This is a genomic window from Pseudomonas onubensis (assembly GCF_965653655.1).
GTDB lineage: Bacteria > Pseudomonadota > Gammaproteobacteria > Pseudomonadales > Pseudomonadaceae > Aquipseudomonas.
Window position 1 is genome coordinate 1 of sequence record NZ_CBFHAZ010000050.1, and the last position, 42,945, is coordinate 42,945.

At 59.5% G+C, this 42,945-nt stretch carries 33 protein-coding genes and 1 pseudogene; 17 read left to right on the top strand and 17 right to left on the bottom strand.

The genetic code is table 11. The annotated features are described in order from the left end of the window. Positions 1 to 93 precede the first annotated feature (93 nt). The 3 genes from ACTD9P_RS17060 to ACTD9P_RS17070 form a co-directional block, all read right to left on the bottom strand. On the bottom strand, positions 94 to 522 hold the full coding sequence (locus ACTD9P_RS17060) for a nuclear transport factor 2 family protein (protein WP_438868611.1): 429 nt from the start codon (positions 520 to 522) through the stop codon (positions 94 to 96). Between the two features lie 108 nt (positions 523 to 630). Further along, positions 631 to 1,581 carry an alpha-E domain-containing protein gene (locus ACTD9P_RS17065; protein WP_017253783.1) on the bottom strand — a complete coding sequence of 317 codons (951 nt, stop codon included), beginning with the start codon at positions 1,579 to 1,581 and terminating at the stop codon, positions 631 to 633. Between the two features lie 2 nt (positions 1,582 to 1,583). Continuing rightward, positions 1,584 to 2,993 carry a circularly permuted type 2 ATP-grasp protein gene (locus tag ACTD9P_RS17070; RefSeq protein ID WP_438868612.1) on the bottom strand — a complete coding sequence of 470 codons (1,410 nt, stop codon included), beginning with the start codon at positions 2,991 to 2,993 and terminating at the stop codon, positions 1,584 to 1,586. A 461-nt stretch (positions 2,994 to 3,454) separates the two neighbouring features. Between ACTD9P_RS17070 and ACTD9P_RS17075 the strand changes: the two genes are divergently transcribed. From ACTD9P_RS17075 to ACTD9P_RS17085, 3 genes are all read left to right on the top strand, one after another. Beyond that, positions 3,455 to 4,000, top strand: a complete 546-nt coding sequence (locus tag ACTD9P_RS17075; protein ID WP_219267859.1) for a hypothetical protein — start codon at positions 3,455 to 3,457, stop codon at positions 3,998 to 4,000. 72 nt (positions 4,001 to 4,072) lie between these two features. Beyond that, positions 4,073 to 4,285 carry a hypothetical protein gene (locus ACTD9P_RS17080; RefSeq protein WP_438868613.1) on the top strand — a complete coding sequence of 71 codons (213 nt, stop codon included), beginning with the start codon at positions 4,073 to 4,075 and terminating at the stop codon, positions 4,283 to 4,285. A gap of 11 nt (positions 4,286 to 4,296) precedes the next feature. Then, positions 4,297 to 4,437: a hypothetical protein gene (locus ACTD9P_RS17085; RefSeq protein ID WP_164488403.1), complete on the top strand. Its 141-nt coding sequence runs from the start codon at positions 4,297 to 4,299 to the stop codon at positions 4,435 to 4,437. Here the strand turns inward: ACTD9P_RS17085 and ACTD9P_RS17090 are convergent. The 4 genes from ACTD9P_RS17090 to ACTD9P_RS17105 form a co-directional block, all read right to left on the bottom strand. Beyond that, positions 4,428 to 4,775 carry a helix-turn-helix domain-containing protein gene (locus ACTD9P_RS17090; RefSeq protein ID WP_438868614.1) on the bottom strand — a complete coding sequence of 116 codons (348 nt, stop codon included), beginning with the start codon at positions 4,773 to 4,775 and terminating at the stop codon, positions 4,428 to 4,430. The two genes, ACTD9P_RS17085 and ACTD9P_RS17090, sit on opposite strands and share 10 nt — an antisense overlap. A gap of 63 nt (positions 4,776 to 4,838) precedes the next feature. Continuing rightward, entirely contained in the window at positions 4,839 to 6,179 is a 1,341-nt protein-coding gene (locus tag ACTD9P_RS17095; protein ID WP_438868615.1) for a cation:proton antiporter, read from the bottom strand. Positions 6,180 to 6,250: 71 nt separating this feature from the next. Further along, positions 6,251 to 11,164 (bottom strand): glycosyltransferase, encoded by a 4,914-nt coding sequence (locus ACTD9P_RS17100; RefSeq protein WP_438868616.1) that lies wholly within the window; start codon positions 11,162 to 11,164, stop codon positions 6,251 to 6,253. A 155-nt stretch (positions 11,165 to 11,319) separates the two neighbouring features. Then, positions 11,320 to 12,246 (bottom strand): LysR family transcriptional regulator, encoded by a 927-nt coding sequence (locus tag ACTD9P_RS17105; protein WP_438868617.1) that lies wholly within the window; start codon positions 12,244 to 12,246, stop codon positions 11,320 to 11,322. A gap of 112 nt (positions 12,247 to 12,358) precedes the next feature. On the opposite strand from ACTD9P_RS17105, the gene ACTD9P_RS17110 reads away from it, so the two are divergent. The 7 genes from ACTD9P_RS17110 to ACTD9P_RS17140 all read left to right on the top strand — a co-directional run bounded on the left by ACTD9P_RS17110 (position 12,359) and on the right by ACTD9P_RS17140 (position 19,938). Continuing rightward, positions 12,359 to 13,342 carry an aldo/keto reductase gene (locus ACTD9P_RS17110; protein WP_438868618.1) on the top strand — a complete coding sequence of 328 codons (984 nt, stop codon included), beginning with the start codon at positions 12,359 to 12,361 and terminating at the stop codon, positions 13,340 to 13,342. A gap of 57 nt (positions 13,343 to 13,399) precedes the next feature. Then, a complete protein-coding gene (locus ACTD9P_RS17115; protein ID WP_438868619.1) occupies positions 13,400 to 14,155 on the top strand; it encodes a CDP-diacylglycerol diphosphatase in 756 nt (251 codons plus the stop codon). Positions 14,156 to 14,659: 504 nt separating this feature from the next. After that, complete coding sequence (locus tag ACTD9P_RS17120; RefSeq protein ID WP_438868620.1) at positions 14,660 to 16,654, top strand: aminotransferase class I/II-fold pyridoxal phosphate-dependent enzyme; 1,995 nt, start codon at positions 14,660 to 14,662, stop codon at positions 16,652 to 16,654. A gap of 24 nt (positions 16,655 to 16,678) precedes the next feature. Then, positions 16,679 to 17,533: a transporter substrate-binding domain-containing protein gene (locus ACTD9P_RS17125; RefSeq protein ID WP_438868621.1), complete on the top strand. Its 855-nt coding sequence runs from the start codon at positions 16,679 to 16,681 to the stop codon at positions 17,531 to 17,533. Next, a complete protein-coding gene (locus ACTD9P_RS17130) occupies positions 17,533 to 18,237 on the top strand; it encodes an ABC transporter permease (RefSeq protein WP_219267868.1) in 705 nt (234 codons plus the stop codon). Before ACTD9P_RS17125 ends, ACTD9P_RS17130 begins: the two co-directional genes overlap by 1 nt. Positions 18,238 to 18,244: 7 nt before the next feature. Then, positions 18,245 to 18,943 (top strand): ABC transporter permease, encoded by a 699-nt coding sequence (locus ACTD9P_RS17135; protein WP_438868622.1) that lies wholly within the window; start codon positions 18,245 to 18,247, stop codon positions 18,941 to 18,943. Then, positions 18,940 to 19,938, top strand: a complete 999-nt coding sequence (locus ACTD9P_RS17140; RefSeq protein WP_438868623.1) for a DMT family transporter — start codon at positions 18,940 to 18,942, stop codon at positions 19,936 to 19,938. The genes ACTD9P_RS17135 and ACTD9P_RS17140 overlap by 4 nt, the downstream gene beginning before the upstream one ends. Here ACTD9P_RS17140 and ACTD9P_RS17145 read toward each other — a convergent pair. Further along, positions 19,894 to 20,439: pseudogene (locus tag ACTD9P_RS17145) on the bottom strand (TetR/AcrR family transcriptional regulator); the annotation flags it as partial. The gene ACTD9P_RS17140 and the pseudogene ACTD9P_RS17145 sit on opposite strands and share 45 nt — an antisense overlap. Positions 20,440 to 20,523: 84 nt before the next feature. Between ACTD9P_RS17145 and ACTD9P_RS17150 the strand changes: the two are divergent. Next, positions 20,524 to 21,522 (top strand): M14 family metallopeptidase, encoded by a 999-nt coding sequence (locus tag ACTD9P_RS17150; protein WP_438868625.1) that lies wholly within the window; start codon positions 20,524 to 20,526, stop codon positions 21,520 to 21,522. 194 nt (positions 21,523 to 21,716) lie between these two features. On the opposite strand, the gene ACTD9P_RS17155 is transcribed toward ACTD9P_RS17150, so the two are convergent. The 4 genes from ACTD9P_RS17155 to ACTD9P_RS17170 form a co-directional block, all read right to left on the bottom strand. Further along, on the bottom strand, positions 21,717 to 22,964 hold the full coding sequence (locus ACTD9P_RS17155) for an EAL domain-containing response regulator (protein WP_438868627.1): 1,248 nt from the start codon (positions 22,962 to 22,964) through the stop codon (positions 21,717 to 21,719). Positions 22,965 to 22,973: 9 nt separating this feature from the next. Next, positions 22,974 to 23,357 carry a response regulator gene (locus tag ACTD9P_RS17160; RefSeq protein ID WP_438868629.1) on the bottom strand — a complete coding sequence of 128 codons (384 nt, stop codon included), beginning with the start codon at positions 23,355 to 23,357 and terminating at the stop codon, positions 22,974 to 22,976. Continuing rightward, positions 23,357 to 24,685 (bottom strand): sensor histidine kinase, encoded by a 1,329-nt coding sequence (locus ACTD9P_RS17165; RefSeq protein WP_438868630.1) that lies wholly within the window; start codon positions 24,683 to 24,685, stop codon positions 23,357 to 23,359. Before ACTD9P_RS17165 ends, ACTD9P_RS17160 begins: the two co-directional genes overlap by 1 nt. A gap of 179 nt (positions 24,686 to 24,864) precedes the next feature. Beyond that, positions 24,865 to 25,272: a DoxX family protein gene (locus ACTD9P_RS17170; RefSeq protein ID WP_438868631.1), complete on the bottom strand. Its 408-nt coding sequence runs from the start codon at positions 25,270 to 25,272 to the stop codon at positions 24,865 to 24,867. Between the two features lie 297 nt (positions 25,273 to 25,569). Here ACTD9P_RS17170 and ACTD9P_RS17175 point away from each other — a divergent pair, with 297 nt between their 5' ends. Further along, the gene (locus tag ACTD9P_RS17175; protein WP_438868632.1) at positions 25,570 to 26,238 is read left to right on the top strand and encodes a DUF3313 domain-containing protein; all 669 of its coding nucleotides are present in this window, start codon (positions 25,570 to 25,572) and stop codon (positions 26,236 to 26,238) included. Between the two features lie 76 nt (positions 26,239 to 26,314). Here the strand turns inward: ACTD9P_RS17175 and ACTD9P_RS17180 are convergent, their stop codons facing one another. The 3 genes from ACTD9P_RS17180 to ACTD9P_RS17190 form a co-directional block, all read right to left on the bottom strand. Continuing rightward, positions 26,315 to 27,715 carry a DUF1254 domain-containing protein gene (locus tag ACTD9P_RS17180; RefSeq protein WP_438868633.1) on the bottom strand — a complete coding sequence of 467 codons (1,401 nt, stop codon included), beginning with the start codon at positions 27,713 to 27,715 and terminating at the stop codon, positions 26,315 to 26,317. 225 nt (positions 27,716 to 27,940) lie between these two features. Further along, complete coding sequence (locus tag ACTD9P_RS17185) at positions 27,941 to 28,306, bottom strand: response regulator (protein ID WP_438868634.1); 366 nt, start codon at positions 28,304 to 28,306, stop codon at positions 27,941 to 27,943. A gap of 209 nt (positions 28,307 to 28,515) precedes the next feature. After that, positions 28,516 to 32,424: an Mcf1 protease effector domain-containing protein gene (locus tag ACTD9P_RS17190; RefSeq protein ID WP_438868635.1), complete on the bottom strand. Its 3,909-nt coding sequence runs from the start codon at positions 32,422 to 32,424 to the stop codon at positions 28,516 to 28,518. Positions 32,425 to 32,701: 277 nt separating this feature from the next. Here ACTD9P_RS17190 and ACTD9P_RS17195 point away from each other — a divergent pair, with 277 nt between their 5' ends. The 5 genes from ACTD9P_RS17195 to ACTD9P_RS17215 all read left to right on the top strand — a co-directional run bounded on the left by ACTD9P_RS17195 (position 32,702) and on the right by ACTD9P_RS17215 (position 39,269). Beyond that, positions 32,702 to 36,199: a response regulator gene (locus tag ACTD9P_RS17195; RefSeq protein WP_438868636.1), complete on the top strand. Its 3,498-nt coding sequence runs from the start codon at positions 32,702 to 32,704 to the stop codon at positions 36,197 to 36,199. Further along, complete coding sequence (locus tag ACTD9P_RS17200) at positions 36,200 to 37,030, top strand: CheR family methyltransferase (protein ID WP_438868637.1); 831 nt, start codon at positions 36,200 to 36,202, stop codon at positions 37,028 to 37,030. Beyond that, the gene (locus ACTD9P_RS17205; protein WP_438868638.1) at positions 37,027 to 37,626 is read left to right on the top strand and encodes a chemotaxis protein CheB; all 600 of its coding nucleotides are present in this window, start codon (positions 37,027 to 37,029) and stop codon (positions 37,624 to 37,626) included. The genes ACTD9P_RS17200 and ACTD9P_RS17205 overlap by 4 nt, the downstream gene beginning before the upstream one ends. Beyond that, the gene (locus tag ACTD9P_RS17210; RefSeq protein WP_438868639.1) at positions 37,620 to 38,813 is read left to right on the top strand and encodes a hybrid sensor histidine kinase/response regulator; all 1,194 of its coding nucleotides are present in this window, start codon (positions 37,620 to 37,622) and stop codon (positions 38,811 to 38,813) included. Before ACTD9P_RS17205 ends, ACTD9P_RS17210 begins: the two co-directional genes overlap by 7 nt. Before the next feature lie 78 nt (positions 38,814 to 38,891). After that, positions 38,892 to 39,269 carry a response regulator gene (locus ACTD9P_RS17215; protein ID WP_438868640.1) on the top strand — a complete coding sequence of 126 codons (378 nt, stop codon included), beginning with the start codon at positions 38,892 to 38,894 and terminating at the stop codon, positions 39,267 to 39,269. Positions 39,270 to 39,296: 27 nt separating this feature from the next. On the opposite strand, the gene ACTD9P_RS17220 is transcribed toward ACTD9P_RS17215, so the two are convergent. Together ACTD9P_RS17220 and ACTD9P_RS17225 are read right to left on the bottom strand one after the other, a co-directional pair. Next, the gene (locus ACTD9P_RS17220; RefSeq protein WP_438868641.1) at positions 39,297 to 40,967 is read right to left on the bottom strand and encodes an ATP-binding protein; all 1,671 of its coding nucleotides are present in this window, start codon (positions 40,965 to 40,967) and stop codon (positions 39,297 to 39,299) included. Then, the gene (locus tag ACTD9P_RS17225; RefSeq protein ID WP_438868642.1) at positions 40,964 to 42,466 is read right to left on the bottom strand and encodes an ATPase domain-containing protein; all 1,503 of its coding nucleotides are present in this window, start codon (positions 42,464 to 42,466) and stop codon (positions 40,964 to 40,966) included. Before ACTD9P_RS17225 ends, ACTD9P_RS17220 begins: the two co-directional genes overlap by 4 nt. Positions 42,467 to 42,945 lie beyond the last annotated feature (479 nt).

Here is a 42,945-nt window from a genome sequence, read left to right on the forward strand (position 1 = left end):
TGCTCGCGAAGGCGTAGTGTCAGTCAGCACATGTGTGGCTGACCCACCGCCTTCGCGAGCAAGCCCGCTCCCACGTTTTGTTCGTCACTGGGCTCAGGATTTGGCCTTGGCCAGGTACGGCGCCAGCCGGCGGCCCATTTCTTCACCCAGCGCCTGCAGCCCGCTCAAGGGACGCACCATCACTTCAAACTCGACGATCTGCCCCTGTTCGTTGAAGCGAATCATATCGATACCTTTGAGCTGCTTTTCACCCACGCGCGCGCTGAACTCCAGCACCACGTTAAGTCCGTCGGCACTCGCCAGTTCGCGGTGATAGGCAAAATCTTCGAACACCTTGATCACCGTGTTGAGGATCATCGACACCACCGGCGCGCCGGGGTAGGGCGTGTGAGCCATGGGCGAGCGGAATACCGCGTCGGGTGCGAGCAGTTCGGGCAGGGCGTTGAGGTCGCGAGCGGCCAGCATGGTGTGCCAGCGTTGCAGGGTGTGGGCGGCGGCGGGGTTCAGGTGGAGTTCGGACATGGGCTGTACCTGTTCTTATGTTGGGAAGGTGGTTCACCTGCCCAACATAAGAGCGGCACTCAAGCAGGGTCAATCACCCGAATTGACAGTTAAGTAACCCGAATGCACTTACACCACTTCCAGGTAGGAGCTGTGAATCGCCCGCGCCAGTTCGCGCACCGTGTCGATAAAGTCCGTGAGCCGGCTGTGCAAGCCGTCCTCCAGGATCTCATCGATGCCGGTATAGCGCAGGCGCGCTTCAAACTCGGCCGCCAGGCGCTGGGCCGTGCGCCCGTAACTGCCCGGCAGGTCGGCGAGGATATGGCTCAATTCCTCGATGCACGCATGCAGTGAGCGCGGTACATCACTGCGCAACAGCAGCAACTCCGAGACCGAGCGCGCATTCAGCGCGTTGGGGTACAGCTCGGTATAGGCTTCGAACGATGACAGCGCACGGAGCAGGGCGCTCCACTGGTAATAGCCGCGTGCCGAAAGGTCGCTGACTTCCTCCGATTCCTCGCCGAACATTTCATACCGCGCATCCAGCAGACGCAACGTGTTGTCCGCACGCTCGACAAAGGTGCCCAGGCGAATAAACCGATAGGCGTCATTGCGCATGATGGTGCCGGAGGTGGCCCCGCGAAACAGGTGCGAGCGCTGTTTGACCCAGTCGCAGAAGTGGCTGATGCCATGGCGCGCCAGGCCGCCGGCGGCGATGCTGCGCATTTCCAGCCAGGTGGCGTTGAGGTTTTCCCACATGTCGGCGGTGATGCGCCCGCGCACGGCGTGGGCATTGCCTCGGGCGGCACGCAGGCAGTTGTAGATGCTGGCGGGGTTTTCTTCGTCGAGGGCGAAGAAGTGCAGCATGCGTTCGGCGTCCAGCTGTTTGTGGCGTTCGAGGTAGCTGTCGAGGGTGCCGCTGCTGAGCAACGACATGGCCAACTCATCCAGCCCGTCACTGCGCCCGGCCTGGGGCATCAACGACAGCGAATAACTGACTTCCAGCATGCGCGCCAGGTTCTCGGCACGCTCCAGGTAACGGGACATCCAGTACAGATCTGCGGCGGTTCTACTCAACATACTCAGCCCTCCACCACCCAGGTGTCCTTGGTTCCGCCGCCTTGCGACGAGTTGACGATCAACGAGCCTTCCTTCAACGCTACACGGGTCAGCCCGCCAGGCACCAGGCGGGTTTCCTTGCCTGAGAGCACGAATGGGCGCAGGTCGATGTGCCGGGGTGCGATGCCGTTTTCGACAAAGGTGGGGCAGGTGGACAGGCTCAGGGTCGGCTGGGCGATATAGGCGTGAGGGCGCGCCTTGATGCGTTGGCGGAAGTCCTCGATTTCGGCAGCCGTCGAAGCCGGGCCGACCAGCATGCCGTAGCCGCCGGAGCCTTGGGTTTCCTTGACCACCAGTTCAGGCAGATGGGCCAGCACGTGGGACAGTTCATCCGGTTTGCGGCACTGGAAGGTCGGTACGTTTTGCAGCACCGGCTCTTCGTCCAGGTAGAAGCGGATCATTTCCGGCACATAGGGGTAGATCGACTTGTCATCGGCCACGCCGGTGCCGATCGCGTTGGCCAGCACCACATTGCCGGCGCAGTAGGCGGCGACCAGGCCGGGTACGCCGAGCATGGAATCCGGGTTGAAGGCCTTGGGGTCGAGGAAGGCGTCATCGATACGCCGGTAGATCACGTCCACCGGTTTGGGGCCATCGGTGGTGCGCATGAACACTTTAAGGTCGTGCACGAACAGGTCGGCGCCTTCGACCAGCTCCACGCCCATTTCCCGAGCCAGGAACGCGTGCTCGAAAAACGCGCTGTTAAAGCGCCCCGGCGTCAGTACGACCACGTTGGGGTTGTCGAGCCGGCTGGAGCTTTTAAGGGTTTTGAGCAGCAGGTTGGGGTAGTGGTCCACCGGTGCTATGCGCTGCTTGGCGAACACCTCCGGGAACAGGCGCATCATCATCTTGCGGTCTTCGAGCATGTAGCTCACGCCGCTGGGGGTGCGCAGGTTGTCTTCGAGCACGTAGTAGGTGCCGTCGCCGTCGCGTACCAGGTCCACGCCGGAAATATGCGAATAGATGTCGCGGTGCAGATCCAGCCCGACCATCGCCTTCTGATAACCCTCGTTGCCCAGCACCTGCTCGGCCGGGATGATCCCAGCCTTGATGATGCGCTGGTCGTGATAGATGTCGGCAAGGAACATGTTCAGCGCATTGACGCGTTGGATGCAGCCGCGTTCGATCACGGACCATTCACTGGCGGGGATGCTGCGCGGGATGATGTCGAAGGGGATCAGGCGTTCGGTGTCTTGCTCGTCGCCATAGAGGGTGAAGGTGATCCCGGCGCGGTGGAACAGCAAATCAGCCTCGCGACGCCGTTGGGCCAACAGTTCCGGCGGCGTATTGGCCAGCCAGCGGGAGAAATCCTGATAGTGCGCACGGCAGGCGCCGTTTGCGTCATTCATTTCATCAAAGAAAGATCGAGCCATTCCAGTACCTTGTCAGTGCCCAGGGTTGCCTTGGGTGGCACTGCCGCTTAAAAAAACGCATATTTTTATGAGCCTGTGGCTGAGGGTGCCAACGGGCCTGGTCCTTACTTTCTTATGGGGTCGGCTCTGGGTCGGGGGGTAACGAATGCTCCTGTATCCGGGCAGATGAATGCATTAAGCAATGCCTGTGCCGGAACGGTGTTCAAGGCAGTTATTCCCCTGTGGCGAGCGAGCTTCTGTGGCGAGCGAGCTTGCTCGCGCTGGGCTGCGTAGCGGCCCCAATAAAGGCGGGAGCGCTGCGCACTCCAACGCGAGCAAGCTCGCTCGCCACAAAAGCGCTTGCCACAAAGAATGCGCTCCTGTAGGGGGCGCCTTGCGCGCTCAATTGGTGCATGAACAAACTTGAACTTCATCCCGCCCTGATTCTTCTAACAAGGCTCGTCACCTTGTGGAGCACCGCCGTGCCCAGAATCATCTCGCCCAACACCCCGACCGCCGCCCTGGACGATCACAGTGAACACAATGCCAAGATCTTCGGTTCACCCAAGGATCGCCTCGACTTCTACCGCCGCGAAATCCAGTACGAAACCAGCATCCTGGCCAACCGCACCGACGCCTACCTGACGGCGCAGTCGTTCCTGGTGATCGCGTTTGTCTCGGGCATGGGCAACCTGAACCCGGAATGGGGCAAGTTTTTCACCTTGATCGTGCCGGCATTTTTGGCCTCCCTCGGCATTCTCAGCTCACTGAACGCCTGGCCCGGTATTCGCGCCGCCTACGAAATCATCGACCACTGGCACTACAAGCAGAGTGAGTTGCTGCGCAGCGAGCCGGTAATGGGCCTGGCCTATGACGATTCGCCGCTGTTCTGCGAGACCGAGTCATCCCACAAGGGCTATCGCAAGTCGCTGCTGTTCTCCATGCGCGCGCCGTGGCTGTTTATGGTGTTCTGGGTGCTGCTGGGTGCGTACGCGTTTTATATCCAGGTGGATAACCCGGTCTCTTAAGCAATTTGAACTTCGTGGCGCTGCGCGCACCCTTAAGTTTACGCAGGCTACGTTTTACATGAGAGGTGACCTATGAACACCAGCAACGACCCCCAAACCAGCAACCGTAACGACCCGGCCATCGATCGCGGCGAGCCGGCGCCCGGCACCGCTGCCGATGCGCCCAAAGACCCGAAACCTGCCAGCGACCCCAAGGCCCGGGAAAACGACTACAGTCCAGACTTCAAGCCCACGCGTGCGCCCAAGCCTGAAACCGATGCCGATATCGACACCCAGGGCGGTTAGAGGAGACGGTTATGTCACAAGAACTGGATGACGAGGAAGAACTCAATGACCCGGGCAATGAAGACCCAGGCTCATTGATGGATGATGCAGAAGTACCGCTGAATGATCTGGATGACGCAGCGGATGTAGGCAATACCGAAAATCAGGACTGATCCGATGATCGCTGCGACGGGTTACCGAGCTTGAAGTAAACTGCTTCCTCTGGCTGCCCGTCCGGCATCACTTCCTGACCCACCACGCGGTTATCCATCAACAATTGTGCCTGCTCGCGATCGATGTTGATGACGGTGCTGCGCTTGCCGGTGATCACATAGACCACATCCACACCTTGCGCGGCCAATGCCGCCAGGTAGTCGGCACGCGGCAAATCCTCTCCTTGTTCATATTGACGCTGCTCCCGCGCCGTTACCCCACCCGCCTGCGCCAAGCGCTGCTGCGTATAGCCAAGGCGTTGGCGTTCTTCATAGAGTCGCAGGCCTATCTGCTTCATGACTTTACCCACCCTGTTACTTGGTTCCAAGGGTTTGAAAGCCCGTAAGGCGAGGGATTCAGTTTATTTGCGTACCCTTCGTTCGTACCACGCCAGCATCGGCTGGGTGCTCAGGCCATGTACGACGATGCTTAAAGCGATTACCGAAATCGTCAGGTTCACCGCCACCGCACTGCTGGTGCCGATCAGCCCGTGGTTGAGCGCATAGAACAGGTAGTAAATGCTGCCGATGCCGCGAATGCCGAACCAGCCCATCAGCAAGCGTTGCCGATGGTCGATCAGGCCGCGCCAAGGCATCACCAGCACGCTGAACGGTCGAATCACGCAGAACAACAGCGCGGCGACCGGCAGTGCGCGCCAGTCCCAGTGGCTGGCCAGCACGATGCCCAGCACCGTTACCAGGAACACTTCCATCGAGCGCTCCACCAGGCTGCCGAACGAGAGCATGTCGCCCATCATCACGCCGGCGGCAATTTGCGTATCCTGCAGGTCACTGACGTCGCCTTGCAGGGCTCGCTCAGGTTCCACCTCCAGATGGCCCACCACCGGCAGCGCCAAATGCTCTGAAGGCGTCTGCGAGTGACCGGTGGACCTGAACTCAGCCTGGCGCAACCCCAGCCCGGCGGCAAATACCGATAAAAAGCCGAAACCGCCCACGGCCTCGGCCACGACGTAGGCCAGGGCAATCAGTGCCAGGGTCAGGTAATCGTTGGGTGACAAGGTGCTGTCGGCATGGGTGATACGCAACCACAGGGTCACACGGCCGATGCCTCGGCCCATCCAATAGCCGATCAACAACCCGGCGGGCACTGCCCACAGCAGGTTTTTCAGCACCCAGCCGCCAATCCAGTCGCCGTCAAAGCCGCCGTGCTGCATAAACAGCAGCGCGAAAATCACAAATGGAAAGGCGGTGCCATCGTTCAAGCCCGCTTCGCCGGACAAGCCAAAACGCAGCGCGTCATAATCCTGTGCATCATTGACCTGCACCAGCCCGGCCAGCACCGGGTCTGTCGGTGCCAAAATGGCACCCACCAGCAGCGAAACGCCCCAGGACAACGCAAATAAATAGTGCAGCGCAAGGCACACCCCGAGAATGCTCAGCAGCATGACCGGCCCGGCCATGCCGAATGCAACGCGCCAGGTGCGATGTTTGAGCGGCAGGCGCAGTTTCAAACCGCTGACGAACAGCGAAAACAACACCGCGACTTCGGTGAGGTGCTCCATCCAGCGCGCCGAGCCTTTGATATCCAGACCCAAGAGGTCGACGCCCAGCGGACCAATGGCGATGCCCAGCAACAGGCACACCGCCGAGGTGGTCACCGGCATCCAGCGCAGGTAGGAGGAGGTGAGGGCAAGGGTGAGGAGTACGGCGCCGAGTACGGCCATCCAAATAATAAACGTCATCGTGTGTGCACCAGGCCGTGGTCTGTCTCGGTTGGAGGACCACGGCTCGATGCAGGTTCAATCGGGTGCGATCAGGTACTGATCCAGGAATGGTCAGCCCCAACTTTCACATTGAATCTGTAGCGCAGCGGGAAATAATGCTCCTTGGTCCTCTTGATCTGTAAGGGCGCTGTTATTGGCACCACCACGCCCTGACGCTCGTAGGCCTCTTTAATCCTTTGTTCAATGTTGACGACTGGACCTTGCGGCACAAGTAGGCCATCGACCACTGTTGCTTCTTTAGGGAGGCCATCCATACCCAAGTCGTACATGTCGGGTCTTTTGGCTTTTAGTGTGTCATTAAACATATTCGGACCGACGGTATCGAATATTTTGGCCTCATACTCCTTGAACTCGGGGGTGAACTGGATCTTGCCATCGGGGCCTCGCGTGGCAGTCGGTCGATTATTCGCAAAGTAGGCTTTGTTTGTCGCAAAGCGTTTATTCATCTCCCTGATCATCTCGTCAAGCACTGGGTTGCCGGGTCGAGTCGCAAAGTTACTGGTGTTGTAGAACGATTTGTATTCGGCCAGCGGGTGCGTCACGGGCGAACCGAGCAGCACATCGTCGGCGCCTGCTGCGACATCGATGGCACCGACGTTGTTTCGAATAAGGTCATCGGTATCCAGATAAAAGCCACCGTGTTTATTCATGATCGGGTAGCGGGCTACATCCGAAGCGGCAGCCAGATTCTTGCCTTGCCCTTGTCGGAAGTAGCTGTACATTTCGCCGTTCTTCAACTGCTTGAATGCGGCGTCTTCATTAAGGTTGAGCACCGTCACGCCAGGCACTTTCTCCTTGAGCTTGCTTTCTATTTGTTTAAAAACAGCAGGGCTGTCGGCGTCCACGTGCAGGACTGTTTTATACCCGGGGGCGCGGCTGGCGTTTTTGGTCATGTTGTCGACCAAGTGGGCGGGAATCTCCTGGCCTGCCCAAAAATAGTTCAATGTTTTGGGCACGGGGGCCAGTTGTTTCGGGATTCCGGGAATCGACGAAATATCCACAAAGTTATAGTGGTGGGCGCTGGCTTTTTTAGCCTTTCTGGATTCTTCCAGTGTTCCCCGCTGCCAGTCGCCTTTGGTCGTTCGCCAGTAATACTGCTGACTTTGTTCGTGGGTGCCTCTCCATAGGCCGGCCGTGCTGTCGAAAGCAACTTCCTGATCGACGTTTTTGTAATTAATCCTGAATGGATTGCCTGAGGTTTCCACGACTTTAATAGCGTCCATCGGCACCACGTAGGTGCTATCCCCCAACCTGAAAGGCGTCGATGTGCCAGTGGCGCCGCCCAGCAGGCGCTCGGCCCGGGATGCGGGTACCCACCCTGAAGGGCCAAGATCCTTGACAGGAATATCGGGGCTTGTGCCGTTCGGATGGCGGATGACGCGCTGGCCGTCCTTGACCCGGGACTCAAAGAGCCGGCCATCAACCTTCACATATTCGCGCTTGCTGCGGCCCACGAACACGTTGTTCTGCAAGCCCTTGGTCGATAACTCGTCTGCGGCGATGTAGCGGGCTTCATAGCTGTGCAGATCGTCCAGTGAGCGTACTTCGCCACTGGCTGCAACGCGGTTGGGTGTAAAGTCTTTCAAGGGCGGGCCAATGGCGCGTTGCTTCAACGCATCGTATTCATGCCAATTGCCTTGGAACATCACAGCCTGTCGCTCGACTGTTTCCTGCCCCACCTTGATTGTCCCGCAAGCCGCCAGCCCATGCTGCTCGCTGGCGGTCTGGATGGCGTCGTCACTGGCGATAGCGCGCAAACTGTTCGAGTCTCCCGGCTTGGGCACGTCGGGGACGAAGTGCTCCAGCGGTTTGCCGTAGGCCTGCTTCGTGCGCGGGTCCAAGGCGTACCACTTTTGGGTGGCTTCATCGAATTTCGCCAGGGCTTTCGTGCGGCTAGCGCTGTTGGCTGTCCTGAATGTTCCCTCAGCGATATCGGCCTTTTTAGCCAATTCCAACAGGTTGACACTGCGGTGCGCACCGCGCAGGTAATTGACGCCTTTATGTGCCTTGCCGGCGACAAACTTCAGGCCCTTCAGAGCCCCCTGTGCCAAGTCATCAAGACCACTAAACGGGTTCAGCGCGCCCGCGCCCGCGCGTCCAATAATCTTCAGCACCTGGGCAGTTTTTGACAGCGCGGAAGCACCGGCAAATGCGACTTTCGAGGCCTTGGCAGCGGTGCCGAGGCCGACCAAAAAACCAAAGATATCAAACGCCAAGTCGACAGCGCCTTGAGTATTCTTGCCCTCACTGAAGTTTTTAATGGCGGACCTGAACGGGATCAGGCTCAGTATGACCTCGCGAATGGTATTGACGGTGCGGTGTTCCGTCTGAAAGGTTGTTGTTCCCCTGGAATATGCACCCAACTCAGGCAACTTCATATCCGCGATCAATGCATCGGCCAGGTATTGGGTTCTGGCACTGGCAAAGTTCTTCGGTACATCTGTGGCGCCTTTGCGTTCGTCGGTTATCCCGGCAGGGTAGTCACCCTTGGGCGTTATCTGGTCTGCTATATAACGTGGGCCGGTGGACGCAAGGCTGGCAGGCGAGAGTGCTTCATAAAACTGGCTCCGCTGCCGGGTAATAGTGCCCTCCAGTCGGTTGATTGCATACTGCATGCTCTGGGTTTTACCGTTGACGGTGCGCAGCGTCTCGACCAGCACCACGCCTGTTTCAACACGCCTGTCATAACTGGAGCCAGGCACACGGTCGTAGCGGATGTCCTGGTGCACGACGATTTCGCCGAACTCCAGATTCTCCCGGTCCTCCAGTGGCAATTTCGAAATCAGGACCTTGAGCTGCGCCGACGTGGCCTTTTTGACGGCATCCGAGAACGTGCGAAAGTCCTCATTGAATTGCTTGCCGGGATCCGGCAGAAGTTTGAGCCTTGGCAGCAAACCGTTGATATCAATGTTGTCTGATGAGGAGACCCATGCCCCGCGCACCCCGCTGTCGGAATCGGGTGGTGGGGATCGAAGCGCTCGGCCATCAATGTACAGGTCCAGCAGTGAGTAGGGGCCGGGGAATATGTAGGTGTAGGGTTTGGACTCAATGCACTTTTGCTCGAACAGCGCTGGGTCCATATCGGGGAACGCTTTTTTCAAATGGTCGAGCGCAATGGCTTTGGTGGTGGGTGTCGTGAGGGGGGGCAGTGCGGCCGCTTCGCTCAGTTCGCGGACATGCTGGTCGTACGCCGCGCGCACCTCGGACAGGGCGGTATCGGTGGTTGGATAGCCCAAACCATTGGCATTCGCCCAGGCTTTGATCGCTTCGTTCTGGGCAGCATATTCAATCTGGCGCTCTTCGTCCGAGATCGGTGCAGTGTTGGCCGCCAGCATGATTTGCGCATAGTCCATTTTGCTGGTCGCGCCCGGCGCTTTCGCTTCCACGCGCGCCACCGCTGTGGTGAAGCTGACCCAGCTGTGTGAGCCCACTGTCACTTGCTGCGGGATATCCTTGGCCAGAAACTGCGGAGCGCGATGGGCGAGCATGAGGTAGGCCTGAACTGATGCAGCTTGCGCAGACGAGGCGAGGCCGTTGGCAAGCAGATGCTCCTCCAGCTCCTTGACCACCGCCGACGCCGATTTGTGGCTGTTGCTGGCTGATACCAGGGGGTAACCGTCAATACGTATTTCACCCTGGCCCTGGCCGTATTTTCCCACGCCCAAGGCCGCCAACAGCCAGTCAGTGGCACTGCCTTTTACTGAGCGCGCCTCGAATGTGGCCTGAATCGCCTCGCCCAGTGCGGTGCCTCTGGGTGAGCTGACCAAACTGTCGATCAGCTGTCGCGGGTTCAGCTGTTCCTCAGCGGAGATCGGTCGGCTATTGAGCAGATAGTCCAGGACATGCTTGAAGGGTTTTATCGTGAAGTCGCCGAATTTCCCTTCGCTTATATAAAACTTCAGCCGTACCTGGTCGTTATGCTCAAGCGGTTCAGGCCACGTCAGCGCGCCGCCCAGATCGCCATGGGTGGCAGCCCGGTAATTCGGCGCGAGGAGAGCGCTGGCGAGGTTCTCCAGTTGCTCGAGGTTGGTGGGGATGTCCCAGCCATGATCCTGCAGAAACTGCTGCAGGCTGACTTCGTTTGGGGCGCCAATGCCCGTTGGCCGGTAGGTGCTGATGGCAGACAGAGGCAGCGGCTGCCCCAGTTCGGCCTGGAGTTCCTCGACCTTTTTGCTGCCATTTTCCAGGGCCATCGCCAGACGTTGCAGCGTGACGCCCGCCCGGTGCCAATTGTGGATGTCACCCAGAACCGCTTTTTGCTCGCGCAGTGTTTCTTCGCTGCGCGACTGGATCAGGTCCGCAAAGCGGACTGGATCGAGGGTCTTGAAATTATGCGTCTGGTGGCTGATTTCGTCCGCCCGCTTGAGCATGCCAGACAGCGTCAGGTTCTGTGGCTCCTGATAAAATCGGCCGACGAGTCTCCAGGGTACAGGTGCGTCCAGGCTATTGACGGGCGGTGCAAAACGAAATTCGCTGTCTATGGCGCGCGCGGCGCGAAGGATCGGCGCGCTCAGAGCAGCCCACCGGCTATCGTCCTGGCCCAGCGTGTGCAACGTGCGTAGCGGGTCAAGAGAGCGCTCAAGGTAAAAAGATATTTGACCTGATTTGGCATCGATTTTTATCGAGGTGGTGTCAATTCCCAAGGCCTTCATCCACTGCTGAACGTCGGGCGACTGGAAGGCGTCATGCAAGTGCCCCCACCATTGGCCAAAGGTTGAGTGGGGAGGAATGTAATCGAAGTCTTCAACTTTGATACGGCGGCCGGCCAGGTTCAGGGCGATCGCGTATTGCTCTGCCAATTCGCTATCGCCCTTGGCACGCGTGGTGGACTCCTCTTCCAGCGGGGAAGAGGTGTCACGTTTTTGCCTCGAAGGCGGTGGGGGTGGAGACAACACAGGAGCAGGTTGAGGAGCGACGATGATCTTGCTGGAAACGGTGTTCATAGGGGCGGGCCTTGGGCGTTTGGAAACACAGCCTTGCCTGGGGCTGCTAACGGAGTGTTTCCCTTGAGTAACAATCGCCTGGGATTGGCTCCCTTGATCCGCCGATTATGTTGTTGCGCTACATTTCTGCCCTTCCAGTCCAGCCTGCCTCAGGTTCAATGTGTTTCCATCAACTGCGAACCGATGGTTTTCATCCGAATCATGTCCATCAACTGGCGCAACCCCGGTTGCGACTGGCGACGGCTCGGGTAGTACATGCACAGCGGTTCGCCCATGCAGGCCCAGTCCGGCATGACCTCCACCAGGCGGCCGTCGGCAAGCTGCTGCTGCACGCGGTCCGACAGGCAATAGGCAATCCCCACGCCTTGCAGCGCCGCATTGACGATGGTTTCGGTGTCGGCCGCGCTGAAGTTTCCCGGCACGTCGATGCGTTGCTGGCGCGCCCCATTGCCCAATTCCCATTTGTAGGTGGTCTTGTCGCCCAGGTACATGCGGATGCACGCATGCTCCAGCAGGTCCTTGGGCACTTGCGGTGTACCGCGCCGGGCGAGGTAGGCCGGGGAGGCGACCATGATCCAGCGCAGTGCCCCCGTCAGCGGCACCGCGACCATGTCCTGGGGCACGGTGGCGCCATAGCGGATACCCGCGTCGTAGCCTTCGGCAATGATGTCGAGCATGTGGTCTTCGACGATCAGGTCCAGGCGCAGCTGCGGGTAGGCGTCGGTGAAGGCGCCGAGAATTGGCGCCAACAGCAGCACGGCCGCATCCCGCGGCACGTTGATGCGCAGGCGGCCAATCGGTGCTTCGCGGTGCAGCTCGAGGGTGTCGAGGCCGTCCTGGATGGTGGCAAAGCCCAGGGTGAGTTTTTCCGCCAGCAGAGTGCCGGCGTCAGTCGGTTCTACCGCGCGGCTGGTGCGGTACAGCAGCTTGACCCCCAGGCGCGTTTCCAGGTTGCGCATGGTGTGGCTCAGGGCCGAGGTGGTCACGCCCAGCTCATGGGCGGCATGGCGAAAACTGCGGCGCCGGATGATCGCCATGAACACATTCAGATCGGCCAATTCGGAACGATTAAAAGCCGCCATATCAAGCCTCATTACCAGGAGTTCGGTTGCATGGGGCGTTGAGCCCTATTCAACCTCGGATGATCTAGAGTAATTGTTTTTCTACGTATTTTTGCAGTTCGAGGAATTTTTTATGCGCATCGAGACCATCCGGATTGCCGGCATCGACAAGGCCGTCTCGCGGATTGCCCTCGGCACCTGGTCCATGGGTGGGCATTTGTGGGGCGGTGCGGACAACGAGCAGTCGATCAAGACCATTCGCCATGCCTTGAACTGTGGCATCAACCTGATCGACACCGCGCCGGTGTATGGCCTTGGGTTGTCTGAAGAACTGATCGGCAAGGCCGTACGCGGCATGCGCCACAGTGCGGTGATCGCCACCAAGGCCGGCCTGCAGTGGGACGACGGCACCACCCGGCGCAATGCCACGGCGCGGCGCATTCGCAAAGAAGTCGAAGACTCGTTGGTGCGCCTGGACACCGACTATATCGACCTGTACCAGGTGCACTGGCCCGACCCGCTGGTGGCCCAGCAAGAAACCGCCGAAGAGCTGGAGCGGCTGCGCCGTGAGGGCAAGATCCTGGCTGTCGGCGTGAGCAACTATTCCTGCGCGCAAATGGACGACTTCAGTCGGCACACCGCGCTGGCCACTGTGCAGCCCCCGTACAACCTGTTCGAGCGCGCCATCGACAGCGACATCCTGCCCTATGCCCGCCAGCACTCGCTGGTGCTGTTGGCCTATGGCCCGCTGTGCCGTGGCTTGCTCACCGGCAGCATGCACTCGGCCACCAGTTTTGCCGGGGATGATGTGCGCAAGCTTGATCCCAAATTCAAGGCGCCGCGTTTTGAGCAATACCTGGCGGCGGTGGCGGCGCTGGACAGTTACGCGCGCGAATGCCATGGCAAATCGGTGCTGGCGCTGGCCATGCGCTGGGTGCTCGACCAAGGCCCGACCATTGCACTGTGGGGCGCGCGCCGCCCCGAACAATTGAAGGGCTTTGAAGAGGTGTTTGGCTGGCACCTGAGCGCCGATGACCTGACACATATCGACCGTATTCTCGCCAGCACGATAAAAGATCCTATCGGGCCGGAATTTATGGCCCCCGCCAAACGTTAGCCTTAACGACAGGGATGTCGGCACACACACAACATCCCTGTTCGTCGAGGTTTTTGCATGAAGCGCGGTACCGTATTCAAAATCGCTGGTGGTTTGCTCGCTGTGCTGGCGCTGGTGGGGGCCTGGCAATGGCGGGGCAATCCTGACGCGTTGTGGCGTATCGTCAGCCAGCAGTGTGTGCCCGACCAGCAACAGCATCAAAACCCCAGCCCGTGCCTGGCGGTGGACCTGGACCGTGGCTACACCCTGTTCAAAGACCGCAACGGCCCGTTCCAGGACCTGTTGATTCCCGTGGATAAAGTTACCGGCATCGAAGACCCGGCCCTGGGGCGGCACCTGCTGCCGCATTACTTTACCCAGGCCTGGCGGCACCGTGCGGTGCTGTCTGCGGGCTTGACCAAACCGATCCCCGATGCGTTTGTGTCGGTGGCGATCAACTCCCGCTATGGCCGCTCGCAGAATCAGTTGCACCTGCACATCGCCTGCCTGCGCCCGTATACCTTCGCCTTCCTCAACCAGCAAGGCGACAGCCTCGATGAACAGTGGCGCGTACTGCCCACGCGCTTGATGGGGCACACCTACAGTGCCCGCACCTTGTCGGCGGCGGACGCTGATGCACTCGACCCCCTGGCCGTGTTGCGTGAATACGTGGATGCCCAGGGCGGCAGCATGAGCCAGTACAGCCTGCTGATGGCACCCCGCGACGATGGCAGCTTTGTGCTACTCAGCACCCACGTGACCTTGACCGAGCTGAACCTGGGTTCAGCCGAGGAGTTGCAAGACCCTCGTTGTGACCTGATGAGCCAACTGTAAGCCTCTACTAACCTGATTCGGATCCTCTCCATGCGCTTGACCGTGTTGGCCTCGCTGTTCCTGTTAGCCGGTGCCGCCCACGCTGCGGCCCGCGAAGTTGTCCCTATCCATTTTCAAAACTGCATGCGGTCAAGTGTGGGAGCGGGCTTGCTCGCGAATGCGGTGGGTCAGTGACAGATAAATTGGCTGACCCACCGCTTTCGCGAGCAAGCCCGCTCCCACATTTAGACCGCGGTGCATCAGGTAGAGAGGCTTTTGCTTCGCACTTGATCTGGCTTTTGATTCAACCACTCAGGTCGGCTTTCAGGCCGCCGTGCTGTAGATCTTGATCTTAGGCGCCCCATCCCCCCAGGAAAAAGTCATTCACGACCTGTTCACTCGATAAACGACACCCCCTCAAACATACCCATTGAACGACTGTTCAGTTTGCACTATGTTGACCGCATCCACCCGTTTGCACACAACCGGGTTCGCGCTTTTTAGTTTTTAACGAGAGGCTCTGGCATGCGGTTTTCCCCCTTCGTCGAACGTATTGCAGGGCAGGGCGTCGCCGCCTGGGACATCCACCACGCCGCGTTCCAGGCTGCCAGCCAGGGCGAAGACATCATCATCCTCAGCGTCGGCGACCCCGATTTCGCCACGCCGTCGTTCATCACCGACGCCGCTGTCAGCGCGCTGCACAGCGGCGACACCCACTACACCGAAATCCCCGGCCGCAGCGCCCTGCGCGAAGCCGTCGCGGCGCGCTACAGCAAGACCCTGGCACGCTCACTGAATGCCGACAACGTGATCATCGTGCCCGGCGCACAAAACGCCTTGTTCATCAGTTCCCTGTGCCTGCTGCAAGCCGGTGATGAAGTGTTGGTGCTCGACCCGATGTACGTCACCTACGAAGCCACGCTTAAAGCCAGCGGCGCCACCCTGGTGCGCGTACCGTGCTCGCCGGAGTCCGGGTTTCGCCTGGATGCACAACGCCTGGCTGCCGCCATCACCCCGCGCAGCCGTGCCATCTTCTTCTCCAACCCCAATAACCCCACCGGCGTCGTACTCAACCCACAGGAACTGCAAGCAATAGCCGACCTGGCGATCGCCCACGACCTGTGGGTGGTGGTGGATGAGGTCTACGAAAGCCTGGTGTTTGACGGCCAATACCACAGCCTCGCTGCGTTGCCCGGCATGGCCGAACGCTGCATCGTGATTGGCAGCCTGTCCAAATCCCACGCCATGACCGGCTGGCGAACCGGCTGGCTGATCGCCTCAGCAGAAATGATCAGCCACGCCGAAACCCTGGTGCTGAGCATGCTCTACGGCTTGCCGGGTTTTGTGATGGAAGCCGCCACAGCAGCCGTGTTGGCCCATGATGACGTGACGGTGGGCATGCGCGACATCTACCGGCGCCGCCGTGACCTGGTCGTGGCCGGCCTGAGTGCGTGCCCCGGCATCAAGGTGCAGGCACCGCAAGCCGGGATGTTTGTGCTGGTGGACGTGCGCGGCACGGGCCTGGGCTCCTTGGATTTTGCCTGGCGCCTGTTCCGCGAGGCGGGTGTGTCAGTGCTGGATGCCGCGGCGTTTGGTGAACCGGCGCAAGGTTTCGTGCGGCTTTCCTTTACCTTGGGCGAAGCACGCCTGGCCGAGGCCTGCCAGCGTATCGCCGGCTTTGTCGCCAAGCTTGCCGGCGAGCCGCGTGTGGCGCCGGCGCCAAAGATAGAAGTGCTGGCGCCGGTCGAGGCGCGCAAGATGATTGAGGTGATCGACCTGCATAAGCGCTTCGGCAATATCGAGGTGCTCAAGGGCATCTCGCTTACGGCCAACGAAGGTGAAGTGATCTCGCTGATCGGTGCCAGCGGCTCGGGCAAAAGCACCTTGCTGCGCTGCATCAATATGCTCGAAGTGCCCGACCAGGGCAGCATCCATGTCGACGGTGAAAGCATCAAGCTCAATTACGGCATGCCCGGCGCGCCGCTGGTCGCCGATGCCAAGCAATTGGTGCGCATCCGTTCGACCCTGGGCATGGTATTCCAGAACTTCAACCTGTGGCCGCACCGCACCGTCCTCGAAAACCTTATTGAAGCGCCCACCCAGGTACTGCGCGAAAGCCGTGCCGAGGCCATCGAACGCGCTGAAGCCTTGCTCGACCGCGTCGGCCTGGCCGCCAAGCGCAATGAGTTCCCGGCGTTCCTGTCAGGCGGCCAACAGCAGCGCGTGGCGATTGCCCGCGCACTGGCCATGCGCCCCAAAGTCATGCTGTTCGACGAACCCACCTCAGCCCTCGACCCCGAACTGGTGGGCGAAGTGCTGCGCGTGATCCGCTCCCTGGCCGAAGAAGGCCGCACCATGATCCTGGTCACCCATGAAATGGCCTTCGCCCGGGATGTGTCCTCCAAAGTGGCTTTTCTGCACCAAGGTTTGATCGAAGAAACCGGCACGCCGGACGCGGTGTTCCTCGACCCACGCAGTGAGCGTTGCCGACAGTTCGTCAACGCGCATCAAACTCGCTAACTCCAGAAAAAGACGGGGCAAATCATGAAATGCAAGCGCATGGCAACGTGGTTGGGCAGTGCAGTGTTGATGTTGACCGCAGGTTTTACCCTGGCGGCAGAAAAACCCATCGTGTTTGCGGTGGCGGCCGAACCCTATCCGCCGTTCACCGTAAAAGGCGGGAACGGCCAGTGGTCAGGCTTTGAAGTCGACCTGATCCACAAGCTGTGTGAAGGCATGAAAGCCGAGTGTCAGATCAAGGAAGTGGCGTGGGACGGCATCATTCCCTCATTGCTGGCGAAGAAAATCGACGTGATTTTCTCCTCGATGTCGGTCACCGACGAACGTGAAAAACAGATCGCCTTCAGCCGCGCCTATTACGATTCACTGCTGGGTGTGGCAGGCCCCAAAGGCGCTACAGTGGACATTACCCCCGAAGGCCTCAAGGGCAAGTTGATCGGCGTGCAGATCTCCACGGTCAGCGCCAACTACCTGAAGAAGTACTACGAGAACATCGCTGACCTCAAGTACTACGACACCCAGGAATCGGCGAATGCCGACCTGATCGCCGGGCGAATCGACTACATGATGGCCGACGACACCGCCATCGCCATGATGGTCAAGACCCCGGAAGCCAGTGGCCTGGCGCACATCGCCAGCGTGCCCTACGACCCGATCATCGGGCGTGGCGTCGGCGCCGGTTTGCGCAAGGAGGACACCGCGCTCAAGGCCCGCCTCGACAAAGCCATCGGCGAACTGCTGGTGAGCAAGGACTTTGACGACTTGTCCCAGCACTATTTCGGCCTGTCGGTGAGCCCGTGCAAGCGCGCCGACACCCCGGCCTTTGTGAGCAAGACCTGTGACAGCCCCTATCAGCAAATCGCCCAGAAGACCGAATAATGCTCGATCTCCTCAGCTTTGGTGACCAAGGATGGGGCAATGCACTGCTCAAAGGGTTATGGATGACCCTGCAAATCTCCGTCGGCGCCTTCGCTGTGGGCTTGCTGATCGGCCTGGTGGTGGCCTGCGCCAAGCTCAGCGCGCCGCGCCCGATTGCACTGTTGATGCGCGGCTACACCACGGTGTTTCGCGCGGTGCCGGAACTGCTGCTGATCCTGCTGCTGTATTACGCAGGCTCCATGGGCCTTAACGTGTTGATGCTGTGGCTGGGTTTTGCCCAGGTCAATATCAGCGGGCCGTTGGTGGCGATCCTGGTATTGGGGCTGGTGCAGGGTGCCTACGCGTCGGAGATTTTCCGCGCGGCGATCCTGGCCATTCCCCACGGCCAGATCGAAGCGGCGCGGGCCTTTGGCTTGAGCGGCTTTGGCCTGTTTCGCCGGGTGACTTTGCCGATCATGGCGCCGTATGCATTGGCGGGCATGTCCAACCTGTGGATCAACCTGATCAAGGACAGCGCCTTGATCAGCGTGGTCGGCACCAACGAGCTGCTGTACACCGCCAAGCAGGCGGCGGGTTCCACGCGTCATTACTTGCTGTTCTACCTCACGGCCGCCGCCTTGTATTACCTGGTGACGCTGGCTTCCAACTACCTGTCCGGGCGCCTGGAGCGACGTATTCGTCGCTGGATGCCGGTTGTCGAGTGAGGCGCGCATGCCTGAGTGGATAAGTTACTACGCGGGGCTGATCGCCAAGGGCTTGCAGACCACCTTGTCGTTGCTGTTGATCAGCGCGGTGCTGGGTTTTGCCCTGGCGGTGCTGGTGGCGCTGGCGCGGTTGTCACGGCGCAAATGGCTGGCGCACAGCGCGCTGGCCTACACCAGTGTGCTGCGCGGCACGCCGCTGCTGATCCAGATCTACATTTTCTACTACGGCCTGGGCAGCCTGTTCGCGCAGTTCCCGATGATCCGTGGCAGCTTCTTGTGGCCGTTCTTGCGTGACGGTTACTGGTACATCGTGTTTGCCCTGGTGCTGTCGGTGGGCGCCTATGTCGGAGAAGTGATTCGCGGCGGCCTGCTGGCGGTGCCCAAGGGCGAAATGGAAGCCGCTGCGGCGTTCGGCATGACCCCGCGCCAGGCGCTGCTGCGGGTGCGCTTGCCACGGGCGATGCGCCTGCTGTTGCCGACCCTGGCCGGTGAGACCGTAATGCTGCTCAAATCCACCGCGCTGGCGTCGACCATTGCCGTGGTCGACCTGCTGGGCGCGGCCAATGTGGTGCGCGCGCAGACCTTGCAGATCTATCAACCGTTGCTGTTGGTGGCCAGTGTTTACCTGTGCCTGACCTTCCTGATCGAGGGCGTCTACGCCATCGCCGAACGGCGCGGCACGCCGCTGCGCAGGTCAGCGGGATGAAACAGGACCGCGCGCTGCAAGGGATTGCCCTGTGTTCACTGGCCTACGCGTTTCTGGCGTTGCAGGACGCGGTGATCAAATGGCTGGTGGCCGATTATTCGGTGTTCAGCATTCTGTTCTGGCGCAGCCTGGTGGTGGTCGGTGCCTGTGTGATCGCCGGGCGCATGGGCCTGTTGCGCCGGGCTTGGACCTCGGTGAGCCGCAAGCTGCTGATCATTCGCGGGCTGCTCTCGCTGCTGGCGTGGTTGCTGTATTACACCGCCGCCAAGGACCTGACCCTGGCGGAAATGACCACCTTGTATTTCTCCGCGCCGATCATGGTCACGCTGCTGGCTGCGCTGATCCTGAAGGAACGTGCGAGCCGGGGCCAATGGGTGGCGCTGATCATCGGGTTTGTGGGAGTGGTGATCGCCTGTCGCCCCAGCAACATGGTCGATCCAGTGCCTATCGCGCTGACCCTGGCGGCCGCGTTGTGCTGGGCGTTCACCTATATCCAGCTGCGCCAGGTCGACCCGGCAACCTCGGTGCTGGAACAGATGCTGATCACCAACGTGGTCTTTGTTATATGCATGGCGGTGACGTTGCCCTGGACCCACACGCCAGCGCCGACCCCGGCCTGGCTGGGCATGCTGGCCGCAGGTCTGGTCGGCGGCATAGGTCAGTTCCTGTTGTTTGCGAGTTTCCGCCGGGCCACGGCGACCTTGCTGGCGCCGTTCGAATACACCGGGTTGATCTGGGCGTTTTTACTCTCGAGCCTGATCTGGGGCACCTCGATGGATGTGTCGCTGAGCATCGGCGCCGTGTTGATCGCGGTCAGCGGCACCCTGGCCATGCTCAGCGCCCGCCACCCGGAATCACAGGACGTGGTCGGCGCCGAATGCGCCGTGACGCAACCCCTGTACCCAGCAGCGACAGATGTGCAGCCCGTTGGCGGGGCTGAAAGTGCCGGGGTTCAGACACCCCTCGAGCCAAAGCCCGTCGAGCATCGCCGATAGGCCAATGGCGGCCAGGTGGCTGTCGTGGATCTTGAGGTTTTCGCTGCGGGCCAGGTCGTCCAGCAGCTGTTGGATCAGCGCCAGGTAGGCGCGGTAGCTGTTTTCGTGGGACTGGTTTACGTGGGGCGAGTGGCGGATCAGGCTCCAGAACACCACCCACACGCCGAGCAGGTCGGGGTCCATGACACGCGGCGAAAACGAGGCGCGCAGAAACGCGTCCAGGCGCGCGGCGGCGCCTTCGGCAAGCTCGACTTGCGCCCATAGCGCGCTGGTCAGTTCATTGGCAAGTTTGTGGTAGGTCTCGGCGATCAACGCGTCGATGCTGCCGAAATGGTGGTTGAGCAAACCCACCGAAACCCCGGCTTGGGCGGCGATGCGGCGCACGGAAATCCCGGCGTGGCCGTCGCGGGCCAGGCAGGTAAGAGTCGCGGCAACCAATAAGTCGCGGCGTTCATCGGGGTCGGCGCGGCGCAGTTTGGGAGGGTCGATGGTCACGGGCATGCCTTTGATAAAAGACCAGAGCGCTCAGGTTAATTGAACGTGTGTTCAATCACTAGCGATTAAATCATCAGAGGAGGGCAAGGCATGGCAGAAGACCTTTCGTGGCAGGTGCCAGGCGATGCGGGTAACACGTTGCACATCGGCGCCTGGCGGTTTGAAGGCGACGGCAGTGGCCCCAAGGTGCACCTGCAAGCCGGCGTACACGCCGATGAAATCGCCGGGATGTTGGTGCTGCACCACCTGCTGCCGCGCTTGCAGGCGTGCCAGGCCCAGGGCCGCCTGCGCGGCAGCGTAACCGTGGTGCCCCAGGCCAACCCCTTTGGCATTGGCCAGTTTCGCCAGGGCAAATTGCTCGGGCGTTTCCATGAGGCCACCGGGCAAAACTTCAACCGTGCGTTCGACCATTCCCTGGCCATGGAACGCCCGGCGAGCAACCTGGCGCAATGGCAGAAAAGTTTAGTGCAGTTGGCGGCCGACGCCGATCTGGTGCTCGACCTGCACACCGATGATGAGGCCCTGCCGTACCTCTACATTCATCGCAGTTTCTGGCCTGAACAAGGCCTGGCACTGGCGGCCGCGTTGCAGGTCGAGGTGGTGATTGTGTGGGATGAAGGCGGTGACGGCTCCTTTGAAGAAACCCTCATCAATCACGGCACACCGCGCTTGGCCGCGACGGTCGAATTGCGCGGGCAGGCCGATGTCAGCGATACCCTGGCGCAACAAGATGCCGACGGGTTGTGGGCGTGGCTATGCATCAATGGCGTGATTGATGAAGTCGCCGCGATCAGTGAATGGCAGGGCGAGGTGGTGGACATGGGCTGCATGGAAACCGTCCTGGCGCCTTGCGCCGGTGTGCTGGTGTTTGAAAAAAGCCTGGGTGGCCCGGTTGAAGAGGGCGAGCGTTTCGCACGCATCATCGGCCGCCCTGGCGACCCGTCCTCCGAAGTGATTTTGCGCGCTGCGCAAACCGGGCGCATGGTGACAGGCCACCGCGAACGCCTGGTGGCCCAGGGTTCGGTGGTGGCCAAATTCACCGGGACGCGGTTGTCGGAAAGCTACAGCGGCGGGGTGCTGGACCCTTAGCTTTCTTCAAAACTACACAAACCCTTGTGGGAGCGGGCTTGCTCGCGAAAGCGGTGTATCAGTGAAGGATGTATTGGCTGACAGTCCGCCTTCGCGAGCAAGCCCGCTCCCACATTTTTAATTGTGGTGCGGCTCACCAACCCAGGGACTTGAATAGCTCAGGCACGCCATCGAGCCTCGCCACAACGGCATCATCAGCCTCGTTCCAGGCTGCGTTTTTCCAGCAGCAAACGCTCAAGCTCTTGCATCGGCAATGGCCGGCTGAACAAGTAGCCCTGGATCTGATCGCAGCCGGCCGCCTTCAGAAACGCCAGTTGCGCCTGGGACTCGACACCTTCGGCCACCACGCGCAGTTCCAGGCTGTGCGCCAGTTCAATGATGGTGCGGGTAATGGCTGCGTCCTGCGGGTTGCTGGTGACTTCGCGGATAAACGCGATGTCGATTTTCAGCGTGTCGATCGGAAAGCGGCGCAGGTAGGCGAGGCTGGAATAGCCGGTGCCGAAATCGTCGATGGAGATTTTTACGCCCATCGCGCGCAGGCGTTGCAGGCTGGCGATGGTGTGCTGGGTGTTTTCCATCAGCGAGCTTTCGGTCAACTCCACCTCCAGCCAATGGGCCGCAACGCCGGTCTTTGCCAGGCTGGCGGCGATATCGGCAATCAGGTCGCCCTCGATCAATTGATGCCCGGAAACGTTCACCGAAACCTCCACCGCACCAATGTCGCTGCGCTGCCACGCGGCGATCTGCCGGCACACGTTGTCGATGACCCAGCGGCCGACGGGCACGATCAAGCCAAGGGTTTCCAGCAACGGCACAAACACCGCTGGTGATACTGCGCCGTGGCCGGGGCGGTCCCAGCGCAGCAGGGCTTCCAGGGCACACACGGCGCCACTGGCCAGCTCGACCTTGGGTTGATAATGCAGGGTGAAATCGCTGCGTTCGACCGCCAGGCGCAGGTCGTTTTCCAGCGCCTCGCGGGTCAGGTCATGCACGGTTTCACGGGTTTGATTCTGCAGTTGCAGTTCGAGCATCAGGCCATGGGTTTTCAATTGATCACCATGGGCCTTGAGCCGCAGCAGGTTGCGCACCCGCAGCCATAATTCGATGTGCTCCACCGGCTTGCTGAGGAATTCTTCGGCACCGGTTTGCAGGCCACTGATCCGCGCCTCGGACTCGCTGAGCGCCGTGAGCATGATGATCGGGATATTGGCGGTGGCGGCGTTGCCCTTGAGTTGGCTGGCGACGTCATAGCCGTCCATGCCCGGCATCATGATGTCCAGCAGGATCAAGTCGGGCGGCTGCTGCGCTACCAGCAGCAAGGCTTCCTCGCCGCTGCTGGCGGTCAGGGTCTGGTAGCCCTCATGTTGCAGCAGGGTTTCCAGCAGCTTGCGAACCTGGGGTTCGTCATCAACGATCAACAGCGTTGCGGGTGAGCTGGCCATGGAGAGGACTCATGCAGAGGGTGTGGTGTGTGGGGGCAGCAGGGTGTCGATCACGCGGTACAGCTCTTTGTAGCTCAGGGGCTTGCTCACATACGCGTCGCAGCCGGCCAGGCGGGTTTTTTCGCGGTCTTCCTTCATGGCCATGGCCGTCAGGGCGATCACCGGGATGTGCGCGGTGTGCGGGTCTTGTTTAAGCATGCGTGTTGCCGCCAGGCCATCCATGCCGGGCAACTGGATATCCATCAGGATCAGCGCCGGTTGCTGCTCGCGGGCCAGGGTCAGGCCGGTTTCGGCGTCGGCGGCCCACAGCACGGTGTACCCGGCATTGACCAGCAACAGGCGTGCCAGGCGCATGTTCGCCTCGTTGTCTTCGACGATCAGGATGTCGGCCATTAGCTTGCCTCCCTGGCGCGATGCAGTGGCAACCACACCACAAAGCGTGCGCCCAGGTCGGGCTGGCTGGCCACCGCCACGCTGCCGCCCTGCAACTCGGTCAATTGCTTGACCATGGCCAGGCCCAGGCCGGTGCCTTCGAATTTGCGCGCCAGGCTGCTGTCGATCTGGCTGAAGGCCTTGAACAGTTTGCCCATGTTGTCCACGGCAATGCCGATGCCGGTATCGCTCACGCTCAATTCAAGGAACTGTTGCTGCACACTGGGTGGCAGGGCGAAGCTGTGCACTGGCCAGTCGCCAGCAATCAGCCCGACCTGATCGCGGCTGACCTCACGCACTGCCAGGGTTACGCAACTGCCGTGCGCGCTGAACTTCACCGCATTGGCCAGCAGGTTGTAGATGATCTGCTTGGTCTTGCGCAGGTCCAGCGCCAGGGTGCCGAAATCACCCTGGCTGTCGAGTTTCAGCTGGATGCGTTGCAACGCGGCTTTTTCGCGCACGATCAGCAAACTGTTGGCCAGCAAGCCTGCGAGTTCAACCGGCTCCAGTTCCAGGCCCATCATCCCGGCTTCGACTTTGGACAGGTCGAGAATGTCGTTGATCAGCGATAGCAGGTGCTGGCCGCTGGTGAAAATATCGCCGATGTATTCGCGCTGGATATCGCTCATGTCGCCCACCAGGCCGTCCTTGAGCGCCTCGGAAAAGCCGATCACCGCGTTCAGCGGCGTGCGCAATTCGTGGGACATGGTGGCGAGGAACTCGGACTTCATATGGTTGGCGTGTTCCAGTTCCAGGTTCTTTTCCTCGAGGGCGCGTTCAAAGCCTTTGCGCTCGACTTCCTCCTGCTTGCGCGCAGTGTTGTCGGTGCCGATCAACAGGTAGCCGATGATCGTGTCGTGGCGATTGCGCAAAGCCGTGACCGAGACCATGGCCGACAGGCGACTGCCGTCTTTGCGGATATAGGTCAGCTCGTAGATGTCTTCGATGCCCCGCGAAGCCTTGAACACCAAGGCTTCGAAGCCCGGGGTGATGGGCGTGTCGAGTTCCTCGCTGAGGGCGGCGGCGCGGGTGATCAACTCGGCGGGGTCGGAGATGTCGGCGGGAGTAATGCGGTTGACCACGTCAACGGCGGCATAGCCAAGCATGCGTTCAGCGCCGACGTTGAAGATCTGGATCACGCCTTTTTCGTCGGTGGCAATGCTGGAGAAGTAGGCGCTGTTGAAAATGGCGTCTTGCAGCGCGCCGGTTTTCAGCAGGGTTTTCTGGCGTTTGAATTCGACGATCTTTTCAGCGCGCGATTGCGGCGGGTCGGGTAAGGCTGAGTCCATCGCATGGTTTCCGTGACATTCAGGCCCGACACCGGTGCAGCGGCGTCGCAGAGCATGCTCACAGAAGATCGCGTTGAAGCGATGAGGAGGAGATGAGGTCTTTGGACAATAGCAGAGATCAGGACGATTTGAAGGCTGAAAGCGTCCCCCCGGAAACTTTCAGCCTTCAAACGGATAGATCAGCTCAGGGCTGGGCGTCGCAAGCGCAAATGATCAAGGCTGAAATCACCAGCGCCAAACACCGCGATTTGCAGGAAACCGCCACAGATCGCCAGGTTTTTGAGGAAGTTGATCGTCTGGCCCTTGTCACCGAAATGCGTGTGGAACAGCAGCGCGGTCAGCAGGGTGAACGCGGCCATCAATAGCGCCACCGGGCGCACGCGATAACCGAGCAGCAAGGCGGTGGCCAGCCCCAATTCGGCGATCAGCGCAATGCCGTAGGCCAATGTGGGGAAGGGTGCGCCGGAGGCGGCGATGTAGCTGATGGTGGCGCCGGGCGCCATGAGCTTGCCGATCCCGCTGTATAAAAACAGCGCGACCAGTAGGGCACGGCCAAGCAGTAGGGTGTAACTCTGGTTTGTACTCATTGTGCGACCTGCAGGTGGTGGGAGGAATTTTCAGCGGATCATTTACCCACCTGCATCACCAGGGAAGGCGTATCTGGTTATTCACACTATTTGCTTTGGTTATAGGTCATTCATTTCAACGCCGGGTCGCCTGGATTCAAGCGTTTCCAAGCCTGTATGACTGTCTGTGCCTTGGGCTCCTGGCCGTTCTCCAAGTAGTACTCTGTCAAACAGGTGGCTTGAAATTGCAGCGATTTTCCCAGAGTTGGCTATACCTACAGCTCAGTGTCTCGACGATGACAGCCAGGGAGTTCAATGATGAAATCAAGGCTAATGATCAGCACGCTGTGCGTTGCAATGGCAATGCTCGGCTGTGCCAGCAAGGTAACGCAACCGGACGAATATTCAGGTTTTCTCTCGGACTACAGCCACCTCAAAGAAGCGAAGTCGCCTTCAGGGGCCGAGGTGATGCGCTGGGTGGATCCCGACTTGAATCTGAATAACTACACCGCAGTGTTTATCGAACCGACGCAGTTCTACCCCAAGCCCCAAGCCACCGCGAAAATTCCGGACAGCACCCTCAACGGCATCAACACCTATTACAACCAGGCGCTCAAGCGTGAGCTGGCCAAGTCGCTGCCGCTGGCCAACGCGCCAGGCCCAGGTGTGATCGTGGTGCGCGCGGCCATTAGCGCCGTCAGCAGCAAGACCGAAAGCCTCAAGCCCTACGAGTACATTCCAGTGGCGTTGGTGGCTGCCGCAGTGAGCACCGGCACCGGCATTCGTGACCAGGAAACCACCCTGGGCACCGAGGCGCAGTTCCTCGACGGTGGCAGCGGCAAGGTGATTGCCCAGGTAGTGCGCAAAGGCACCGGCAAGCCGCTCTCTAACGACTCGCAGGTGATGAAGGCCGATGACGTGAAAAGCGTGATCGACGGCTGGGCGTCGGATTTGCATCAGTCCTATGTGAAGTTCAGGAAGAACTGATTAATGACTGTGGCAAGGGTGCGTCTTTAGGCGCGTGCCCGCGCTTGCGCACGGGCACGCTGCTCTTATCCGGGCATTACTTGAGCGGCGTCAGTGGCGGCAGCTTCCATTGACCATTCCCCACCTCAGGCTTGGGCAGGTAAATCCGCAGTACGGCGTAAAACGGACCGGGCGGGGCTGGCAACCAGTTACTTTGTTCGGCTTTTGGCGGCTCGTGGTGCTGCAAGGCCAAGGTCAGGCCGCCGTCGGCGTCCCGCTTGAGGTTGGGCAGCATCGCTGAGTTGATCAGGTAGCGCTTCTTGAGGTTGGGCGCCAACAGTTTGGTCTTGGCGTCGTACATGGTCAGTGACCAGAAGGCTTCAGCCGGTGGCAGTTGGTCCTTGGCAAAGTGCACGGTGTAGCTGTGGCGTGCGCCGTTGGCCGGTTTGCCTTCGCTGTCGACGAAATAGCTCATGTAGATGGCTTCGTCGGTGGAGTTGCCAAAAATGCCCAGGTTGGCGCCGGCGTAGCGGTACAGGTAGTTGTTTTTCAGGCGGTCACGGCTGCCGAACAGGTCGCTGCTGGTGACTTGGTGAGTGTCGACCTTGTCTTTTTTGAACGCAGCGAACTCGGCCCGGCCATCGGCAATTCCGTCTTCCAGAGCTTTGCGCTGTTCAGCGGTCAAGTCCTTGACCTTGAAGGGTGCGCCGGGCGCGATACCGATCCTGGCAAAACGCGCCATCAGGTCTTTTTCGCTGTCCTGGGGCGCGGCGAAGGCCAGCATGAAGTTCAGGTAACGAAACAGCTGCGGGCCTTCGGTCATGGTCGCCATGGGTTTAGGCCATTCGATCTTCGGCACCTTGGCCGGCGCAGGCTGCTTCACGTAGGCGCTCAGCGGCTGCACTTTGTAGCCATTCTGGATCTGCTTGACCTTGTTCAGGTCCTTTTCATCGAACAACTGCGTGCGGTACAGGGCGTAGGCGATGTTGCTTTCGCTGTAGATCACGCGGTCGATGTCGACCGGTTGCTGACCTTTCCAGTCCGGCCCGGCGATCATGTAGTGGCCACCATTGTTGCCGGTGCTGCGGGTGCCCAGGTAGGCAATGTTCTGGGTGTAGAGATCGATCAACTGCACCGAGTAGTAACGGTTGTCTTCAATCTTGGGCAGGGTCAATACCAATGGCTCTTTGCGCAGGTCCATCCACACGAAGGAGTAGGGCGTGTCCGAGTTCGGGGTGACGAAAGCGGTGTCCCTGGGCGTGAACACCTGGGCGGTATTGCCGATATGGTTGAACGGTGCCTTGTAGTTGGCACCGCCTTTGTCGACGGCCTGGGTGTAGAGCGTCTTGTACATCTCCACTACCGGGTAGCCATACAGGTAGGCTTCCTTGGCAATGGCCCGGGCTTCAGTCGGGGTCGCCGTGAAGTCGGCCCAGGCGCCGGTGCTCATGAGTATCGAGAGGCTCGCCAACAGCAGGCGCGTCGGTTTTCCAATCATGTTGTTGCGTCCTTCCTGAGTGCTTTTTAGAGGGCGTGGGATCAAAGCCCAGAGTTTCCAGTTTTATTTACCGAACGTCACGTTAATCCCTGCAAACAACGTGAACTGAGGTAAACCATCGCCCTTGCGCGCTACTGTCCATTGCGGTTCAGCAGGCTACCGGGCGAGGCGTCGAGGGCGATGGCCGCACCAGGCGCGAGGGGTAAAGCGTCGCAGGTTTCGGGCTCAAACGGTGGCCAACATCGATTTGACCCTGTCACGCAGTTGATCGATGGAGAACGGTTTGGCGATCACCTGCATACCTGCGGGTACGTCGATGTTTTCGGCATAGCCGCTGGCGAACAGGATCGGCAGGCCAGGGCGCAGTTCCCGTACCTTGGTCGCCAACTGCTTGCCGTTCATGTCAGGCAGGCCCACATCGGTCATCATCAGGTCGATAGGCTGACCGGTGTTTTCAACTACCTTGAGGGCCTCGCCGGCATCGGCAGCCTCAAGCACCGAGAACTCCAGCTCTTCGAGTACATCGACGACCAGCATGCGCACGATGGCGTCGTCTTCGACTACAAGGATGGTGGAGGGGGCAGCGCTCATAGGGGGAATTCCTTAGAAATGTAAAGGCAGGTCTCTGGCGGTTGAAAGACCGCTCTTGCTAATGAGTCGCGGCAATCTCGGCAAGTTCCCGCTGCAAGCAGGATATTGTGCAGGCAATAGGCCTCAATGTCTTGCAGGCTAAGAAATCTCTGGCGCGACGGCCGCCAGGAAAGCGGGCCGTCGCGTTGACATCCAGAGGGCTGGGCTTATTACAGCGGCAGGAAGAAATCCGACGGATCAATCTTCAATGACTTGGTGATGCTGTTCAGGTCCGCGCGATCGAAGACCGAAATCTTATACTCCGGCACGCTAGGGTTGTTGCCATAATGCGCCAACAGGTTTTTGGTCCGCCCGCTATTTAGTGTGCTTTCCAGACCGGCTCGCATGGCGGCCTCGTTATCGAAGATTGCCTTACCGAAGTTGGGGTCAAAATAAAACCATTCCTTCTTGCCGTTGGACACTACCACGCCGGCTGTTATGCCATGGCCAGGACCATTGATAAGTAGTGTTTTAGAGCTACTGGCATTCGCCAGTTCTGAAATGAGGGCGGTGTAAGGTACTTGCCTGGACGCCATACCAAGGTGGAACTGGTTCCCTAATGCGTCTTGAAGCCGGTTGAGTTCCTTACGAAACTGCGCCACTGCAGGCGCTTTTTTTGCCCTGGCGGCTTCAAGTGCAGCCAGTTTTGGGCTGGTTTTTTCCAGAATGGCAATCTCGGCAGGGCTTAGGGTCGGTACCATTGCGGTAAACAGGTTTTCAAGCAGAGTGTCTTGTTTGCCTTGTTTAATGGCGGCTGCCATCAGGTTTGACAGTGCTGCACACTCGCCTTCTGACAGCAGGGAAACTTGACTGAGGTAAAAACCCTGCGGAAGTGCTGTGACCTTGCCTCCTGCGGCTGTTACCTCTTCACTGAATACTTTGAAATTTTCCAGGCTGATATTGACTCTTCGATTTTCCATGTACTTGACCAATTGCCCAATTTCTTCGGCGGTTCGTCCGCGTGCTATCACCAGTTCTGCCAATTGATTGTTGGTCAGCGCGCCTGTGAAACCAGTGATAGTTTCTGGTGCTCCGGCGGAATACCCCCTCTTGTACGCATCAGGGTCAGTGATTTTCGCAGCATCGCGTGCTGCATTGAATCGGTCGGGCAGAACCTCCAGCTCATCTATCCGTTTGACCAGACTGCCGAGCGCCTCCGGTGTACGACGTTCTGCCACCGCCAGGCGTTTCAAGTCATCTATGCTCAAAGCTGTGGAGTAACCAAAGATTGAATCTGGCCGTCCTGTGTTTTGACCCCGAATGTAGCTGGTGCGGTCATCAAGTTTAGCTTTGGCGATTGCCGATACAAAGTCCTTGCGAAAGTTGGGATTGGTCGTAGGCGGCGCCACCACGGCACCTATCATCTTACCTAACCAGGTTTCGGTGAAAGACAGTTTAATTTCACCCTCGAGGGCGGCTACCGAGGGCGTAAAACCTTTGAGCGCAGGACCATACGGTCTGTTGGTGGCAGGGTCATAGTTGTACCATTTGCCGTCCCGGAACACGGCACTACCATCGATGCTCTGCTCTGCGACCTTGCAGGTGCCGATTGCCACAATGCCATGGCTTTTACTGGCAGCCTTGAGCAGGTCGTAGCTGCCGCTTGCGCCTCTTAGCATATTCGCCAATTCAACACTCTTGGTGGCTCCCTTGGCGAGCAGCTTTCCACCCCCGGTTAGCAGGCTACCCACTAGACCAGTGGGAAGTGGGTTGAGCGCCTCCAATGTGGACATCCCCAGGAATTTGATAACTTTTGCAGTTTTATGGCTGACGCTCAAGCCTTTACCCAAGGCTTTGGTGGCTTGCGCCGCCTTCCCCGCGCCCAGGGTGACGAATCCCAAAAGATCAAAGGCCAAGTCTCCCACCGCTTCACCGTAGCGACCGTTAGACAAGTTGACGATGGCGGCCCGAAACGGGATCAGATCGAGAAGGAAATTCCCGATGACCTGGTCACCCTTCCGATCTTTGTCGAAGGAGGTCATGCCCCGGCAGTGGTCGAGGAAACTTTCCTTTTCCAGCCCCAGGGCATTGACGTAGAAATCGGCAATGTTATTGGTCCGGTCGCAGTTGTAGCTGTCGGGGATTGCAGGCGTTTCTGGACGCTCGGCGCTATTGGGGGCGGGAGAGCCGCTGAAAGGGTGATACGGCCTCACCATCGATACAATTTTTTCCGATTTTTCGTTTATTGTTTCACGGTGATCGAGCAGTGTAGCCAACCGGTCATTTTGTTTGGCAATTGTCCCCTTAGTGGTGTCAATTTCATAAAGACTGGTCTCCCCCTTGAGAGTGGCTTTGACAATCAGCGTATGCCCGCGCTTCACCAGTTCGAGCGGCTTGCCTTCTGTGCTTTTGTAATCATTGCTGTAGAAATATTCGAGCTTGCCGAATTCAAAGTTTTTGCGATCGGCCAATGGCAATTGGGAGATCAGGTGTTTGACCATTCCATGGTGGCCTTCTTTTTGCGCCTTTATCGACGACTCGAACTGGGCCTTGAAAACTTCGGGTGCGTGTAACCTATCGGAGCGTGCGAACGCGTTGAACGCATCAATGGGAACACGGCGGTCATTGGTGATCCATTTGTATGTTTCCCCTAGTTTTTCCCCTTCCATCACAATATCGAGCATCGATCGTAATCTTGGATCGCCTGCGCGCGCGCGGCCTGTGTATTGCTTGGCCAGCACTTGAGCTTCAAAAAACGCTGGGTCAAGATCCGGAAACTCTGTTCTGAGGCAATTGAGCGCAATCTCTTTTCGAGAGGCCAATGGCGTGTATAAACCCGTAGAAGTCTGCGCCAGCGCCTGCAGCCGGCTGTTGTAGGCCACTCTGACCTGCTCCATTTCAGTCTCTGCAGGTTCAGGAGTTGAGGGCACCAATACGCCATCGATCGGAGTCCAGGTGGTTTGCAAGATCGGCAGCAAACCATTGGCCAATCCCCACTCTTTCAGGGCTTCGCGCTGGGCAACTTGAACGTCGATATTGTTGGCCGGTATGGACTCCGCGCTGGCAATCACCTCGGCATAGGTCATGCCAGGTACCCGGCCAGGCGTCTGGGCTTCGATCTTGGCTGCCGCTATTGTCAATTGCCCCCAGAGAACACCGCCAACTTTCACGTTCGGGGGAATATCCTTGATCAGTAAGTGCGGGGCTCGGCTCGCCAATAGCACATGAGTTGCAAGTTTAGCCGTTGACTCTGACGCCAGACCTTCCTTGATCAGATACTTGCTCAGGTGCTCGGCCACCAGCGAGGGTGGTTGTCCCCAATACACCGGGGAGTCGAGATAGACATCACCGATTTTTTTGGGTTCTGGATAAAAAAGACCACCCAAGTCGAGCCCGTCGTTTATAGCGGTCAACAGGTAGTCATAAATACTGGTGGCTGTGGACACACCCTTGAGGTGTGTCTGTAACGCCTGCCCCAATGCCTGGGCCCTGGGGGTATCGAATAATTTTTGTAGCGCCGCTTGAGGGGCGCCCTGCAAGTCACTGTGCGTGACCGAACTGCCTTGCAACAAGTAGTGCAGCGTGCCGTTGGTATGTGTCGCCCGCAACGGCAAGCCAGGCAAGCCGCTTTTACCGGATAACAGGAACGAACGAATACTCTTCCTTTCTTCTTGCGACATCGGAATGGGCCAGGACAGTCCACCGCCCAAGTTTCCCAGCACCGGAATTGAAGCCCTTTGCTCAATTTGCTTGGCCAGCGCAGCGACTTGATCGGCGGTAACCGGCAGTTCATAACCCAGATCGGTAATGACGGTCGCTAATGTCGGCGGTGTGGAACGGGTCAAGGCGTAGGTGGAACCTACGAAAGGCGTGTCAATTTGGCTTTTTAGAGCGCTTGAAATTTGGTCTGGGGTAAGGGGCTCGCCATTATTCTGAGTACCCATGAGCTTAAGCTGGTCGACCAAATTGAAAAGATTCTGCTGGTCTGCCTGTAACTGTTTTACGGGCTTGGTTAGTGTTCTTGGGACTAGGGGCGTGTTTTGAGCTTCTGGATTTGTTGATGCCTGGGGGGCAAGCTCAGGCGTGTTCTGGCCGACGGTGACGGTTATGGTTTGTTGAGTAACACTGGAAATGCTCATTTAACTTACCTTGCTGGTTCATAAAAGACGCCTTCCCAAAGGTCTTCCGTGTTCCTGAGGCGCAGTGTTGAGTGCGATCGCAATGAAGGTTCGTTCCACCTGGGTTGTAGGCGTATGTTTGCAGTTGTGTAAAAGAGCTGAAAAAACCAGTGCTGGAAACGCCTGATACCTACACGCAGCGGGTAGGTTTTTGCGTCAAATCAACGCACAAACATAGCCCTGGCCATCGTTATTCGGGCAAACTCCCCCTTTTTCCGCACTTGGCCAAGGCATGCCCATGACTCCCGCGTCGTCCGTCGATGAAAAGAGCTTCCGTACCCTGCTGAGCCGTAACGTGGCGTTGCCGTTGGGCGTCGGCGTACTCAGCGCGGTGTTTTTCGTCTGCCTGATCACTTATTTGCTGTCGGTGATTCAGTGGGTGGAGCACACCGACCGGGTCATCAATAACCTCAATGAGTCGTCCAAGCTAACGGTGGACCTGGAAACCGGCTTGCGCGGCTTCTTGATCACCGGCGACGAGCATTTCCTCGACCCTTACGAAGTGGCCAAGCCGCGGATCATTGGTGATTTGCGCAACCTGCAGGAGCTGGTGGCGGACAATCCGCAGCAGGTCGATCGCCTCAAGCGCCTGGAGGCGATGCAATACGAGTGGAACAAGTACGCCCAGTCGATGATCGACTTGCAGCGCAGCAGCGGTGACTACCGTGCGGCGGTGAAGGCCGGCCGGGGCAAGAGCCTGACCGACGCGATCCGCAACGAATACACGGATGCAGTGGCGATGGAGCAAGCGTTCCGTGTCAGCCGCAATGCCGACGTGACCCGCACAACGATCATCAGCGTCACCTCGTACCTGGCTTTCGTGCTTGGGTTGAGCGGTTTTCTGGCCTATATCGGCAGAAAGAATTTAATTGCACTTTCAGATAGTTACAGCGCAAACCTCGCGTCACAACAGAAGATCGCGCGGCGCCTGGAGCAGCAGGCCTGGTTGCGTAATGGCCAGACCGAACTGGCCGAACAGGTGCTCGGCCAACTGACTCTGAACATGCTCGGCCGCAATATTCTGCAGTTTTTTGCCCAATACATGGGTTCGGCGGTCGCGGCGCTGTATGTGCGTGAAGAACACGGCGGGCTCAAGCGTGTGGCCACCTACGGTTTCTCCCGTGAGCAGGAACAAAAAGAGCAGGCGATCTACAACGACGAGGGCATCGTCGGTCAGGCGGCCCAGCTTGATCGCTCGATTCGCCTGGACGATGTGCCGGTGGATTATTTCAAGGTCAGTTCCGGCTTGGGCGAAGGTGCGACCCGCAGCGTGTTGGTGGTACCGACCAGCGACGATGGTCGCGTCAACGGTGTGATCGAACTCGGCTTCCTGCGCCCGTTGGATGAGCGCGACGTCGAGTTGCTGGAGCTGATCGCCGGCAATATCGGCACCTCCATCGAAGCCGCCCGCTATCGCCAGCGCCTGCAGGAAGTGCTGGCCGAGACCCAGCAGCTCAACGAAGAGCTGCAAGTGCAGCAAGAAGAACTCAAAACCGCCAACGAAGAGCTCGAAGAACAGTCGCGCATCCTCAAGGAGTCCCAGGCCCACCTGGAAACCCAGCAGGCTGAGCTTGAGCAAACCAACGAGCAACTGGCCGAGCAGACCCAGACCCTGGCCGAACAGCGCGACGCCATGGACCGCAAGAACGTTCAGCTGAACCAGGCCCAGCTGGAGCTGGAAGACCGCGCCGATGAGCTGCAGCGCTCCAGCAAGTACAAGTCCGAATTCCTCGCCAATATGTCCCATGAGCTGCGCACGCCGCTCAACAGCTCGTTGATCCTGGCCAAGTTGCTGGCCGAGAACCCCCAGGAAAACCTCAGCGCCGAACAGGTCAAGTTTGCCGAGTCGATCTATTCGGCGGGCAATGACCTGCTGAACCTGATCAACGACATCCTGGATATTTCCAAGGTCGAAGCCGGCAAGCTGGAAATGCGCCCGGAAAATTCCAGCGTGGCGCGCCTGGTCGATGGCCTGCGCGGGATGTTCGAGCCGCTGGCCGCTGACCGCAAGCTGGGCTTCCAGGTGGACATTCAAGCGGATGCGCCGCCGATGCTGTTCACCGACCGCCAGCGCCTGGAGCAGATCCTCAAGAACCTGCTGTCCAACGCGGTCAAGTTTACCGAGGCCGGTGATGTGAGCCTTTCGGTATCCCGTGCGCCAGGCGAGGGCATTGCCTTTACCGTGCGCGATTCGGGCATCGGCATCGCGCTGGACCAGCAGGAAAGCATCTTCGAAGCCTTCCGCCAGGCCGATGGCACCACCAACCGCCGTTACGGCGGCACCGGCCTGGGCCTGTCGATCTCGCGTGACCTGGCGACCTTGCTCGGCGGCTACATCAGCGTGACCAGCGAGCCGGGCAAGGGCAGCGTGTTCACCCTGGTGCTGCCGGAGCAGTATGTAGAACGTGAGGAGGGCGCCGCGCCGGTCGAGGCGCCACGCCAGGTTGTGGCGGCGCCTGCGCCCAAGCCCATCGCGATCTCGCCGTTGCCGGTGGCTGACGCCAAACAGATCCCGCGCTTTGCCGATGACCGTGACAAGGCGCCGTTCGCCACCCGCTGCATCCTGGTGGTGGAAGATGAACCCAATTTTGCCCGCATCCTCTTCGACCTCGCCCACGAACTGGGCTACCACTGCCTGGTCGCCCACGGCGCAGACGAAGGCTATAGCCTGGCCGAGGAGTACATCCCGGACGCGATCCTGCTGGACATGCGCCTGCCTGACCACTCCGGGCTGACCGTGCTGCAACGCCTCAAGGAACACGCCAATACCCGTCACATTCCGGTGCATGTGATCTCCGTCGAAGACCGCGTCGAAGCGGCCATGCACATGGGCGCCATCGGTTATGCGGTGAAGCCGACCACCCGCGAAGAGCTCAAGGACGTGTTTGCGCGCCTGGAAGCCAAGCTGACCCAAAAGGTCAAGCGCGTGCTGCTGGTGGAAGACGATGACCTGCAGCGCGACAGCATTGCCCGCCTGATCGGCGACGATGACATCGAAATCACCGACGTCGGCTACGCCCAGGCCGCACTGGACTTGCTGCGAACCAACATTTACGACTGCATGATCATCGACCTCAAGCTGCCGGACATGCTCGGCAACGAGCTGCTCAAGCGCATGGCCACCGAGGATATCTGTTCGTTCCCGCCGGTGATCGTCTACACCGGGCGCAACCTGACCCGCGACGAAGAGGCCGAGCTGCGCAAATACTCGCGCTCGATCATCATCAAAGGCGCGCGCTCACCTGAACGCTTGCTGGACGAAGTGACGCTGTTTCTGCACAAAGTCGAATCCCAGCTGTCCCATGACCGCCAGAAGATGCTCAAGACCGCCCGCAGCCGCGACAAGGTCTTCGAGGGGCGCAAGATCCTGTTGGTGGACGACGATGTGCGCAACATCTTCGCCCTGACCAGCGCCCTGGAGCACAAAGGCGCCGTGGTGGTGATCGGCCGTAATGGCCGTGAAGCCATCGACAAACTCAATGAAGTCGACGATATCGATCTGGTGCTGATGGACGTGATGATGCCGGAGATGGATGGTTACGAGGCGACAGCCTTGATCCGCCAGGACCCGCGCTGGAAGAAACTGCCGATTATTGCGGTGACGGCCAAGGCCATGAAGGACGATCAGGAACGCTGCCTGGCGGCGGGTTCCAACGATTACCTGGCCAAGCCGATCGATCTGGACCGGCTGTTCTCGCTGATTCGCGTATGGCTACCGAAGATGGAACGTATTTAAGTGGAGCGAAGTTTTTTGGATAAAAGCAGCGATATTGAGCTGCGCCTGCTGATCGAGGCGATTTACCTCAAGTACAGCTATGACTTTCGCGACTATTCCGGTGCGTCGGTCAAACGTCGCGTGGCGCATGCCTTGCGCCAGTTTGACTGCGCCACCATTTCGGCGTTGCAGGAGCGTGTGCTGCACGACCCGGCCGCTTTCATGCAGTTATTGCAGTTTCTGACGATCCCGGTGAGCGAGATGTTTCGCGACCCGTCGCACTTTCTGGCGATTCGCCGGGAAGTGGTGCCGCTGCTCAAGACCTACCCGTCGATCAAAATCTGGATTGCCGGCTGCAGCACGGGCGAGGAGGTGTACTCCATGGCCATCCTGCTGCGTGAAGAGGGCCTGCTTGAACGCACGATCATCTACGCCACGGACATCAACCCGGCCTCCCTGGACAAAGCCAAGCAAGGGATCTTTTCCCTGGAGAACGTGCGTGCGTACACCGCCAATTATCAGCAGGCCGGTGGCCAACGTTCATTTGCCGACTACTACACGGCGGCTTACGATTACGCGATCTTCGACAAGACGTTGCGTGAGAACGTGACGTTTGCCGACCATAGCTTGGCGACGGATAGCGTATTCTCAGAAACTCAATTAATTTCATGTCGTAACGTATTGATTTACTTCAATAAGAAACTACAAGATCGGGCGTTTGGGTTGTTTCATGAGTCGCTGTGCCATCGCGGTTTTCTGGTGCTGGGCAGTAAGGAAACCCTGGATTTTTCCGCCTACAGCAAGCAATTCGAACCTTTGGTCAAACAGGAACGGATCTACCGAAAATCATGAGCGACGCCGCAACCCAGCCCTCTCGCGCAATTGAAGCTATCGTCGTCGGCGCCTCCGCCGGCGGCGTTGAGGCGTTGCTGAGTATTTTTAGCGGGTTGCCGGACACATTCGGCTTGCCGATCATTGCGGTATTGCACCTGCCGGACGAGCGCCGCAGCCAATTGTCCGAAGTCTTTGCGCGGCGCTTGAGTATTCCGGTGCAGGAAGCGCGCGACAAGGAAATGATTGCACCAGGCACCCTGTATTTTGCCGGCCCCGGTTATCACCTGTCGGTGGAAAACGATCGCAGCCTGTCGATGAGCCAGGAAGACCGCGTGCACCATTCCCGGCCCGCCATCGATTACCTGTTCGCCTCGGCGGCCGATGCCTATGGCAAGGGCCTGCTGGCGATCCTGCTGACCGGCGCCAACCAGGACGGCGCGCGCGGCCTTGCCCATGTCAAACAATCGGGTGGCACCACCGTGGTCCAAGACCCCACAGAAGCACGCATCGCCGTGATGCCCCTGGCGGCGCTGGCCTTGCACACACCCGATCATATTCTCACCTTGAGCCAGATTGGCTCATTGCTGGCTTCCCTGGAATCTTCCCCATGTTAAGTACTGTCCAGGCCAAACTGCTGATCGTCGACGATCTGCCGGAAAACCTGCTGGCCCTCGAAGCGCTGATCAAGCGCGAGGATCGCCAGGTCTTCAAGGCCTTGAGCGCCGACGAGGCCTTGTCACTGTTGCTGGAGCATGAGTTCGCCATGGCGATTCTCGATGTGCAGATGCCCGGCATGAACGGTTTCGAGCTGGCCGAACTGATGCGCGGCACCGAAAAGACCAAGAATATCCCGATTGTGTTCGTCAGCGCCGCCGGCCGCGAGCTCAACTACGCCTTCAAAGGCTATGAAAGCGGTGCGGTGGATTTCTTGCACAAGCCGCTGGATATCCACGCGGTCAAGAGCAAGGTCAATGTGTTCGTCGACCTGTACCGCCAGAGCAAGGCCATGAAACAGCAGGTCGAAGCCCTGGAGCGCAGCCGCCGCGAGCAGGAGCTGCTGCTGACGCGCCTGCAGGCCACCCAGGCCGAGCTTGAGCAGGCCGTGCGCATGCGTGACGACTTCATGTCGATTGTCGCCCACGAAGTGCGTACACCGCTCAATGGGCTGATCCTCGAGACCCAGCTGCGCAAGATGCACCTGGCGCGCGACAACGCCGCCGCCTTCACCCTGGACAAGATGCACGCCATGGTCGACCGCGATGAGCGCCAGATTCAAAGCCTGATCCGCCTGATCGAAGACATGCTCGACGTGTCGCGCATTCGCACCGGCAAACTCTCGATTCGCCCGGCGCGCTTTGACCTGGCGCAGTTGGTGCGCAACCTGGTGCAAAACTTCGCTCCGCAAGTGGCATCCACCGGCTCAACCATGCACCTGGTGGCCAATGAAGCGGTGGAGGGCAACTGGGACGAGTTCCGTATCGAGCAAGTGGTCACCAACCTGCTGACCAACGCCCTGCGTTATGGGGCCAAGAGCCCGGTGGACGTGCGCGTATACACCGAACACGGTGAGGCGCGGGTCGAGGTGCGTGACCGTGGCATTGGCATCAGCGCAGACAACCAGAAGCGTATTTTCCAGCAATTCGAGCGTGTTTCGGCCAGCCACGTCGCAGCAGGCCTGGGCCTGGGCTTGTTTATTTCCGAGCAGATCGTGACCGCCCATGGCGGCACCATCGAGGTCGAAAGCCAGATAGGCGAGGGCGCGTTGTTCAGGGTGTGCCTGCCACTGGGCGAGCCGCAATGAAATCAATCGTCACCTCGACGCAACCTCTGCGTGACCCCATGGTCGTACTTGCAGCAATTGACCGGACAAAGGCTTCCCATGAGTGAAGATGCACAAGATGTCGTACTGATCGTCGAAGACGACGAATCCATTATGTTCGTGCTCGGCGAATACCTGGCGGGCCTGGGCTACCGGGTGCTGAAGGCGATCGATGGGGAGCAGGCCTTCGAGATTCTCGCCACCAAGCCGCACCTGGACCTGATGGTCACGGACTACCGCCTGCCGGGCGGGATTTCCGGGGTGCAGATCGCTGAGCCTGCGATCAAGCTGCGACCTGAATTGAAAGTGATCTTTATCAGCGGTTACCCGCAGGAAATAGTCGACTGCAATAGCCCGATCACGCGCAACGCGCCGATCCTGGCCAAGCCGTTTGATCTGGATACCTTGCAAGAGCATATCCAGCGCCTGCTGGCCTGAAAGCGCCAGGGCTGCCTCGCAGCAGCCCTATTGCTTGATCATCTCGCGCACCTTGGCGGTCAGCAGGTCGAAGGTGAACGGCTTGGTGATCAGCTGCATCCCCGGGTCCAGAAACCCACCGCGCACCGCCGCGTGCTCGGCGTAACCAGTGATAAACAATACCTTCAGATCCGGGCGCAATTGCCGCCCGATTTCTGCCAGTTGGCGCCCGTTCATGCCGGGCAAGCCCACATCGCTGATTAACAGGTCAATGCGCTGATCTGACTGGATAATCGGCACCGCCGTGTTGGCATCACCCGCCTCGACAAAGGCATAGCCCAACTCCTTGAGCACCACGCTGACCAGTACGCGCACGGCTGGATCATCCTCGACGATCAGGACTGTCTCGCCTGCATTGGCGAACGGCAGCAGTGCCGGGTTGACGGCAACGTCCGCGATGCGTTCACCCATAAAACGCGGCAGGAACAGGCTGACAGTGGTGCCCTTGCCAACCTCGCTGTGGATGGTCACATGCCCATGGGATTGGCGGGCAAAGCCGTAGATCATCGACAGGCCCAGGCCGGTGCCCTGGCCGATCGGCTTGGTGGTGAAGAACGGGTCGAAGACACGGCCCAGCAAGCTTTCCGGAATACCGCAGCCGGTGTCACTGACGCTCAGTTCCACGTAATCACCAGGCAGCAAGGTGCCATAGGCGGCGGTGAACACGTTGTCCAGGTGGCGGTTGGTGGTCTCCACGGTGAGGCTGCCACCCGTGGGCATGGCATCGCGCGCGTTGATCACCAGGTTGAGCAGGGCGCTCTCCAGCTGATTGGGGTCGGCCTCGGCGGTCCACAGTTCAGCGGTGAGGCGCATGTCCAAGGCAATGCTTTCGTTGATACTGCGTTGCAACAGTTCGCCCATGGAGCTGACCAACTGATTGATCTCTACGGGCTTTGAGTCCAGCGACTGGCGACGTGAGAAGGCAAGCAGGCGATGGGTCAGGCCGGCGGCGCGGTTGGCCGAGGTCACACCCAGGTCAATCAGACTGTCCAGATCGTCCAGTTTCCCACGGGCAACCCGCCTGCGCAGCAACTCCAGGCTGCCGATAATGCCGGTAAGCATGTTATTGAAGTCGTGGGCGATACCGCCGGTCAACTGGCCGACAGCCTCCATTTTCTGAGACTGGCGCAGAGCTTCTTCGTTGTTGCGCAGTTGCGCCGTGCGCTCTTCAACCTGCTGCTCAAGGGTCTCCAGGGTGCTTTGCAGGCGCCGTTCGCTTTCGCTCAAATCAACCAGGCGGTCACGGGCCTCATATTGACGGCGTCGCCCACGCAGCGCGGCGCTCACCAGGCTGATCAGGGTTACCGGATGGAAAGGGCGCTCCAGGAAGGTCACGTTGCCCAGCAGGCCACTCAGGTGGGATGAGCCATTTTGCTCACTGCCGCCATGGTGAGTCATCAGCACGATGGGCAAGTCGGACCAGGCCGGTTGCTCGTGGAGGTAGTGCAACAGAGGTTCCATATCCACACCGCGCAGGGCTTCGGCGGCAATCACCAACATGCCGACGCCTTGCTCAAGTGCTTGGCAGAGTTCAGTCAGGTTAGCGGCAACCATGCCGGTGTAGCCGGCTTCATTAAGCATCATCAGCGCCAGGGAGCCGTCACGGCCCAATGGCGCGAGGATGATTGCGCGCTCGGAGACGGGAGTAAGGCCGGTCACACGCCCTCTTCCTTGAGCAGTGGGGAACCGGCGCCCATATAGGTTGGGATACCGCGTAGTACGCCCTGGAAGTTGTCCAGAGGCTCGCCCACCGTCAGGCCATTGCTGGCGATGCGGTATTCGCGAATGGTCGATTCGTGGGTGCCGGTGCGTTTCTTGATGATCGAGATGGCACGGCGCACCTTGCCGAGGGCTTCGAAGTAACGCAACAGGATCACGGTATCGGCCAGGTAGGTAATGTCGACGGGGGCTTGCATGTCGCCCACGAGCCCATGTTGAGCCACCGTCATGAACGTCGCCGCGCCGCGACGGTTCAGGTACAGCAGCAGCTCATGCATATGCAGGATCAACGCGTTTTCTTCAGGCATCGCCGCCTGGTAACCGTTGATACTGTCGATGACTACGGTTTTGATCCCACGTTCATCGACGCAACGCCTGACTCGGTGGGAGAACTCGCCAGGCGACAGCTCTGCCGCGTCCACTTGCTCGATCAGCAAGTTGCCGGTGTCTTGCAGCGCGGCAAGGTCAATACCCATGTTTTTCATGCGCTCGAACAACAGGCCCAGCTCTTCATCAAAAATAAACAGCGCGGCTTTTTCGCCACGCGCCACGGCGGCGGCGGCAAAGATCATCGAGATCAAGGATTTGCCGGTGCCGGCGGGGCCGAGTATCAGCGTGCTGGAGCCGGTTTCTACGCCGCCGCCCATCAAGGCGTCCATTTCACGGATGCCACTGCTCAAGGTCTGACGCACGTAGCCACCACGATGCTCGGCGGCCACCAGGCGTGGGAACACGTGGATGCCATCCTGCATGATGGTGAAGTCGTGAAAGCCGCCACGGTATTTCTGGCCACGGTACTTCACCACACGGATGCGGCGGCGTTCAGCGCCGTAGTTGGGCGTCAGTTCTTCCAGGCGAATCACGCCATGGGCCACGCTGTGCACGGTTTTATCCAGGGATTCGGTGGTCAGGTCGTCAAGCAGCAGGACGGTGGCGTCATAGCGCACAAAGTAGTGCTTGATCGCCAGGATCTGGCGGCGGTAGCGCAGCGAGCTTTGCGCCAGCAGGCGGATTTCCGAAAGGCTGTCGATCACCACTCGGGTCGGCTTGACGCGTTCCACTACCTCGAAAATCTGCCGGGTGGCTTCACCCAGTTCCAGGTCGGAGGAGTACAGCAGGCTTTGCTGGTGTTCGGCGTTGAGCAGGCTTTCTGGTGGGGTCAGTTCGAAGATGTGAATGTTGTTGTCCAGGTCCCAGCCGTGGGACTTGGCGCCCTGGCGCAACTCGCGTTCGGTTTCTGACAGGGTGATGTATAGGGATCGCTCACCGTTTTTCGCGCCGGCTTGCAGGAAGTGCAGCGCCACGGTGGTTTTCCCGGTGCCGGGTTCGCCTTCCAGCAGGAACAGGTGGCTGCGCGATAGCCCCCCGGAAAGAATGTCGTCAAGACCTTCGATGCCGGTGGCCGCCTTTTCACTGAACAGCTCTTTGAATGTAGACAAGAAGTGCCCTCGGGTCACGTACAAGTAAAGGGAGGCGCGTCGGCTTGGGCGCGCCATATTTACTTGACCGTGGCGGGTTGTGGCGGTTCAACCTGTCGCGTAAATCGTTGGATGGGTCGTTGGTGTGTATATCCGTTCCTGCGGTAACGGCGGCTTAGGGTTCCGCCCTTACGGCGGGTCACTTTTGCAAGGACGGAATGCCGGCCCAGTCAAAAGTAACCAAAAGGTCCTCGCCCCACCACTCGGCACCTCGCTTGGGCTCGGTGTGCCAGAACGAAGGCCATCGTGGTTAACGGGGCGTCTCAGATCAAGATCAAGATCTACAGCACGGCGGCCTGAAAGCCGACCTGAGTGGTTGAATCAAAAGCCAGATCAAGTGCAAAGCAACAGCAACCTGATGCAAAGCGGTCTAAATGTGGGAGCGGGCTTGCTCGCGAATGCGGTGGGTCAGTCAATTCATCTGTCACTGACCCAACGCA

Coding starts and splice junctions, on each gene's coding strand:
- ACTD9P_RS17060 (WP_438868611.1), bottom strand. CDS start 522: ATGTCCGAACTCCACCTGAACCCCGCCGCCGCCCACACCCTGCAACGC.
- ACTD9P_RS17065 (WP_017253783.1), bottom strand. CDS start 1,581: ATGTTGAGTAGAACCGCCGCAGATCTGTACTGGATGTCCCGTTACCTG.
- ACTD9P_RS17070 (WP_438868612.1), bottom strand. CDS start 2,993: ATGGCTCGATCTTTCTTTGATGAAATGAATGACGCAAACGGCGCCTGC.
- ACTD9P_RS17080 (WP_438868613.1), top strand. CDS start 4,073: ATGAACACCAGCAACGACCCCCAAACCAGCAACCGTAACGACCCGGCC.
- ACTD9P_RS17085 (WP_164488403.1), top strand. CDS start 4,297: ATGTCACAAGAACTGGATGACGAGGAAGAACTCAATGACCCGGGCAAT.
- ACTD9P_RS17090 (WP_438868614.1), bottom strand. CDS start 4,775: ATGAAGCAGATAGGCCTGCGACTCTATGAAGAACGCCAACGCCTTGGC.
- ACTD9P_RS17095 (WP_438868615.1), bottom strand. CDS start 6,179: ATGACGTTTATTATTTGGATGGCCGTACTCGGCGCCGTACTCCTCACC.
- ACTD9P_RS17100 (WP_438868616.1), bottom strand. CDS start 11,164: ATGAACACCGTTTCCAGCAAGATCATCGTCGCTCCTCAACCTGCTCCT.
- ACTD9P_RS17105 (WP_438868617.1), bottom strand. CDS start 12,246: ATGGCGGCTTTTAATCGTTCCGAATTGGCCGATCTGAATGTGTTCATG.
- ACTD9P_RS17110 (WP_438868618.1), top strand. CDS start 12,359: ATGCGCATCGAGACCATCCGGATTGCCGGCATCGACAAGGCCGTCTCG.
- ACTD9P_RS17115 (WP_438868619.1), top strand. CDS start 13,400: ATGAAGCGCGGTACCGTATTCAAAATCGCTGGTGGTTTGCTCGCTGTG.
- ACTD9P_RS17120 (WP_438868620.1), top strand. CDS start 14,660: ATGCGGTTTTCCCCCTTCGTCGAACGTATTGCAGGGCAGGGCGTCGCC.
- ACTD9P_RS17125 (WP_438868621.1), top strand. CDS start 16,679: ATGAAATGCAAGCGCATGGCAACGTGGTTGGGCAGTGCAGTGTTGATG.
- ACTD9P_RS17130 (WP_219267868.1), top strand. CDS start 17,533: ATGCTCGATCTCCTCAGCTTTGGTGACCAAGGATGGGGCAATGCACTG.
- ACTD9P_RS17135 (WP_438868622.1), top strand. CDS start 18,245: ATGCCTGAGTGGATAAGTTACTACGCGGGGCTGATCGCCAAGGGCTTG.
- ACTD9P_RS17140 (WP_438868623.1), top strand. CDS start 18,940: ATGAAACAGGACCGCGCGCTGCAAGGGATTGCCCTGTGTTCACTGGCC.
- ACTD9P_RS17150 (WP_438868625.1), top strand. CDS start 20,524: ATGGCAGAAGACCTTTCGTGGCAGGTGCCAGGCGATGCGGGTAACACG.
- ACTD9P_RS17155 (WP_438868627.1), bottom strand. CDS start 22,964: ATGGCCAGCTCACCCGCAACGCTGTTGATCGTTGATGACGAACCCCAG.
- ACTD9P_RS17160 (WP_438868629.1), bottom strand. CDS start 23,357: ATGGCCGACATCCTGATCGTCGAAGACAACGAGGCGAACATGCGCCTG.
- ACTD9P_RS17165 (WP_438868630.1), bottom strand. CDS start 24,685: ATGGACTCAGCCTTACCCGACCCGCCGCAATCGCGCGCTGAAAAGATC.
- ACTD9P_RS17170 (WP_438868631.1), bottom strand. CDS start 25,272: ATGAGTACAAACCAGAGTTACACCCTACTGCTTGGCCGTGCCCTACTG.
- ACTD9P_RS17175 (WP_438868632.1), top strand. CDS start 25,570: ATGAAATCAAGGCTAATGATCAGCACGCTGTGCGTTGCAATGGCAATG.
- ACTD9P_RS17180 (WP_438868633.1), bottom strand. CDS start 27,715: ATGATTGGAAAACCGACGCGCCTGCTGTTGGCGAGCCTCTCGATACTC.
- ACTD9P_RS17185 (WP_438868634.1), bottom strand. CDS start 28,306: ATGAGCGCTGCCCCCTCCACCATCCTTGTAGTCGAAGACGACGCCATC.
- ACTD9P_RS17190 (WP_438868635.1), bottom strand. CDS start 32,424: ATGAGCATTTCCAGTGTTACTCAACAAACCATAACCGTCACCGTCGGC.
- ACTD9P_RS17195 (WP_438868636.1), top strand. CDS start 32,702: ATGACTCCCGCGTCGTCCGTCGATGAAAAGAGCTTCCGTACCCTGCTG.
- ACTD9P_RS17205 (WP_438868638.1), top strand. CDS start 37,027: ATGAGCGACGCCGCAACCCAGCCCTCTCGCGCAATTGAAGCTATCGTC.
- ACTD9P_RS17210 (WP_438868639.1), top strand. CDS start 37,620: ATGTTAAGTACTGTCCAGGCCAAACTGCTGATCGTCGACGATCTGCCG.
- ACTD9P_RS17215 (WP_438868640.1), top strand. CDS start 38,892: ATGAGTGAAGATGCACAAGATGTCGTACTGATCGTCGAAGACGACGAA.